General features: G+C 69.2%; 50 protein-coding genes (2 of these 50 only partly in view). 38 read left to right on the top strand and 12 right to left on the bottom strand.

Annotation, left to right across the window (positions count from 1 at the left end):
- Nucleotides 1-911 carry the 5' portion of an excinuclease ABC subunit UvrA gene (gene uvrA / locus KS03_RS15335; protein WP_015877026.1) on the bottom strand. 1960 nt of this gene lie to the left of the window's left edge, so 911 of the gene's 2871 nt are visible here — the first part of the coding sequence; it begins with the start codon at nucleotides 909-911; the stop codon falls past the left edge of the window.
- A 228-nt stretch (nucleotides 912-1139) separates the two neighbouring features.
- Here uvrA and KS03_RS15330 point away from each other — a divergent pair, with 228 nt between their 5' ends.
- The 10 genes from KS03_RS15330 to KS03_RS15290 all read left to right on the top strand — a co-directional run bounded on the left by KS03_RS15330 (nucleotide 1140) and on the right by KS03_RS15290 (nucleotide 11122).
- A complete protein-coding gene (locus tag KS03_RS15330; RefSeq protein ID WP_015877025.1) occupies nucleotides 1140-2336 on the top strand; it encodes an MFS transporter in 1197 nt (398 codons plus the stop codon).
- Between the two features lie 70 nt (nucleotides 2337-2406).
- Complete coding sequence (locus KS03_RS15325; RefSeq protein WP_015877024.1) at nucleotides 2407-2967, top strand: single-stranded DNA-binding protein; 561 nt, start codon at nucleotides 2407-2409, stop codon at nucleotides 2965-2967.
- A 307-nt stretch (nucleotides 2968-3274) separates the two neighbouring features.
- On the top strand, nucleotides 3275-3916 hold the full coding sequence (locus tag KS03_RS15320) for an HNH endonuclease family protein (RefSeq protein WP_230674520.1): 642 nt from the start codon (nucleotides 3275-3277) through the stop codon (nucleotides 3914-3916).
- 135 nt (nucleotides 3917-4051) lie between these two features.
- Entirely contained in the window at nucleotides 4052-4357 is a 306-nt protein-coding gene (locus tag KS03_RS32840; RefSeq protein WP_017432274.1) for a hypothetical protein, read from the top strand.
- Entirely contained in the window at nucleotides 4354-4626 is a 273-nt protein-coding gene (locus KS03_RS32835; protein WP_017432275.1) for a hypothetical protein, read from the top strand. The genes KS03_RS32840 and KS03_RS32835 overlap by 4 nt, the downstream gene beginning before the upstream one ends.
- A gap of 231 nt (nucleotides 4627-4857) precedes the next feature.
- Nucleotides 4858-5772: a LysR family transcriptional regulator gene (locus KS03_RS15310; RefSeq protein ID WP_015877022.1), complete on the top strand. Its 915-nt coding sequence runs from the start codon at nucleotides 4858-4860 to the stop codon at nucleotides 5770-5772.
- A gap of 383 nt (nucleotides 5773-6155) precedes the next feature.
- The gene (locus KS03_RS15305) at nucleotides 6156-6623 is read left to right on the top strand and encodes a MarR family winged helix-turn-helix transcriptional regulator (protein ID WP_015877021.1); all 468 of its coding nucleotides are present in this window, start codon (nucleotides 6156-6158) and stop codon (nucleotides 6621-6623) included.
- Between the two features lie 121 nt (nucleotides 6624-6744).
- Nucleotides 6745-8265: an efflux transporter outer membrane subunit gene (locus KS03_RS15300; RefSeq protein WP_015877020.1), complete on the top strand. Its 1521-nt coding sequence runs from the start codon at nucleotides 6745-6747 to the stop codon at nucleotides 8263-8265.
- A gap of 79 nt (nucleotides 8266-8344) precedes the next feature.
- A complete protein-coding gene (locus KS03_RS15295) occupies nucleotides 8345-9553 on the top strand; it encodes an EmrA/EmrK family multidrug efflux transporter periplasmic adaptor subunit (protein ID WP_015877019.1) in 1209 nt (402 codons plus the stop codon).
- Nucleotides 9554-9571: 18 nt separating this feature from the next.
- On the top strand, nucleotides 9572-11122 hold the full coding sequence (locus tag KS03_RS15290; protein WP_015877018.1) for a DHA2 family efflux MFS transporter permease subunit: 1551 nt from the start codon (nucleotides 9572-9574) through the stop codon (nucleotides 11120-11122).
- A 45-nt stretch (nucleotides 11123-11167) separates the two neighbouring features.
- Here the strand turns inward: KS03_RS15290 and KS03_RS15285 are convergent, their stop codons facing one another.
- Nucleotides 11168-12472, bottom strand: coding sequence for an NAD(P)/FAD-dependent oxidoreductase (locus KS03_RS15285; RefSeq protein ID WP_015877017.1), 1305 nt, complete (start codon nucleotides 12470-12472; stop codon nucleotides 11168-11170).
- A gap of 149 nt (nucleotides 12473-12621) precedes the next feature.
- Nucleotides 12622-13632, bottom strand: a complete 1011-nt coding sequence (locus KS03_RS15280; protein WP_035978992.1) for a hypothetical protein — start codon at nucleotides 13630-13632, stop codon at nucleotides 12622-12624.
- Nucleotides 13633-14060: 428 nt separating this feature from the next.
- Between KS03_RS15280 and KS03_RS15275 the strand changes: the two genes are divergently transcribed.
- Entirely contained in the window at nucleotides 14061-14495 is a 435-nt protein-coding gene (locus KS03_RS15275; protein WP_015877015.1) for a CHRD domain-containing protein, read from the top strand.
- 85 nt (nucleotides 14496-14580) lie between these two features.
- Nucleotides 14581-15525 (top strand): alpha/beta hydrolase, encoded by a 945-nt coding sequence (locus KS03_RS15270; RefSeq protein WP_035978994.1) that lies wholly within the window; start codon nucleotides 14581-14583, stop codon nucleotides 15523-15525.
- On the opposite strand, the gene KS03_RS15265 is transcribed toward KS03_RS15270, so the two are convergent.
- Nucleotides 15522-16424: an EcsC family protein gene (locus KS03_RS15265; RefSeq protein WP_015877013.1), complete on the bottom strand. Its 903-nt coding sequence runs from the start codon at nucleotides 16422-16424 to the stop codon at nucleotides 15522-15524. The two genes, KS03_RS15270 and KS03_RS15265, sit on opposite strands and share 4 nt — an antisense overlap.
- 106 nt (nucleotides 16425-16530) lie before the next feature.
- Here KS03_RS15265 and KS03_RS15260 point away from each other — a divergent pair, with 106 nt between their 5' ends.
- The gene (locus tag KS03_RS15260; protein WP_015877012.1) at nucleotides 16531-18123 is read left to right on the top strand and encodes an MFS transporter; all 1593 of its coding nucleotides are present in this window, start codon (nucleotides 16531-16533) and stop codon (nucleotides 18121-18123) included.
- Nucleotides 18124-18215: 92 nt separating this feature from the next.
- Nucleotides 18216-18695, top strand: a complete 480-nt coding sequence (locus tag KS03_RS15255; RefSeq protein WP_015877011.1) for a MarR family winged helix-turn-helix transcriptional regulator — start codon at nucleotides 18216-18218, stop codon at nucleotides 18693-18695.
- Between the two features lie 50 nt (nucleotides 18696-18745).
- On the opposite strand, the gene KS03_RS15250 is transcribed toward KS03_RS15255, so the two are convergent.
- Nucleotides 18746-19327 carry a DJ-1/PfpI family protein gene (locus tag KS03_RS15250; protein WP_015877010.1) on the bottom strand — a complete coding sequence of 194 codons (582 nt, stop codon included), beginning with the start codon at nucleotides 19325-19327 and terminating at the stop codon, nucleotides 18746-18748.
- 161 nt (nucleotides 19328-19488) lie between these two features.
- Nucleotides 19489-20769, bottom strand: coding sequence for an amino acid deaminase (locus KS03_RS15245; protein ID WP_015877009.1), 1281 nt, complete (start codon nucleotides 20767-20769; stop codon nucleotides 19489-19491).
- Between the two features lie 212 nt (nucleotides 20770-20981).
- On the opposite strand from KS03_RS15245, the gene KS03_RS15240 reads away from it, so the two are divergent.
- The 3 genes from KS03_RS15240 (at nucleotide 20982) to KS03_RS15230 (ending at nucleotide 23869) form a co-directional block, all read left to right on the top strand.
- Nucleotides 20982-21869, top strand: coding sequence for a MurR/RpiR family transcriptional regulator (locus KS03_RS15240; protein ID WP_015877008.1), 888 nt, complete (start codon nucleotides 20982-20984; stop codon nucleotides 21867-21869).
- Between the two features lies 1 nt (nucleotide 21870).
- Nucleotides 21871-23346, top strand: coding sequence for an N-acyl-D-amino-acid deacylase family protein (locus tag KS03_RS15235; protein ID WP_015877007.1), 1476 nt, complete (start codon nucleotides 21871-21873; stop codon nucleotides 23344-23346).
- Nucleotides 23347-23482: 136 nt separating this feature from the next.
- Entirely contained in the window at nucleotides 23483-23869 is a 387-nt protein-coding gene (locus KS03_RS15230; protein WP_015877006.1) for a RidA family protein, read from the top strand.
- A gap of 98 nt (nucleotides 23870-23967) precedes the next feature.
- On the opposite strand, the gene queF is transcribed toward KS03_RS15230, so the two are convergent.
- Together queF and ilvA are read right to left on the bottom strand one after the other, a co-directional pair.
- A complete protein-coding gene (queF, locus tag KS03_RS15225; protein ID WP_015877005.1) occupies nucleotides 23968-24792 on the bottom strand; it encodes an NADPH-dependent 7-cyano-7-deazaguanine reductase QueF in 825 nt (274 codons plus the stop codon).
- Between the two features lie 17 nt (nucleotides 24793-24809).
- A complete protein-coding gene (gene ilvA / locus KS03_RS15220) occupies nucleotides 24810-26333 on the bottom strand; it encodes a threonine ammonia-lyase, biosynthetic (protein ID WP_015877004.1) in 1524 nt (507 codons plus the stop codon).
- Between the two features lie 495 nt (nucleotides 26334-26828).
- Between ilvA and KS03_RS15215 the strand changes: the two genes are divergently transcribed.
- From KS03_RS15215 to KS03_RS15130, 18 genes are all read left to right on the top strand, one after another.
- On the top strand, nucleotides 26829-30842 hold the full coding sequence (locus tag KS03_RS15215) for a DUF3683 domain-containing protein (protein ID WP_015877003.1): 4014 nt from the start codon (nucleotides 26829-26831) through the stop codon (nucleotides 30840-30842).
- Nucleotides 30843-30875: 33 nt separating this feature from the next.
- Nucleotides 30876-31322: an HIT family protein gene (locus tag KS03_RS15210; protein WP_015877002.1), complete on the top strand. Its 447-nt coding sequence runs from the start codon at nucleotides 30876-30878 to the stop codon at nucleotides 31320-31322.
- On the top strand, nucleotides 31319-31732 hold the full coding sequence (locus KS03_RS15205; RefSeq protein WP_015877001.1) for a gamma-butyrobetaine hydroxylase family protein: 414 nt from the start codon (nucleotides 31319-31321) through the stop codon (nucleotides 31730-31732). Before KS03_RS15210 ends, KS03_RS15205 begins: the two co-directional genes overlap by 4 nt.
- 62 nt (nucleotides 31733-31794) lie before the next feature.
- Nucleotides 31795-32526: a bifunctional demethylmenaquinone methyltransferase/2-methoxy-6-polyprenyl-1,4-benzoquinol methylase UbiE gene (gene ubiE / locus KS03_RS15200; protein ID WP_015877000.1), complete on the top strand. Its 732-nt coding sequence runs from the start codon at nucleotides 31795-31797 to the stop codon at nucleotides 32524-32526.
- A gap of 42 nt (nucleotides 32527-32568) precedes the next feature.
- Complete coding sequence (locus tag KS03_RS15195) at nucleotides 32569-33609, top strand: Tim44 domain-containing protein (protein ID WP_035977872.1); 1041 nt, start codon at nucleotides 32569-32571, stop codon at nucleotides 33607-33609.
- Between the two features lie 123 nt (nucleotides 33610-33732).
- Nucleotides 33733-34377, top strand: a complete 645-nt coding sequence (locus KS03_RS15190) for a ubiquinone biosynthesis accessory factor UbiJ (protein ID WP_015876998.1) — start codon at nucleotides 33733-33735, stop codon at nucleotides 34375-34377.
- A gap of 13 nt (nucleotides 34378-34390) precedes the next feature.
- Nucleotides 34391-35968 carry a ubiquinone biosynthesis regulatory protein kinase UbiB gene (gene ubiB / locus KS03_RS15185; RefSeq protein ID WP_015876997.1) on the top strand — a complete coding sequence of 526 codons (1578 nt, stop codon included), beginning with the start codon at nucleotides 34391-34393 and terminating at the stop codon, nucleotides 35966-35968.
- A gap of 13 nt (nucleotides 35969-35981) precedes the next feature.
- Nucleotides 35982-36662, top strand: a complete 681-nt coding sequence (locus KS03_RS15180; protein ID WP_015876996.1) for a methyltransferase domain-containing protein — start codon at nucleotides 35982-35984, stop codon at nucleotides 36660-36662.
- A gap of 44 nt (nucleotides 36663-36706) precedes the next feature.
- Complete coding sequence (locus KS03_RS15175) at nucleotides 36707-37054, top strand: FmdB family zinc ribbon protein (protein WP_015876995.1); 348 nt, start codon at nucleotides 36707-36709, stop codon at nucleotides 37052-37054.
- Between the two features lie 70 nt (nucleotides 37055-37124).
- Nucleotides 37125-37775, top strand: coding sequence for a DUF502 domain-containing protein (locus KS03_RS15170; protein WP_015876994.1), 651 nt, complete (start codon nucleotides 37125-37127; stop codon nucleotides 37773-37775).
- A gap of 55 nt (nucleotides 37776-37830) precedes the next feature.
- On the top strand, nucleotides 37831-39630 hold the full coding sequence (aspS, locus tag KS03_RS15165; RefSeq protein ID WP_015876993.1) for an aspartate--tRNA ligase: 1800 nt from the start codon (nucleotides 37831-37833) through the stop codon (nucleotides 39628-39630).
- A 315-nt stretch (nucleotides 39631-39945) separates the two neighbouring features.
- Complete coding sequence (gene nudB / locus KS03_RS15160) at nucleotides 39946-40422, top strand: dihydroneopterin triphosphate diphosphatase (RefSeq protein WP_015876992.1); 477 nt, start codon at nucleotides 39946-39948, stop codon at nucleotides 40420-40422.
- Entirely contained in the window at nucleotides 40419-41693 is a 1275-nt protein-coding gene (locus tag KS03_RS15155; RefSeq protein WP_015876991.1) for a phospholipase D-like domain-containing protein, read from the top strand. Before nudB ends, KS03_RS15155 begins: the two co-directional genes overlap by 4 nt.
- A gap of 239 nt (nucleotides 41694-41932) precedes the next feature.
- On the top strand, nucleotides 41933-42532 hold the full coding sequence (locus KS03_RS15150; protein WP_013699351.1) for a TetR/AcrR family transcriptional regulator: 600 nt from the start codon (nucleotides 41933-41935) through the stop codon (nucleotides 42530-42532).
- 56 nt (nucleotides 42533-42588) lie between these two features.
- Nucleotides 42589-44376, top strand: a complete 1788-nt coding sequence (locus KS03_RS15145) for an acyl-CoA dehydrogenase C-terminal domain-containing protein (RefSeq protein ID WP_015876990.1) — start codon at nucleotides 42589-42591, stop codon at nucleotides 44374-44376.
- A gap of 124 nt (nucleotides 44377-44500) precedes the next feature.
- Nucleotides 44501-46936: a 3-hydroxyacyl-CoA dehydrogenase/enoyl-CoA hydratase family protein gene (locus tag KS03_RS15140; RefSeq protein WP_015876989.1), complete on the top strand. Its 2436-nt coding sequence runs from the start codon at nucleotides 44501-44503 to the stop codon at nucleotides 46934-46936.
- A gap of 73 nt (nucleotides 46937-47009) precedes the next feature.
- Nucleotides 47010-48209: an acetyl-CoA C-acyltransferase gene (locus tag KS03_RS15135; RefSeq protein WP_015876988.1), complete on the top strand. Its 1200-nt coding sequence runs from the start codon at nucleotides 47010-47012 to the stop codon at nucleotides 48207-48209.
- An 86-nt stretch (nucleotides 48210-48295) separates the two neighbouring features.
- Entirely contained in the window at nucleotides 48296-49063 is a 768-nt protein-coding gene (locus KS03_RS15130) for an enoyl-CoA hydratase (protein WP_015876987.1), read from the top strand.
- Between the two features lie 174 nt (nucleotides 49064-49237).
- Here the strand turns inward: KS03_RS15130 and fdhD are convergent, their stop codons facing one another.
- Nucleotides 49238-50095, bottom strand: a complete 858-nt coding sequence (gene fdhD / locus KS03_RS15125) for a formate dehydrogenase accessory sulfurtransferase FdhD (RefSeq protein WP_085962373.1) — start codon at nucleotides 50093-50095, stop codon at nucleotides 49238-49240.
- A gap of 150 nt (nucleotides 50096-50245) precedes the next feature.
- Between fdhD and KS03_RS15120 the strand changes: the two genes are divergently transcribed.
- Nucleotides 50246-50752 carry a nitrate reductase associated protein gene (locus KS03_RS15120; RefSeq protein WP_015876985.1) on the top strand — a complete coding sequence of 169 codons (507 nt, stop codon included), beginning with the start codon at nucleotides 50246-50248 and terminating at the stop codon, nucleotides 50750-50752.
- A gap of 99 nt (nucleotides 50753-50851) precedes the next feature.
- On the opposite strand, the gene KS03_RS15115 is transcribed toward KS03_RS15120, so the two are convergent.
- Nucleotides 50852-51250: an acyl-CoA thioesterase gene (locus KS03_RS15115; RefSeq protein WP_015876984.1), complete on the bottom strand. Its 399-nt coding sequence runs from the start codon at nucleotides 51248-51250 to the stop codon at nucleotides 50852-50854.
- Between the two features lie 146 nt (nucleotides 51251-51396).
- Between KS03_RS15115 and KS03_RS15110 the strand changes: the two genes are divergently transcribed.
- Nucleotides 51397-53325 (top strand): ABCB family ABC transporter ATP-binding protein/permease, encoded by a 1929-nt coding sequence (locus KS03_RS15110; protein ID WP_015876983.1) that lies wholly within the window; start codon nucleotides 51397-51399, stop codon nucleotides 53323-53325.
- Between the two features lie 53 nt (nucleotides 53326-53378).
- On the opposite strand, the gene murU is transcribed toward KS03_RS15110, so the two are convergent.
- Together murU and KS03_RS15100 are read right to left on the bottom strand one after the other, a co-directional pair.
- On the bottom strand, nucleotides 53379-54125 hold the full coding sequence (gene murU / locus KS03_RS15105) for an N-acetylmuramate alpha-1-phosphate uridylyltransferase MurU (protein WP_015876982.1): 747 nt from the start codon (nucleotides 54123-54125) through the stop codon (nucleotides 53379-53381).
- Nucleotides 54126-54145: 20 nt separating this feature from the next.
- A complete protein-coding gene (locus KS03_RS15100) occupies nucleotides 54146-55216 on the bottom strand; it encodes an aminoglycoside phosphotransferase family protein (protein WP_015876981.1) in 1071 nt (356 codons plus the stop codon).
- Between the two features lie 232 nt (nucleotides 55217-55448).
- Here KS03_RS15100 and KS03_RS15095 point away from each other — a divergent pair, with 232 nt between their 5' ends.
- Nucleotides 55449-56897 carry the 5' portion of an LPS-assembly protein LptD gene (locus KS03_RS15095; RefSeq protein ID WP_015876980.1) on the top strand. The gene runs 909 nt beyond the window's last position, so 1449 of the gene's 2358 nt are visible here — the first part of the coding sequence; it begins with the start codon at nucleotides 55449-55451; the stop codon falls past the right edge of the window.

The raw sequence follows: 56897 nt of genomic DNA, 5'->3' as shown, positions 1-56897 counted from the left end.
GCCACCACCCGCTTCGGATCGAAGAACGTGATCTGCCCGAGGCCGTCGCATTCGGGGCAGGCGCCCATCGGGTTGTTGAACGAGAACAGGCGCGGCTCCAGCTCCTGCAGCGAATACGAGCAGATCGGGCAGGCGAACTTCGAACTGAACAGATGCTCGCGCTCGGTGTCCATCTCGAGCGCGATCGCGCGGCCGCCTGCCAGCCGCAGCGCCGTCTCGAACGATTCGGCGAGCCGCTGCTTCATGTCGGGGCGCACCTTGAGGCGGTCCACCACCACGTCGATCGTATGCTTGTCGTTCTTCTTCAGCTTCGGCAGCGTCTCGGCTTCGTGGATCTTCGCCACGCCCTCGTTGGCCGTGCCGCCGCCCGAGCGGACCCGGAACCGCACGAAGCCCTGCGCCTGCATCGCCTCGAACAGTTCCGCATGCTCGCCCTTGCGGTTCGCGACCACGGGCGCGAGGATCATCAGCTTGGTTTCCTCCGGCAGCGCCAGCGCCGCGTCCACCATCTGCGAGACGCTCTGTGCCTCCAGCGGGATCTCGTGATCAGGGCAATAGGGCGTACCGACGCGTGCGTACAAAAGTCGCAGGTAGTCGTGGATTTCCGTGACGGTCCCGACGGTCGAACGCGGGTTGTGCGAAGTCGCCTTCTGTTCGATCGAAATCGCCGGGGAAAGCCCCTCGATCAGGTCGACATCGGGCTTTTCCATCAGTTGAAGAAACTGCCGCGCGTAGGCGGACAGGCTTTCGACATAGCGCCGCTGCCCTTCCGCGTAAAGGGTATCGAACGCCAACGAAGATTTGCCCGATCCCGACAGGCCCGTGATCACGACCAGCTTGTGGCGCGGAAGGTCGAGATTGACGTTCTTCAGGTTGTGGGTGCGCGCCCCACGGATACGGATCTGTTCCATGAACCTGGCGAAAGAGGAGGAAACCAAACCTGCTACTATAACGGCTTTTCGAGACCGTCGTTTTGGGCCACCAGGAGCCGATTCCGCCTGCGGCGGATGGGGCTCGGGGCGCTCGCCGCGCAGCTCGCCGGTGCGCGCCAAGCCAGCCAGCGGCGGGACTCGAGCCGGCCAGGATTCCCGCCGCCCGGTATCGGGTGGGTGCCCGCTCAAATCGACAATCTTCCCCCGATGTCCAATCCGTCCGCTTCATCCGTCCGCATGAGTGCGCCCGAGCTACGCGCGACCGCGTCGCTCGCGGCGATCTTCGCGCTGCGCATGCTGGGCCTGTTCATGATCATGCCGGTGTTTTCCGTCTACGCGAAAACGATCCCCGGCGGCGACAACGTGCTGCTCGTCGGCATTGCGCTTGGTGCCTACGGCGTTACCCAGTCGCTGTTCTACATCTTCTACGGCTGGGCCTCCGACCGCTTCGGCCGCAAGCCCGTGATCGCGTTCGGGCTGCTGGTGTTCGCGCTCGGCGCGTTCATCGCCGCGTTCGCCCACGACATCACCTGGATCATCGTCGGGCGCGTCGTGCAGGGAATGGGGGCGGTATCGTCGGCCGTGCTCGCGTTCATCGCCGATCTGACCTCCGAGCAGAACCGCACCAAGGCGATGGCGATGGTGGGCGGATCGATCGGCGTGTCGTTCGCGGTGGCGATCGTGGGGGCGCCGATCGTATTCCATTGGGTCGGCATGAGCGGGCTGTTCTGGATCGTCGGCGTGCTGTCGATCCTCGCGATCGGCGTGGTGCTCTGGATCGTGCCCGACGCGCCGAAGGCGCCCCACGTGAAGGCGCCGTTCGCCGAGGTGCTGCGCAACCTCGAATTGCTGCGGCTCAACTTCGGCGTGCTGGTGCTGCACGCCACGCAGACCGCGCTGTTCCTCGTGGTGCCGCGCCTGCTGGTGGACGGCGGGCTGCCGGTGGCGTCGCACTGGAAGGTATACCTGCCGGTGATGGGGCTCGCGTTCGTCGCGATGGTGCCGGCCATCATCGTCGCCGAGAAGCGCGGGCAGATGAAGCCGGTGCTGCTCGGCGGCATCGCCGCTATCCTGATCGGCCAGTTGCTGCTCGGCTCGGCGCCGCATACGATCGTGATCATCGCGGCCGTGCTGTTCGTCTACTTTCTTGGTTTCAATATTCTCGAGGCCTCGCAGCCGTCGCTGGTGTCGAAGCTCGCGCCGGGCTCGCGCAAGGGCGCGGCCACCGGCGTCTACAACACCACGCAGTCGATCGGCCTCGCGCTGGGCGGCGTGGTGGGCGGCTGGCTGCTGAAGACGGGCGGCGCGAACGACGTGTTCTACGCTTGTTCGGCGCTCGTGGCGCTCTGGCTTATAATCGCCGCCAGCATGAAACGGCCGCCGCGCAAGGCCCGACAGGCTTAGCGCCGCAGCCGTCGGGCGGGCCGCCGCGGGGCACGCGCCACGGCCGGCAACGAATCTTTTGGAGAAATACATGGCATCCGTCAACAAGGTCATTCTCGTCGGTAATCTGGGCGCCGACCCCGAAGTGCGCTACCTGCCGAGCGGCGACGCGGTGGCGAACATCCGCCTGGCGACGACCGATCGCTACAAGGACAAGGCGAGCGGCGATTTCAAGGAAATGACCGAGTGGCACCGCGTGGCGTTTTTCGGCCGGCTGGCCGAGATCGTCAACGAGTACCTGAAGAAGGGCTCGTCGGTGTATATCGAAGGGCGCCTGCGCACGCGCAAGTGGCAGGGCCAGGACGGCCAGGACCGTTACTCGACCGAAATCGTCGCCGACCAGATGCAGATGCTGGGCGGCCGTGGTGGGTCGGGCGGCGGCGGCGGTGGTGGTGACGACGGTTACGGCGGCGGCGGCTACGGTGGTGGCGGCGGTCGCGGCGGCGACATGGAGCGCGGCGGCGGCGGTGGCCGTGCTTCCGGCGGTGGCGGCGGTGCCTCGCGCGGCGGTAGCGGCGGCGGCGGTTCGAGCCGTCCGAGCCAGCCGGCCGGTGGCGGACTCGACGAGATGGATGACGATATTCCGTTCTGAGACTCAGCAGCAAATCGCAAGTCAGGGCTGAAACCTTCGCGCAATCGATCGATTGCGTGAAAGGTTCCAGCCCTTTTTCTTTTGCCATGCCGCGCCGCGCCCGGTGGCCGGCCTTCATCTTCCGTCGGCTTTGCTTGGCCCTTGATTGCGTCAGCGCCGCCGGATATCACCGCTTCGCCCGACTCCCGTGCGATTCGCGCGAACGCGTGATCTGCATCGATTCGTTCGAGCCCGATCGGCCGGCCGTTCATAAGATGCGGGGAAAGATCCATGCGACGTCGCGGGATGATCCGGGAGAGCCTTGCTCATGATGCAAATTCCCTATCTCGAACCGGCCGGAAGCAAGGCCGACATCGACAAGGCCGACGGCCTGGTGGCCGAGATGAAAGCGCTGATTGCCGTCTTGACGCAGGCCGGACTGACGCCCGACAACGAGTACGTGCTGCTCGACAACGTGGCCTTTTTCACCGAGCAGGTCCGGGTTCCGCAAGACGGCGGTTTCGTGGAGCGCGATCAGTTCATGGTCGGCTTCACGTCCGACGCGTTCGACTCGAATCTCTACGCGAGCGACGCGATCAAGGCGGCGCTGATCAAATCGCACAGCGGCCGTTGCGCCTATTGCGAAACGCTGATCAACCAGACCGCCTATGGCGACGTCGAACACTTCCGGCCCAAGGCGGCCTACGAAACCTCGTGGTCTCCGGCCTTGTTCCGGCCGGGCTACTACAGCCTGGCCTACGAGCCGCGCACCATGCTGCGCTTCAACCCGATCAACGGCCATGCCTATCCGTTTGACCTGGTCGCGTCTCTTTACGCGCAGATAGAGGGCTGGGGGATGCCGCAGACGTCGGCGGAAATCTGGAAAGATCCGACCAAGATTCCCGATCAACACGATTTGAACGGCGTGTCCATTTCCGCCGCGCGTTATACGACGCTGACAACAAGCTGACCCGGCCCACCATCACCGACAACACCAACCTCAGATACAGGTTCACCGCTGCGGTGAACCTGATACGGCGGAATGCCGAGGCCTACAACACGTGGCTTGCCTGTGCGGGGAACATGGTCACGCGCATTCTGCCGTATGGCACCGATTTGCACCGATTTTCTGCTCGTGCAGCTGCGCTTGCTGAACGAGACCGAGGCGCTGCAAAACGCCGTGAGCTTCCCGGGGGAGATCGACCTCAAGATGCAGCACATCGGCCGCGAGGAACTCGGCAGCTGGGGCGATAACTTTTGCCGGACCGCAGTGGTGCTGGGCAACGTGGTCCCCGTGGACACGATCAACCTGTCCTACGACACGCTCAGCCCAGATTCGCCATCTGGCTGGACGCCCAGACCGCGGCCGACTTTCGTTGCGGAGACGTGCCTGCCTATTACCAGAAGATGAACACGCCGCAGGCGTTGAATTCGGTCGGCGCGCCCATTCAAGTGAACTACGGCGCGGCCGTGATGGCGACACCGCTGGCCAGTCAGCAGCCGCTGTCCGACGCGCTCGTGACGCTGTGGGGCACGGCCGCCCCCCTGCTGCCCAGCAGCTATTTCACCGGCAGCGTGGTTCAGATCCAGCAGACCTACCTGCAGGCGTTGCGGCAGAACACCAACGACTTCGCGACACATCGTTTGAACGCGGCCTTCAACGACATCGGCCGCTGGTAGCCGTGATGGTGACGCGCCGGCCGTGTCCGGCGGCGGGGCCGAAACCCGGGGCCCGGCGCCTCTGACCCGGACACGATAAAATGGCGCACCGTCCGCCCCGGACGGCTCGTTGTCGCCGCAAGCGATGACGCGTGCGGCGACTCGCCGGGCGCGACCGGCGACGGCGTCCTTGCCGCGCGGCCCCCTCGCGCGGTTCGTGTCGAGTCGCGCACGCTACCCGGAATCGTCGTCATGGAATACATCGATAGCCTGCGTATCTTCTGTTCGGTCGTCGAGGCACGCGGCTTCACGCGCGCCGCGGACATGCTGGGCCTGTCCACGCCAGTCGTGTCGCGCGCGATCGCCTCGCTCGAGAAGCGGCTCGGCGTGCGGCTGTTCCATCGCACCACGCGCCAGATCTCGCTGACCGAGGCGGCCGAGCAGTTCTACGAGGGTTGCGTGCGCGTGATCGCCGATCTCGACGCGCTCGAGGCAGGGGCCTCCACGCAGGCGCGCGAGCCCACCGGCGTGCTGCGCGTGATCTCGCACGCGACTGCCACCATGCACCGCCTGATGGCGCTGATCGCGAGCTACAAGGAAAAGTACCCGAAGGTGAACATCGACGTGACGCTGGCCGAGCGCCCCGTCGATCTGGTGGCCGAGGGCTACGACGTGGGCCTGCTGCTGCCGTTCATGCTGACTTCGGACACGGTCGTCACCCGGCTGGTGGAGCTGATCCCGTTCGAACTCGCCGCCTCGCCCGACTACCTCGCGCGCCATCCGGCGCCGACCCATCCTGCCCAGCTCGCCGACCATCTGGTGGTGGCGTTCTCGACCTCGATCCGCAAGCCCGAGATGCGTTTCCGCGTGGACGACGAACTGCTGGTGGTGCCGTTCCGCTACGAGATCGAATCGAACAACGCGCAGTTCAACCTCGACATGGTGCTGCGCGGCTTCGGAATCGGCATGCTGCCGAGCTCGGGCATGCGCGAGCATCTCGCGGCGGGCCGGCTGGTGTCGGTGCTGCCCGGCTTTCCGCTCGTCGACATGGGCGCCGAGATCCGCCTTGCCTACAGCTCGCGCACGCTGATGCCGGCTAAGGTGCGCAGCTTCATCGATCACACGATCGCATTCTTCGAGAGCGCCCCACCGCCGGGCACGCACTGAGCCGCCGCCGCCCGTCCGCCGGTCAGTTGCCGGATGAATCGGCGCGCGGCCGGCATCCGCGCCGGCGGATAATTGCCCCGTCGATTCTTGCCGCGACAGTGATAATTTAATGCGGCTACCGGCATTGCCGACCCGGCCCCCGATCTCTAGTCTGTGCGCATGCACAGCGAGCCCCCCGATACCGACGTCCGTTTCGTGATTCGCCAGGCCGCTCGGCGGGTGTCGCGCTTCTGCGAGCGCTGCCGGTTGCAGGCGCGCCTCGCGCCGTCGCAGTTCCGCATTCCACGCGCGCTCGAGCCGCTGCTGCGTGCCGCGCGATCCGCTGCCGGACGGCGCCTCGGCGTGAGCCGGGCACCGACGTGGCAGGAACCGGGAGGAAGGGCATGAAACCGCTGAATTTGCCGCCGCTGGCGCTGTCGGTGCCGACCGACGAGTCGGGGGTGAGCCTCGGGCACCTGCTGACGCTGACCCACGCGCGGCTGATGCATCGCATCACGCAGCTCACGCAGGACGAGTTCGGCGTGACGGGCATGCAGGGCAAGGTGCTGTTCCTGCTCGCCAGCGGCTGCTGCACGACGGCGGCCGATCTGGCGCGCTACTGGAACATCGACGCGGGCGCGATCACGCGCGTGCTCGACCGGATCGAAAAGCACGGCCTGCTGCGACGGGTTCGCGCCAGCGAGGACCGGCGCGTCGTGCGGCTCGTGACGACCGAGGCGGGCGCCGCGATCGCCGAGGCAATGCCGAGGCTGCTCCACTCGGTGATCGACGAAGCGCTCGACGGCCTTGCCGCCGACGAGCGGCAGGCGTTGAAGCGAATGTTGTTGCGGATTCTGGACAACGGCGTCTGAACGCTGGCGATACCGGAGCCGGGCAATCGGATTGCCTTTTGATAGTTGCCTAGTCCATTAATGCAGGGAATCGTTTTCGTATGAATACCGTCAGGCACGATGAACGCCGCGGAGCCGCGCGATGAGGCCGCCGCTGATCCCGATGCCGCTGCGCGCGATCCGCGCCGGCGCGGCGGCGGCCGTCGCCGCGCTGGCGCTGGCCGGCTGCGCGAACTACGCGGGCATCCACAGCGACCGGCGCATCACGCCGGCCGCGCAACTGGCAAGCACCGAAAGCCTGCCGGCCGAGGGCGGCCGGTGGCCCACGCTCGACTGGGCCGACCAGTTCGGCGATCCCCAACTGCCGAAGCTGATCGGCGAAGCGCTCGACGGCAACCCGACCATCGCGCAGGCGCAGGCGCGGCTCGCGAAGGCGTCCTCGTACATCGAAGCGTCGCGCGCGCCGCTGCTGCCGAAGGTCGAGGGCAGCTACTCGTGGACTCGCGAGCTGTATTCGGGCAACGGGCTCGTTCCGCCGCCCTACGGCGGCAACTGGTACAGCGAGAACAACGCGTTGGCGAGCGCCTCGTGGGAGCTCGATCTCTGGGGCAAGAACCGCGAGAAGCTGCGTTCGGCGGTGTCGCAGCGCAAGGCCGCGCAGGCCGAGTTCGAGCAGGCGCGCGTGACGCTCGCGACCTCGGTGGCACGTACCTACAACCAGCTCGCCCAGCTCTACGCGCTGCGTGAGATCGCGCAGCGCGAGATCCGCAACCGCGAGACGGTCGGCAAGATCACCGAAGGCCGCGTCGGCGCCGGGCTCGACACCAATGTCGAGCGGCAGACCGCGCGCGGCAACGTGGCCACCAGCGAATCGGCGCTGTCCGACCTCGACGGCCAGATCACCACGGTGCGCTACCAGCTCGCGGCGCTGCTCGGCAAGGGCCCCGATCGCGGCCTGACGATCGCCGTGCCGGTGCTGCACCCGGGCGGCGCGATCGCGCTGCCCGACAATATCCCGGCGAATCTGGTGTCGCGCCGGCCCGATCTGGTCGCCGCGCGCTGGCAGGTCGAGGGCGCGATGCACGACGTGAAGGAGGCCAAGGCCGAGTTCTTCCCCGACGTGAACCTCGCGGCCGGCTTTGGCTTCGATGCGTTCGGCTGGGGCAACTTCCTGAAGTTCGCGAGCCGCCAGGCGCAGTTCGGTCCGGCCGTGAACCTGCCGATCTTCGATGCCGGGGCGTTGCGCGCGCAACTGAAGGGGCGCTACGCCGACTTCGACCTGAGCGTGGCGAACTACAACCAGACGCTGATCGGCGCGCTCAACGACGTGGCCACGCAGGTGGCCGCGATCCGTGCGATCGACCGGCAGATGGGCGACGCGCAGCGCGCGCTCGACGCCTCGACGCGCGCCTACGAGCTTGCCGTGGTCCGCTACAAGGCCGGCCTCTCGCCGCAGCTTCAGGTGCTGAGCGCCGACATCCTGCGGCTCGATTCGGAGCAGGCCGTGACCAATCTCGTGATGCGCCGCCGCGATCTGCAGATCGGCCTGATCAAGGCGCTCGGCGGCGGCTTCGATGCGGCGGGCTCGCCGCTCGCGGCGCCCGCCGCTTCGGACGCCGCCGCGCCGCCGGCGGCACCGGCATCGAACGCCACCCCGGGCTGAGCCGCCCGCCACCTTCTCGAATCGACAGACCCAGTGCGCCGCGCTCCGAACGCGGCGGACGAAGACGGAGAACCTCGCGATGAGCGACCCCCAGCAGCAAGCCGCGGCACCCGCCGCGCGCAACGACGGCAAACGCAAGTGGCTGATGACCTTGCTCGTCGTGATCATCGTGCTCGCCGCGATCGCCTACGGCATCTATTACTTCCTGGTCGCGCGGTTCCACGAGGACACCGACGACGCCTACGTCAACGGCAACGTGGTCCAGATCACGCCGCAGGTGACGGGCACGGTGATCGCGGTCAATGCCGACGACACGCAGTCGATCCGCGAAGGCGAGCCGCTCGTGCAGCTCGACCCCGCCGACGCGCGGATCGCGCTGCAATCGGCCGAGGCGAAGCTGGCCCAGACGGTGCGCCGCGTGCGCGGCCTCTACGCCGCCGACGACCAGTACCGGGCGCAGGTGGCCCAGCGCGAATCGGATCTGTCGAAGGCGCAGGACGACCTGCGCCGGCGCCTGGCCGTGGCGCAGACGGGCGCGGTCTCCCAGGAGGAGATCTCGCATGCGCGCGACGCGGTGAAGGCCGCGCAGGCCACGCTCGACGCGGCCAGGCAGCAGCTTGCCGCGAACCTGGCGCTGACCGCGAACACCACCGTCAGCCACCATCCCGACGTGCTGGCCGCGGTCGCGACGGTGCGCGACGCCTACCTGGCCAACGCGCGCAACACGCTGCCCGCGCCCGTCACCGGCTACGTGGCCAAGCGCACGGTGCAGGTGGGCCAGCGCGTGTCGCCTGGCACGCCGCTGATGTCGGTGGTGCCGCTCGGCCAGATCTGGGTGGACGCGAACTTCAAGGAAGTGCAGCTCGACCACATGCGCATCGGCCAGCCGGTCGAGCTGACGGCCGACATCTACGGCTCGTCGGTCACGTATCACGGCAAGGTGGCGGGCTTCTCGGCCGGCACCGGCTCGGCGTTCTCGCTGCTGCCGGCGCAGAACGCCACCGGCAACTGGATCAAGGTGGTGCAGCGCCTGCCGGTGCGCATCGCGCTCGATCCGCGCGAGCTCGAACGTCACCCGCTGCGCATCGGCCTGTCGATGCAGGCCGACGTCAGCATCAAGGACGAGAGCGGCAGCCAGCTCGGCAGCGTCAGCAACACCGTCTATCAGACCGAGGTGTTCGCGAAGTACGGCGATGCGGCCAACGCCGAGATCGCGCGGATCATCGCCGAGAACGCCGGCGGCCCGGTCCGGGCCGCCCAGCCGGCGCCTCGCGCGCCGCGGGCCTGAGGCAAGCGGAACCGCTCCATGGCTGCTTCGATGCCCCTGCGCCCGCTCTCGGGCGCCCAGCTCGCGCTCGGCACCCTGGCGGTGTCGCTCGCGATGTTCATGAACGTGCTCGACTCGTCGATCGCGAACGTCGCGATTCCGACCATTTCAGGCGAACTCGGCGTGTCGGTCGACGAAGGCACCTGGGTAATCACCATCTTCGCCGCCGCGAACGCGGTGTCGATCCCGCTGACCGGCTGGCTCACGCAGCGCTTCGGGCAGGTGCGCCTGTTCGTCGGCTCGATCCTGCTGTTCGTGATCGCCTCCTGGCTGTGCGGGATGGCGCCGAACCTGCCGACGCTGCTCGGCGCACGGATCCTGCAGGGCGTGGTGGCCGGGCCGCTCGCGCCGCTCTCGCAGGCGCTGCTGCTCGGCGCCTGGCCGAAGCATAAATCGTCGACGGCGCTCGCGCTGTGGTCGATGACGGCGCTGGTCGGACCGATCGCCGGGCCGTCGCTGGGCGGCTGGATCACCTACGACTACAACTGGTCGTGGATCTTCTACATCAACGTGCCGGTGGGCATCTTCGCCGCGTTCGTCACCTGGACCATCTTCCGCTCGCGCGAGTCGGCCACGCGGCGCCTGCCGATCGACACGGTCGGGCTGCTGCTGCTGATCGTCTGGGTCGCGTCGCTGCAGGTGATGCTCGACAAGGGCAAGGATCTCGACTGGTTCAACTCGTCGTTCATCGTCGGGCTCGCGGTGGTCGCGGCGATCGGCTTCGCGTTCTTCGTGGTGTGGGAGCTGACCGAGAAGAACCCGGTGGTGGACATCCGGCTCTTCAAGGTGCGCAACTTCGCGGGCGGCACGATCGCGCTGTCGGTGGCCTATGGGATGTTCTTCGGCACGCTGGTGCTGCTGCCGCAGTGGATGCAGGAGTATCTCGGCTATCGCGCGATCGATTCCGGTCTGACCACCGCGCCGCTCGGCGTGTTCGCGGTGCTGCTCACGCCGCTGATGGGGCGCCTGCTGCCGCGCACCGATTCGCGCTATGTCGCCACGGTCGCGTTCGTCGGTTTCGCGATCGTATTCTTCATGCGCACGCGCTTCTACACCGACGTGTCGAACTGGGACCTGGTGCTGCCGACCCTGCTGCAGGGCATCCCGATGGCGATGTTCTTCGTGCCGCTGACCGCGATCATCCTGTCGGGGCTGCCGCCCGAGAAAATCCCGGCCGCCGCGGGGCTGTCGAATTTCGGACGGACCTTCTGCGGCGCGGTCGGCACCTCGGTGATCGGCAACGCCTGGAACAACCGCACGGTGCTGCATCACGAGCGGCTGACCGAGCAGGCCTATGCGACCAATCCCGATTTCAGCCGGTCGATCGACGCGACGCAGTCGATGCTGCACGTCGGCCGCGACACGGCGCACGCGCTGTTCAACCTGTCGGTGGACGGGCAGGCCGCCGTGATGGGCCTGAACGACGTGTTCTACATCTCGGCCCTGATCTTCATCGCGATCATCCCGCTGATCTGGATTACCAAGCCGCACCGCTCGGCCGCGCCGGTCGACGCGGGCGGGGCGCACTGACGGTCCGGCGCGCCGACGGCGGCATGCCCGCGCGGCGGGCGGCGCTCAGAAGCGCTTGAGCAACTGGTGGTAGCGCATTCCGAGTTCGAGCGCTGCCTGCCGCCAGGCGGGGCCGCCCGGAAAGCGCCGGTGCCGCAGTCGCGTGAACGGCTCGAGCATCGCGCGTTCACCCGCGATCGCGCGCGCCACCGCGCGCCCGGCGATGCCGGCCAGCGCCACGCCGTGGCCGCTGTAGCCCTGCAGGTAGAAGTAGTTCGGATCGAGCGCGCCGAAGTCGGGGGCGCGATTGCGCGTGATGTCGACGAATCCGCCCCAGGCGTAGTCGATGTGCGCGTCGGCAAGCTGCGGGAACACCTCGATCATGCGCCGGCGGATCGCCTCCGAGAGTTCGGCCGGCGCCGCGCCCGCCGAGCTCGCGCGGCCGCCGAACAGCATCCGGTGGTCGGCCGACAGTCGGAAATAGTCGAGGAACACGTTGTTGTCGCAAGCCGCCTCGCGCCGCGCGATCAGCGCGTCGGCGCGCGCTTGGCCGAGCGGCTCGGTGGCGATGAGGTAGGAAGGCACCGGGGCGATGCGCGCCTCGATCGGCGCGGGCAGGAAGCCGCCGGGGCCGGCGTTCGCGCACGACACCACGAAGCGGCAGCGCACCTGGCCCGCACGCGTGCGCACCAGCGGACGCGTGCCGCGCACGACCTCCGTCACCGCGGAATGCGCGAACAGCAGCGCGCCCTCGCGACGCGCCGCGGCGGCGAGCCCGAGGCAGTAGCGCAGCGGATGCAGATGGCCCGAGAGCGGATCGTGGACGCCCGCCAGATAGAGGCGCGAGGCCACGCGCGCGCGAATCGCATCGGTGTCGAGCCAGCTCAGCGAAGGATGGCCCCAGTGTCGCGTCGCGCTGTCCATCCAGGCACGCAGTTCGGGAACCCGGCGCGGCTTGGTGGCGAGCGTCAGGTAGCCGCGCGTGAAGTCGCAGTCGATGCCGTGGCGCGCGATGCGTTCGGCAACGAGCTCGACGCCGTCGAGCGACAGCTTCCAGGCGGCGCGCGCGCCGTCCTCGCCGAGCTGGCGTGCGATCTCGGCGTCCTTCGCGAAGCCGCCGATCACCTGGCCGCCGTTGCGGCCCGAGGCGCCCCAGCCGGGGCGCCAGGCCTCGAGCACGACCACCGAGAGCCCCGCCGCGCGGCAGTCGAGCGCGACCGAGAGCCCCGAGAAGCCGGCGCCGATCACGCAGACGTCGGCCTCGAGCGGGCCGTCGAGCACGGGATCGTCGGCTGTCGGGCGCGCGGCGGTGGCTTCGTAGTAGGAGTGACGCGCGAGCGCGTCCGCATGCTGGAGGAAAGTCGGTGTCATGAGCGGGGATGCTCTCATGGGAGCGCGGCGCCGCGCAATCGCGCCGCCCGGCCCCGGTGCTGCGCCGGATTCCACGCAAGTCGCACGGATCGCGAAGGGCCGGCGCCGCTCGGGCCTGGCGCCGCGTTGCGGCGGGCCGGCCCGTACCGTCAGAAGCGGTAGCCGAGACCGGCCTGGATCACGTCGGTGTCGCGATCGTAGCGGGTGACCACGCGCTTCCAGGTGAGGCGTGTGAGCCAGCTGCGGCCGAGCCGGTAGCTGGCCGAGATCGAGACGATGCAGGACAGCCGTCCGTCGCCGGTGTTGCTGCCGCGCATGTGGCGCTGGTCGACTGCCACGTATAGGCCGGCGCCGGCCGCCAGCGCGATCCTGTCGTCGAGGAACGCGCGCGTGAGCCACAGCTCGGTGGCCACGCCGTTGCGGCGGGTCTGGCGCTTCGAGCCCTCGTACAGATAGGTGGCGGTCCAGTCCAGGTGCTTCGCGATGCCGCGCCGGTACTCGACGCTGGCGCCGAGCGAGCTTGGCGAGGAGCGGCTGTTCAGGATCGTCTCGCCGATCATCCCGGTCACTTCCTGGTTCGTCACGCGATCGAGGCGGCCGGTCGCATAGTCGCACGGGCCGGGCCTGTCCGGTGCGGCGAGCTGGTAGCCGATGCCGAACATCATTGAGGTGGTGTCGGGGCCGCTGAAGGTGTGGACGCGGTTCGCCTGCACTTGCAGCAGCCAGCGGCGCGAGCCGTAGTAGGCCGCGCGCACGCTCATCAGCACGCCCCAGCCGTGCGTGTTCGAGTAGCCGCGCCCCTGGCCGGCCGCCTCGGTGTCGAAATAGCGATAGGGGCCGACGCCGGCCGACAGCACGAAGCGGCGCCGGCCGAGCGGCAGGCGTCCCCAGAGCTGCACCGACTGGCCGTCGCGGTGGTGGCTCGGCAGATGGCCTTCGTTGTACCAGGTGAAGCCGGCGGCGGCGTACTTGCCGAGCCCTTCCCGATAGTCGAAGGCCCAGCCGGCCGAGTGCGTGCCGGCGCCGGACAGCGGGCCGGCGAACAGCGTGAACGCCTGCGCGTCGGCGGCCGGCACGGTCCACGGCGAGGCCGCGCCAAGCAGGGCGGCGAGCACCGCCGCGCGCGGCAGGCGCGATACCAGGAAACGCGGGCGTGGCATGCGAACCGGCACTGGCGTGATCCCTTGGCTGTCGGTCGGCGGCCATTGTCGCGCGAATGTAAGGAATCTGGCGCAGGCCGGTTCGGTTCCGTAACGGCGGTGCGTGACGGTGATAACGCGCGCAGCGCCGTGCCGGCGCGGCGCTGCCTACCCGTGCGGTACGCCGAGCTCGCGGCGTCGCGCGGCAGCGTGTCTCGGCTCCGCGCGGCGTCCCGATGGAACGAGGACGGTGCGAATCGCGGTGCGGGACCATGCCGTCCGTCCCCCCGCCGGGAGCGGCGCACGAAGGCGGCGGCCGTCACCGCCGCCGCATTTTCGGCGAGCGGCGCGCCTCGGCGCGCGCGATCCGCCCCGATCGTCTACCATCGCATCAGCCGGCGAGCGCGGTGCGCCGCCGGCGGGTGATCCAACCGTACAAGGAGATGCCGATGGGAATCCTGCGTATCGTGAAGACGGGTCTGCTGGCCGGCGTGCTGGTCAGCGCGGCGGCGCATGCCGAGACGGCGAGGCTGGTGGCGAACCTGCAGCCGTCGAGCGAGGTGCCGCCAACGGCGACCCGCGGCTCCGGCATGTTGACCGCGACGTTCGACACGGCCACCCACACGCTGGCCTGGACCGTCACCTACGGCGGCCTGAGCGGCCCGGCAACCGCCGCGCACTTCCACGGCCCGGCGCCGGTGGGGCAGAACGCGGCGGTCCAGGTGCCGATCGCGAAGGATGCGCTCGCGAGCCCGATCAAGGGATCGGCGACACTCGACGATCAGCAGGTGACCGAGCTGATGGCGGGCAAGTGGTACTTCAACATCCACACCAGGGCGCATCCGTCCGGCGAGATCCGCGGCCAGGTCGAACCGGCCAACTGAGGCGCCGCGGCCGCCTTCCAGGCCGGGCGGGCGTCTCACGCGTCCGGCACATGAACCATTCGTCCCGCGCTCCGCAGGAGGATCGATGAGTTGGCAATCCACCTTCGCCTGCTGGCTGTTGCGCCGGCAGATCCGTCCGAAGACGCTCTCGCCCGTGATCGACGTGACGCAGGCGCGCGTGCTGGCGGCGCGCCGGCGGGTGCTGCCCACGCGCCCGCCCGCCGGCTGGCGGCTGCGCGAGTCCGGCGGCGCGCGGGCCGACGGCTCGCCGCGGGGCGAATGGCTCGAGCCGGCCGACGGCCGTGCGACGCCGACGCTGCTGTATTTCCACGGCGGCGGCTACTATTTCTGCTCGCCGGCCACGCATCGCCCGCTGGTGTTCGCGCTGAGCCGCAAGCTCGGCGCGCGCTCGTTCTCGGTCGATTACCGGCTCGCGCCCGAGCATCCGTTCCCGGCCGCGCACGACGACGCACTCGCCGCCTATGCCGCGCTGCTCGAGGCGGGCGTCGAACCGGCCTCGATCCTGATCGGCGGCGACTCGGCGGGCGGCGGCCTCGCGCTCGCGCTGCTGGTCGCACTGCGTGATCGCGGCGCGCCCCTGCCGGCCGGCGCGCTGCTGTTTTCGCCATGGACGGATCTGGCCGCGACGGGCGACACGCTGCGCAGCAACGACGGCCTTGATCCGATGTTCTCCGGGGCGGCGCTGGGCCGTGCCGCGCGCCTGTATATCGGCGGCGCCAGTCCCACCGATCCCTACCTGTCCCCGCTCTATGCCGATCCGGCCGGGCTGCCGCCGCTGCTGATCCAGGTCGGCAGCACCGAAGTGCTGCTCGACGATTCGCGCCGCTTCGCCGAGCGCGCACAGGCGGCCGGCGTCGCTACCGAACTGCAGATCTGGCCCGGCATGCCGCACGTCTGGCAGATGGCCGTGCCGTTCATGCCCGAGGCGAGCCGCGCGCTCGATCAGGCCGCCGCGTTCGGACGTCGTCTGGTCGAGCGCGCGGCGCAGCCGGCGCCGGTGGCGGCCTAGATCGAGAGCGTGCGGTAGGCGGCCTCGACTGCCGCCTGGCCATAGCGGCGTTCGAGCCGCCGGATCGCGAAGTGGGCGTGCGCGGCCTGCTGGAAGTGGTCGATGAACAGCGTGTTGACGGTCGCACCGAGCACCGCGCCGAGCGCCGGGATCGACTTCGCGGCGATCTGCTCGGTGACCTGCGCCGAGAAGCGCGACGCGATCGCCTGCACGAAGCGCAGCAGCGCGGCCGAGCCGTGCGTGGCGAAGCCCTTCGACGCCATCTCGGACGAGGCCTTCGACACCGCCTGCGCGAGCGCGCCGCGCAGCACGAAATAGCCGAAGTCGGCATCGCGCTCGGCCTGCCCTGGATCCTGGCCGCCGCCGGTCGTGCCCGGGCTGGCGAAGCCGCCGCCCATGCCGAGCACGGCGAGGCACTGCAACTGCGTGTCGACCGTGGTCAGGTCCTCTCCCTCGCTGCGCGCGATATCGCAGATCGAGCGAAACATCAGCGTGGTCGTGACCGGCAGCTCGACCGGCAGCGCGAACAGGCCGAACGCGCCGCCCGCCGCGCCGGTTGTGGCCACCGCGAGCTTGTGCAGGAAGTTGCTCGGCTTGTCGGGCGCATGCTCCGCGTCCATCGCGGCGCCCGGCTTGCCGAGCGTGCGCAGCGCCAGCTGCAGGCATTTGCGCAGCGCGGTTTCGGTGGCGTCGTTGATCTTGTCGGTGGCGAAGCCGGGCAGTTTCGTGATCATCTTCTCGACCGGCGCGCCCACCACGCTGGTCAGCTTCATCGTCAGCGACGGGCTCTCGAGCGTGGTCCGGGCGCGCCGCAGCGTGTCGAGATCGGCGGGCGCCAGGGCCGCGGCGGGCGACGGCTCGGACAAGGGGATGCCGGTGGCGTCGAAATTCGGTTCCATATCCCTCCCGTGAGATGAGTGAAGCCAGCGCTTCACCAAGCTTGCGGCATTCTGCGCATGCTATCATTTCGAATCGTTGACATGTCAAACATTGTGCAAGCAAAAGATGGTCGTCCATACCGCGGCCCACCATTCGAGTGGGCAAGTCCTGCCGTTTCGGGAATCGCTGCTCGCGATGCTCGGCATCTCGTTCGTCACCATGCTGGTGGCCTTCGACCAGACCGTGGTCGGCACCGCGCTGCCGACCATCGTGGCCGAGTTGCACGGCTTCGATCTCTACGCCTGGGTCGCCACCTCGTACCTGCTGTCGTCGGTGGTCACGGTGCCGATCTTCGGCCGGCTCGGCGACCATTACGGCCGCAAGCCGTTCGTGATCGTCTCGATCGTGATGTTTACGGCGGCCTCGGTGCTGTGCGGGATGGCCGGCAGCATGCGCTTTCTGGTGGTTGCGCGCGTGCTGCAGGGCGTCGGCGGCGGGATGCTGGTGGGCACCGCGTTCGCCTGCGTGCCCGACCTGTTTCCCGAGTCGGTGGTGCGGCTGCGCTGGCAGGTGCTGATCAGCACCGCGTTCGGCATCGCGAACGCGATCGGGCCGTCGCTCGGCGGATTCCTGACGCAGTTCTGGGGCTGGCGCTCGGTGTTCTACGTGAACCTGCCGTTCGGGCTGCTGTCGCTGTACTTCGTGATCCGCTATCTGCCGCATCTGCGCCATGTCCAGCAGGCCGGCAGGATGCGGCTCGACTGGCCCGGCGCGCTGCTGATCGCGCTCGCGCTCGGCGCGTTCCAGCTGTTCGTCGAATGGCTGCCGCGCGGCTTCCTCGGCTGGCCGGCCGCACTGTTGGCGGTGGCGGCGTTGGCCTGCCTGCTGCTCTGGCGCTGGGAGCGTCGCATCGAGCACGCGCTGCTGCCGGCCGACCTGTTCCGCAACCGCTCGCTGGCGATGCTGTTCTGGCTCGCGATCCTGGCCGGCTTCTCGATGTTCTCGCTGCTGTTTTTCGCGCCGCTGCTGTTCCAGGGCGGCTTCGGGATGTCGCCGAAGGCGGCCGGCGTGGTGATCACGCCGCTGGTGGTGTTCATCACGATCGGCAGCATCGTGAACGGCCGGATCATCACGCGCATTCCGAGCCCGAACGCGATGCTGCCCGCCGGCTTCGCGCTGCTCGCGCTGGCCTGCACCGGCATCGCGCTGTCCTCGCGTGTCACGCCGCAGTGGCTGCTGCTCGTGATCATGGTGGCGGGCGGCATCGGGCTCGGCTTCGTGCTGCCGAACCTGACCGTGTTCGCGCAGCAGACGGCCGGGCGCGGGCATCTGGGCATCGCCACCGCGCTGTTGCAATCGCTGCGCATGGTTGGCGGTATGATCGGCACCGCGCTGACCGGCACGCTCGTCGGCCAGGTCTATGCGGGCGGGGTGCGTGATGCGCTCGGCGCCGAGCATGCGCAGCGCTGGTTCGCGCGGCTGGCCGACCCGCAGATCCTGATCGATCGCGCCGCGCAGACGCGCGTCGTCGCCGAGCTGGTGGGGCAGGGCCATCCCGGCGCGCAACTGCTCGAGGCCGCGCGCGCGTCGCTGGTCGCGGCGATCCACCTCGGCATCGGGATCGGCGCGGCCGTGGCGGTGCTGGCGATCTGGCAGAGTTGCCGCGTGCCGCCGATCCGGCTGCGCGGCAAGCTCGAGCCGACCGTCGTCGCCGAGTGAGCGGCGCGGCCGGCGCCCGCGCGCCAAGCGCCGCCCGCGCCGGTCCGCCCGCGAGGCCGGTCCGCGTCATTCACCCGTCATCGTTCTGAATCATGGAAGCCCAAGACCACGTCGCGATTCTTCAGCAATTCGGCCGGACCTATCGCGCGTTCCTTGCCGCGTTCGAGGCCCATGTCGGCCAGCCGATGCCGCGCTGGCGGATCCTGCTCGCGCTGCATGACGAGCGCGGCACCGCCTCGCAAAAGCGGCTCGTCGAGCTGTTGCGCACCGATCCCGGCGCGCTCACGCGGCAACTGAAATCGCTCGAGGCGCTGGGCTGGATCGCGCGCGCCTCCGATCCGCGCGACAACCGCGTGACCAACGTGACGCTGACCGCCGCCGGTCGCGAGGCGTTCGACGAGTGCATGCCGCGCCGCGCCGCGTTTCTCGACGAGACGATGTCGGCGCTGCCCGACGATGCGCTGAGCGCGCTGTCGGCGGCGCTCACGCTGCTCGAGGCGCGCATCGCCGAGGTCGGCAGCGCCGCCGCGGCGGAAACCGGCGAGGCCGCGCGCCGGCGCTCGGCGCTCTGAGCCGCGGGCCACGCGGTGTCCCGGTTTCGTCCACCGCGCCGCGCGGCCGCCTACAGTTCGATGCGGGTGCCGAGCAGCGCCAGGAACTGCGCGATCCAGGCCGGATGAGCGGGCCAGGCAGGCGCCGTGACGAACGGCGCGTCGGTGACGGCCGCGTCCACCGGGATTTCCGCGTATTCGCCGCCGGCCAGCCGCACTTCGGGCGCGCAGGCCGGGTAGGCCGAGATCCGCTTGCCGCGGATCACCTCGGCCGCCGCGAGCAGCTGCGCGCCGTGGCAGACCGCGGCCACCGGCTTGTTCGCGTCGACGAATGCGCGCACCAGCGCGATCACCTGCGGATTCAGGCGCAGGTATTCCGGCGCGCGGCCGCCGGCGATCATCAGCGCGTCGTAGCGCGAGGCCTCGACCTCGTCGAAGTGCGCGTTCAGCGTGAACAGATGGCCGGGCTTCTCGGTATAGGTCTGGTCGCCCTCGAAGTCGTGGATCGCCGTCTTCACCTTGTCGCCGGCGCGCTTGCCCGGGCAGACCGCGTGCACGGTATGACCGATCGCCTGCAGCGCCTGGAACGGCACCATCGTTTCGTAATCTTCGGCGAAATCGCCGGTGAGGAAGAGGATCTGCTTGGCTGCCATCGTGTGCTCCGCAGGTTGAGGACGGGAGCGGGCAGTGTACGCCTCGCAGCGGTTCGCCACCATGACGGTCGGGCGTGGCCGGCAACGGCCCGCCGCGCGAGGCGCCGGGCCGGCCCGGCGGCCAACTTGGCGGGCGGCCGGCGCCGCCCGCCCGCAAGGTGTCAGAAGAACGTCTCGATCACTTCGGTGACGCGGTAGTCGGCATCGACGACGAGGATCTGCCGCCACTTGTCGAACGTCAGGCACGGATGCGAGATGTCGAACGCGATCATGTCGCCGACCTTCACGTCGGCCCCGACGGCGATCTTCAGGTAGGCGTGCTGGTCCATCATGCCCGTCACTTCCCAGCCGTCGGCCGGCGTGACATCGCGCGGCGTGGTGCCGCTGCCGGGGCGGAAGTGGCGTGCCGGCTCCGGATAGCCGGCGTCGAACGCGGCGTCGCGCTTGCCGAGCGTGATGATCGCGCGGTCCGGCTCGGGAATCGACTGCACGTAGGCCCACAGCTGCAACGCGGGCTTGAGCGCCTCGCCCATGCGCCGGGCCACCGGATTGCGCGCGAGGATCTCGTCCTGCGCGCGGCGATAGACGCCGACATCGTGCGTCAGGTAGCAGCCCGGGCGCAGCACCACCTCGACGGTGCCGTCGGCGGCGGCCTGCGCGAACTCGTCGGCGACCACGTCGTACCAGGCCGAGCCGGCGCCCGAGAGCACCGCCGGCGTGCGCGCGAAACGGCCTTCGGCCGCGAATTCGCGCGCAAGCGCCACCGCTTCCTTCAGGAGCGCGCGCACGCCGGCTTCTTCCTTCAGCACCCCTTCGTAGACCTCGATGCCGGCAAGCCGGATCGTGCCGGCGTGGCGCGCGATCGCCTCCAGCACGGCGGCGCGCTGCCGTGCGTCGCGCACGCCGGTGCGCCCGCCCGGCACGCCGAGTTCGAGCAGCACCTGCAGCGGGCGGTGGACGGCCGCGAAATAGCGGCCGAGCTGATCGACGTTGTCGGCCGAATCGACAAGGCAGAAGAACTCGAACTCCGGGTCCGACAGCAGCTCGGCCACGATCGCCATGTTGTGCTTGCCGACCAGCTGGTTGGCCAGCAGCACGCGGCGCACGCCGCCCTGATAGGCGGCGCGCGTCTGATGGGCGGTGGCGAGCGTGATGCCCCAGGCGCCCGTCTCGATCTGGCGGCGGAACAACTGCGGCGCCATGGTGGTCTTGCCGTGCGGCGCCAGCTTCACGCCGTATTCGGCGACGAACGCCTGCATCCACTTCAGGTTGTGCTCGACACGGTCCGCGTACAGCACCGCGGCGGGCAGGCTGACATCCTCGTCCAGCAGGTTCCATTCCAACCGCGCGGCGTCCGACAGCGGCACGCTCGCGCTCGGCACGCGGCCGAGTCCCTTGCCGAGGGGCTGGATCGCCGCTTCCTGATAGTTTGTAACTTTCATCTTCGAATACTCCATCGCTTGTCTTATTTGAATCGAAGTTGACGCAAGGATAGTACAGAAAGTAGCATCCGCCCGGTTATGTTATTTCCTAACAGGCGCCCCGTTCCGCCCGATCCGCCGTGACCCGATCCGCCCCGACCCATGCCGACGCGCCCGATGCCGGCGCCCCGCCCGACGCACCCGCTGCGCTCGACGGGGCGGCGCCCCTGCCCGTGCCGGCCACCGGCCAGCTCGCGTTCGACATCGTCGCGCGGATCGCCGAATGCGCGCCGGCGCTGCGCGACGCGGAGCGCAAGGTGGCTGCGCGGATCCTCGACGATCTGGCCGGTGCCGCGCACGCGAGCATCGGCGAGATCGCCGCGCAGGCCGACGTCAGCATCGCCACCGTCACGCGTTTCGCGAAGGCGGTGGGCTGCCGTGACGTGCGCGAGCTCAAGCTGCGGCTCGCGCAGGCGGCCGCGGTCGGCCGGCGCTTTCTGGCGCCCGCGGGCGGGCGGCCCGACGAGTCGGCAAGCGCCACGCGCGTCTACGACGAGGTGCGCGTCACGCTCGAGCACCATCATGCGCTGTTGCGGCAGACCGCGTTCGACGCGGCCGCGGCCGCGCTGGCCGGCGCGCGGATGATCTACGTGTACGGCCAGGGCGGCGGGTCGACCGCGCTGGCCGACGAGCTGCGCTTCAGGCTGGTGCGCTTCGGGCGTCCGGTCGCGAGCTATCAGGACGCGCTGCTGCAGCGGATGGTGGCCAGTACGATGACGGATGAATGTGTCATCGTCGCGTTGTCGGTGACCGGGCGCGTTCCCGAGCTGCTCGACAGCTGCGCGCTCGCCAAGCGCTACGGCGCGCGCGTGATCGCGCTGACGGCGCCGGCCTCGCCGCTCGCGAAGCTGGCCGACGACCTGATCCCGGTGGTCGCCTTCGAGACCGATTTCATCTTCAAGCCGTCCACCTCGCGCTACGCGATGATGATGGCGCTCGACGTGCTCGTCACCGAGGTCGCGCTGCGGCTCGGTGACGGATGCCGCGAGACGCTGCGCCGCATGAAGCACGCGCTCGACCTGCACCGCGGCGGCGGCGACCGACAACCCCTCGGAGACTGACATGCATTCCCATCCCGAAGCCGCCGATACGCTGATCGTCGACGCGCAGCTCTACGACGGCACCGGCGCGCCGCCCGTGCCGCGCGACGTCGCGATCCGCGACGGGCGCGTCGCCGCCGTCGGCAACCTGTCGAACTGGCTCGCCGAGGACGTGATCGAGGCGAACGGCCGCGCGCTCGCGCCCGGCTTCATCGACGTCCACACCCACGACGACACGCACGTGATCCGCGCGCCGCAGATGCTGCCTAAGATCTCGCAGGGCGTGACCACGGTGGTGGTCGGCAACTGCGGGATTAGCGCCGCGCCGGTCGCGCTGCGCGGCGATCCGCCCGACCCGATGAACCTGCTCGGCGAGCGCGACGCGTTCCGCTACCCGAGCTTCGCGTCGTATGTCGCGGCCGTCGACGCGGCCCGGCCGGCCGTCAACGTCGCGGCGCTGGTGGGCCACACCGCGCTGCGCAACAATCAGATGGACCGGCTCGAGCGCGCGGCCAGCGCCGACGAGATCGCCGCGATGCGCGCGCAGCTCGAGGAGGCGCTCGCGCACGGCGCGCTCGGCCTGAGCTCGGGGCTCGCCTACGGCTCGGCCTTCGCGGCGCCGGTGGAGGAGGTGATGGCGCTGGCCGAGCCGCTCGCGCGTGCCGGCGCGCTCTACACCACCCACATGCGCACCGAGTTCGACGCGATCCTCGACGCGATGGAGGAGGCCTGCCGCGTGGGGCGCCACGCGCGCGTGCCGGTGGTGATCTCGCACCTGAAATGCGCGGGGCCGGCGAACTGGGGGCGCAGCGCCGAGGTGCTGGCCTCGCTCGACCGAGCGCGCGCGCTGCAGCCGGTGGGCTGCGACTGCTATCCGTACAGCCGCAGCTCGTCGACGCTCGACCTGAAGCAGGTAACGGGCGACATCGTGATCACCCTCACCTGGTCCGAGCCGCATCCGGAAATGGCCGGCAAGACCCTCGCCGCGATCGCCGCCGCATGGGGCGTGAGCGAGCAGGACGCGGCGCGCCGGCTGCAGCCGGCCGGCGCCGTTTATCACAACATGTCCGAGGACGACGTGCGCCGGATCCTCTCGCATCCGGCCACCATGATCGGCTCGGACGGGCTGCCGAACGATCCGCTGCCGCATCCGCGGCTCTGGGGCGCGTTCCCGCGCGTGCTCGGCCATTACGCGCGCGACCAGCAGCTGCTGCCGCTCGCCGAGGCGGTGCGCAAGATGAGTTCGCTGACGGCGCGCCGCTTCGGGCTCGGACAGCGCGGCGAGGTGCACGTCGGCTACCACGCCGACCTGGTGCTGTTCGATCCCGACACGGTGATCGACGCCGCGTCGTTCGAGCGTCCGCAGCAGCCGGCGCGCGGCATCGAGGCGGTGTGGGTGAACGGCGTGCTGTCGTATCGCGACGGCGCGCCGACCGGCGCGCGCGCGGGCCGCTTCGTGCCGCGCGGCGCGCGCGCGGTGCCGGACGACGCGTTCTGAGGACGTGATGCCGGGTTCGCGCGCCGCGGCGGGCGCGAACTCGGCCCGAACCATGGCCGGCGCGCGGCTGCGGCGCCGGGTAAGGCGGCCGTGCCGTGCCGGCGCGGCCCGAACCAGCAAACCGAAGGAGAAGACGATGAAGCGTTACGGTGTGGGCGATGCGAAGGGAACGGGCGGCCAGGTGATGCCGTTCGCGCGGGCGGTGGAAGCCGACGGCTGGCTGTACGTGTCGGGACAGACGCCGATGCTGAACGGCGAGGTGGTCGAGGGCGGCATCGTCACGCAGTCGAAGCAGGCGATCGAGAACCTGCTCGCGATCCTGAAGGATGCCGGCTACGGCGTCGAGCACGTCGTGCGCTGCGGCGTCTGGCTCGACGACGCGCGCGATTTCGCCTCGTTCAACAAGGTGTTCGTGTCGTATTTCGGCGAGCATCCGCCGGCGCGTGCCTGCGTGCAGTCGAGCATGGTGATCGACTGCAAGGTCGAGGTGGATTGCATCGCCTACAAGCCGCCCGTCAAGTAGGCGGCGCGGCGGGCCCTTGCCGATCACCAATGCGGCAAGGCGGGCACCGGCGCCCGGCTTGCCGCGTTGGTCGTTTCGAGCGCGCCCCGCCGCCGCGTTTACTGCCGCGCGGTGCGCGCGTTGTCGGGCAGCGGCTGGTTGAAGTTGGTGCGGAACGGGTTGATGTCGAGCCCGCCGCGGCGCGTGTAGCGCGCGTAGACGGCCAGCTTCAGCGGCCGGCATTCGCGCAGGACATCGACGAAGATCCGCTCGACGCACTGCTCGTGAAAGCCCGTGTGGTTGCGAAACGAAATCAGGTAGCGCAGCAGCCCCGCGTGGTCGATCGGCGCGCCGACGTAATGGATCTGCACGCTGCCCCAGTCGGGCTGGCCCGTGACCGGGCAGTTCGACTTGAGCAGGTCCGATACCAGCGTTTCCTCGACCGGCGACTCGTCGTGCGAGGCCGACAGCAGCGTCGGGTCCGGATGATAGACGTCGGTGTCGAGATCGAGCCGGTCGAGCGACAGGCCGGCGAGTTCCTCGAGCTTCAGCTTCGCGAACCCGGACGGCGAGGCCAGCTGCACTGCCACGCTCGCGCCGCAGGCGGCCGACACGTCGCGCTTCAGCGTGTCGCGCACCGCGTCGGCCGAATCGAACGCGGTCTGCGCGAACGAGCCGAGATAGAGCTTGAACGACTTCGATTCGACGATGTTCGGCGAATCGGCCGGCACCAGGAAGGTCGCCACCGCGATCTGCGGCTTGCCGCGCGGGGTGAGCCACGACAGTTCGTAGGCGTTCCAGATGTCGGTGCCGAAGAACGGCAGCGTGGCGCCGATGCCGATCTGCTCGCGCGCAGCGGCGCGCGGGATCGGAAACAGCAGCGCGGCGTCGTAGTCGGTCGTGTAGACGGCGGCCTTGCCGAGCGGGGAATGTTCGGGAGTCATCGAGCGTCTCTCTGCAATTACGCCAGGAACAGCCGGTAGGCCGGGTTCGCGGTCTCTTCGTGATAGGGATAGCCGAGCGCGGCCAGGAACCGGTCGAACGTGGCGTGATCGGCGCCGGGCACCTGCAGCCCGACCAGGATCGAGCTGTAGTCCGCGCCCTGGTTGCGGTAGTGGAACAGGCTGATGTTCCAGTTCGGCGCCATCGCCGAGAGAAACTTCATCAGCGCGCCCGGGCGCTCCGGAAACTCGAAGCGGAACAGCCGCTCGTCGCGCGAGAGCGGCGAGCGCCCGCCCACCATGTAGCGAATGTGATCCTTCGACAGCTCGTCGCCGGTCAGGTCGGCCGCCTCGAAGCCGTGCGCGCCGAAGTTCGCCGCGATCTCGGCCGATTCCTCGCGGCGCCGGATCTGCACGCCCACGAAAATGTGCGCGGCGCGCTCGTCGGCGATCCGGTAGTTGAACTCCGTCACGCTGCGCTCGCCCACCAGCTCGCAGAAGCGCCGGAAGCTGCCGCGCTCCTCGGGGATCGTCACCGCGAACACCGCCTCGCGCGCCTCGCCCACCTCGGCGCGCTCGGCCACGAAGCGCATCCGGTCGAAGTTCATGTTGGCGCCCGAGGTGATCGCCACCAGCGTCTCGCCCTCGATGCCGGTGCGCGCCGCGTAGCGCTTGGCGCCCGCCACGGCCAGCGCGCCGGCCGGCTCCAGCACGCTGCGCGTGTCCTGGAACACGTCCTTGATCGCCGCGCACAGCGCGTCGGTGTCCACCGTGATCACCTCGTCGAGCAGCGCGCGGCAGAGCCGGAACGTTTCCTCGCCGACCTGCTTCACGGCCGTGCCGTCCGAGAACAGGCCCACCTCGGCGAGCATCACGCGCTCGCCGGCGCGGATCGACTTCGCCATCGCGCAGGAGTCCTCGGTCTGCACCCCGATCACGCGGATCTCCGGGCGCACCGCCTTCACGTAGGCGGCCACGCCGGCCGCGAGCCCGCCGCCGCCGATCGGCACGAAGATCGCGTGGATCGGCCCCTGGTGCTGGCGCAGCACTTCCATCGCCACGGTGCCCTGGCCGGCGATCACCTCGGGATCGTCGAACGGGTGCACGAAGGTCAGCTCGCGCTGGCGCTGCAGCTCGAGCGCGTGGGCATAGGCGTCGCTGAACGATTCGCCGGCCTGGATCACCTCGACGGTCGGCCCGCCGTGCGCGCGCACCGCGTCGACCTTGACCTGCGGGGTGGTGACCGGCACCACGATCACCGCCTTCACGCCCAGGCGCGCGGCCGAGAACGCGACGCCCTGGGCGTGGTTGCCGGCCGAGGCGGTGATCACGCCGCGCGCGAGCGCGTCGGCGCCCAGCTGGGCCATGCGGTTGTAGGCGCCGCGCAGCTTGAACGAGAACACCGGCTGGTTGTCCTCGCGCTTGAGCAGCACGCGGTTGCGCACGCGCGCGGACAGGTTGCGGGCCGCCTCAAGCGCGGTTTCGACCGCCACGTCGTAGACGCGCGCGGTGAGGATCTTCTTCAGGTAATCGTGAGCAGCCATGACGGTCGCGCGGGTATCGACCGGCGCGCCAGATAAGCGGGGAAAGTCGGGATTTTAGCGCCAACCCCGGCCCGGCGGGCCGGCTGGCCCGTTGACCGGCCGCACGGGCGGCAAGCCGGGCTGCGCTGCCGACGAGAGACGGGATGGCGAAGCGGTCCGCCGGGCACCTACCCATTCTCGCAGTGCCGCCCCGGACGGGCCGCGCCGGGCGCGTCGGGCGCTCACGCCGGCGCCCATCCTGGGTTAGAATTCTGTTTTGAATCAAGGATCGGAAGATGCAACGGCAGTTCCGGATTGCCCATTTGATGCCTTCCCCGCGCGCGGCCTGTCCCGCGGCGGTCCGGCATGCGCACTGCGCGCGATCGTGCTGATGGCTCCGAGCTCCGCCAGGCAGCCCCACGCCTGGTAACAGAAGGTTTTCCCCAGATCCGCGCACCGAGCGCATGCCGGTGTCGTGCCTCCCGCGCACGGCCGGCCTTCCGAACTGTCCGAACCATGAACGCACCACAAGTTTTCGATCCGCATGGCGCGGCTGCCGCCGTCGCCGCCGACCTGAAGCCGCGCTTGCGCGAGATCCCGTACAACTACACCTCCTTCTCGGATCGCGAGATCGTGATCCGCCTGCTGGGCGAGCCAGCCTGGGCGGCGCTCGACGAGCTGCGCGGGGAGCGCCGTACCGGCCGCTCGGCGCGCATGCTGTACGAAGTGCTCGGCGACATCTGGGTGGTGCGTCGCAACCCGTACCTGCAGGACGACCTGCTCGACAACCCGAAGCGGCGCCAGATGCTGGTGGACGCGCTGAACCACCGGCTCGCCGAGATCGACAAGCGGCGCCAGGCCGACCTCAGCACGCACGACGACGACGCGGGCCACGACCGCGCCTCGCGCGTGGCGCTGCTGACGGTGGCCGCGCGCGGCGCGGTCGACGCGTTCGCGCGCGAGTTCGAGCAGATGGCCGAGCTGCGCCGCCGCGCCACCAAGGCGCTCGGCCGCTGCACGCAGAAGGACAACATCCGCTTCGACGGGCTGGCGCGCGTCTCGCACGTGACCGACGCCACCGACTGGCGCGTCGAATACCCGTTCGTGATCCTCACGCCCGACACCGAGGCGGAGATCGCCGCGCTCGTGAAAGCCTGCATCGAGCTGGGCCTGACCGTGATCCCGCGCGGCGGCGGCACCGGCTACACGGGCGGCGCGGTGCCGCTCACGCCGTTCTCGGCCGTGATCAACACCGAGAAGCTCGAGCAGCTCGGCGCGGTCGAGCTGACCGAGCTGCCCGGCGTCGCGCACAAGGTGCCGACCATCTTCTCCGGCGCGGGCGTCGTCACGCGCCGCGTGACCGAGGCGGCCGAGGCGGCCGGCTACGTGTTCGCGGTCGATCCGACCTCGCTCGACGCGTCGTGCATCGGCGGCAACGTGGCGATGAACGCGGGCGGCAAGAAGGCCGTGCTGTGGGGCACCGCGCTCGACAACCTGGCCTGGTGGCGGATGGTCGATCCGGACGGCAACTGGCTCGAGGTCACGCGCCAGGAGCACAATCAGGGCAAGATCCACGACGTCGCGCTCGCGCGCTTCGAGCTGAAATGGTTCGACGGCGCCCACGCGCCGGGCGAGAAGCTGATCAAGAGCGAGATGCTCGAGATCGAGGGCCGGCGCTTTCGCAAGGAAGGGCTCGGCAAGGACGTCACCGACAAGTTCCTGGCGGGCCTGCCGGGCGTGCAGAAGGAGGGCTGCGACGGGCTCATCACCTCGGCGCGCTGGATCTTGCACAAGATGCCCGCGCACACGCGCACCGTCTGCCTCGAATTCTTCGGCCAGGCGCGCGAGGCGATCCCGAGCATCGTCGAGATCAAGGACTACCTGTTCGAGACCTCGAAGCAGGGCGGCGCGATCCTCGCCGGCCTGGAGCATCTGGACGAGCGCTACCTGCGCGCGGTCGGCTATGCCACCAAGAGCAAGCGCAATGCGTTCCCGAAGATGGTGCTGATCGGCGACATCGTCGGCGACGACGCCGACGCGGTGGCCGCGGCCACCTCGGAGGTGATCCGGATGGCCAACGGCAAGAGCGGCGAGGGCTTCGTGGCGGTCAGCGCCGAGGCGCGCAAGCGCTTCTGGCTCGACCGCAGCCGCACCGCGGCGATCGCCAAGCACACCAACGCGTTCAAGATCAACGAAGACGTCGTGATCCCGCTGAACCGGATGGGCGAGTACACCGACGCGATCGAGCGCATCAACATCGAGCTGTCGATCAAGAACAAGCTGCAGCTGCTCGAGGCGCTCGAGGCGTTCTTCCGCACCGGGGACCTGCCGCTTGGCAAGAGCGACGACGCCAACGAGATCCCCAGCGCCGAACTGCTCGAGGACCGCGTCCAGCACGCGCTGGAACTGCTGCGCCAGGTGCGCGCGCGCTGGGAATTCCTGCGCGAGCGGCTCGACATGCCGCTGCGCGAGGCGCAGCACTACCTCGTGCAGCTCGGCCACGGGAAGCTCGCGGCGGGCTTCGCCGCGCGCGCCGACGCGCAGCCCGAGGCGACGGTATTCCACATCATGCAGGACCGCACGATCCGCGTGTCGTGGAAGCAGGAGCTGCGCGCGGAGCTGCGCGCGATCTTCAACGGCGGGGCGTTCAAGCCGATCCTCGACGAGGCGCAGGCGATCCACAAGCGGGTGCTGCGCGGGCGCGTGTTCGTGGCGCTGCACATGCACGCGGGCGACGGCAACGTCCACACCAATATTCCGGTCAATTCCGACAACTACGAGATGCTGCAGGACGCGCACGTCGCGGTGGCGCGCATCATGCGGATCGCGCGCTCGCTCGACGGCGTGATCTCGGGCGAGCACGGCATCGGCATCACCAAGCTCGAATTCCTGACCGAGGAGGAGCTGCGCGAATTCCGCGAGTACAAGCATCGCGTCGATCCGCACGGCCGCTTCAACCAGGGCAAGCTGATGGAGGGGGCGGACCTGCGCAACGCCTATACGCCGAGCTTCGGGCTGATGGGCTACGAGTCGCTGATCATGCAGCAGTCCGACATCGGCGCGATCGCCGAGTCGGTCAAGGACTGCCTGCGCTGCGGCAAGTGCAAGCCGGTCTGCGCGACGCACGTGCCGCGCGCGAACCTGCTGTACAGCCCGCGCAACAAGATACTGGCGACCTCGCTGCTGGTCGAGGCGTTCCTGTACGAGGAGCAGACGCGGCGCGGCGTGTCGATCCAGCACTGGGACGAGTTCAACGACGTGGCCGATCACTGCACGGTCTGCCACAAGTGCGCCACGCCGTGCCCGGTCAAGATCGACTTCGGCGACGTGACGATGAACATGCGCAACCTGCTGCGCAAGATGGGCAAGAAGAAGTTCAATCCGGGCCAGGCGGCGGGCATGTTCTTCCTGAACGCCACCAATGCGCGGACCATCAACGCCGCGCGCAGCGTGATGATGGGCGTGGGCTACAAGGCGCAGCGCCTGGCCAACGACCTGCTGAAGACGCTGGCCAGGAAGCAGACGGCGCGGCCGCCGGCGACCACCGGCAAGGCGCCGGTGGTCGAGCAGGTGATCCACTTCGTGAACAAGAAGATGCCGGGCAACCTGCCGAAGAAGACGGCGCGGGCGCTGCTGGACATCGAGGACAACAAGATCGTGCCGATCATCCGCAACCCGAAGACCACCTCGGTCGATTCGGAGGCGGTGTTCTACTTTCCGGGCTGCGGCTCGGAGCGGCTGTTCTCGCAGGTCGGTCTGGCCACGCAGGCGATGCTGTGGGAGGCCGGGGTGCAGACGGTGCTGCCGCCGGGCTACCTCTGCTGCGGGTATCCGCAGCGCGGCTCGGGGCAGTACGACAAGGCCGAGCAGATCGTCACCGACAACCGGGTGCTGTTCCACCGCGTGGCGAACACGCTGAATTATCTCGACATCAAGACGGTGGTGGTGTCGTGCGGCACCTGCTACGACCAGCTGGCCGGCTATGAATTCGACAAGATCTTCCCGGGCTGCCGGATCATCGACATCCACGAGTTCCTGCTCGAGAAGGGGATGAAACTGGAGGGGGTGACGGGCACGCGCTACATGTACCACGACCCGTGCCACACGCCGATCAAGACAATGGACCCGGTCAAGCTGGTCAACGAGCTGATGGGCGCGGAGCGGGACGGCTACCGGATCGCCAAGAACGACCGCTGCTGCGGGGAGTCGGGCACGCTGGCGGTCACGCGGCCGGACGTGTCGACGCAGATCCGCTTCCGCAAGGAGGAGGAGATCCGCAAGGGGGCGGCGCGGCTGCGCAACATACCGGTGGTGTCGGGTGACGGCGCGGCCGTGGCGGGCCAGGCGGACGTGAAGATCCTGACGAGCTGCCCGTCGTGCCTGCAGGGGCTGTCGCGCTACAACGAGGATGCCGGCATCGAGGCCGACTACATCGTGGTCGAGATCGCGCGCAGCCTGCTGGGCGAGAACTGGATGGCCGACTATGTGGCGCGCGCCAACCACGGCGGGATCGAGCGCGTGCTGGTGTAAATTCGGAGGCGTCCGACCTGTAAGGAATTGACGATGGATTGCGTATTCTGCCGCGAGGACGGGGGCGAGCTGCTCTGGAAGGACGACCTGCTGCGCGTCGTGCTCGCCACCACGGAGACCGATTACCCGGGTTTCTGCCGCGTCATCTGGCAGACCCACGTGGCCGAGTTCTCCGATCTCGACGAGCCCGCGCGCATGCATCTGATGCGCGTCGTGGCCGCCGTCGAGCGGGCCGTGCGCCGCGTGATGCAACCTGATAAGGTGAATCTCGCGAGCCTCGGCAACCAGGTGCCGCATCTGCACTGGCATGTGATTCCGCGCTTCTCGAACGACGCGCATTTTCCCCAGGCGGTCTGGGCGCCGCGTCAGCGCTCGGTGTCCGACGCGCTGCTGCGGCTGCGCGCGGCCCAGGCCACGCTGCTGCACAATGCGGTCCACGAGGCAATCGAACAGGCTTTGAACACGAGGCATTCTTCATGAGCGGCTTGACCCCGGCCACGCCGATTCCGTCGGGCGTGGTCGTCCACGCGGTATCGCGCGTGCTCGAATTGCAATATCCGAACGGCGAGAACTATCGCGTGCCGTTCGAACTGCTGCGGGTCTTCTCGCCCTCGGCCGAGGTCCGCGGCCACGGCCCCGGGCAGGAAATCCTGCAGACCGGCAAGCGCGGCGTGACCATCACGGCGCTCGAGGGCGTAGGCCACTACGCGCTGCAGCCGACCTTCTCCGACGGCCACTCCACCGGCATCTACTCGTGGGACCTGCTGTACGAACTCGCCACGCGCCAGGACGCGCTCTGGCGCGAGTACTTCGACAAGCTGCAGGCGGCCGGCGTCGACCGCGACGCGCCGATGCCCGCCGCCGGCGGCCAGAGCGGTCACTGTCACTGACTACCGATTGATCCGACGGCGCCCTCCTGGCGCCGTCTTGCCATTTCCAGAGGATTCACGCGATGAGCAAAACCCACTTCGGCTTCGAGACCGTCGACGAGCAAGACAAGGCGAAAAAGGTGGCGGGAGTGTTTCACTCGGTCGCGAGCAACTACGACCTGATGAACGACTTGATGTCGGCCGGCATGCATCGCGCCTGGAAGGCCTTCACGATCGCGCAGGCGAACGTGCGGCCCGGCTACAAGGTGCTCGACATCGCGGCCGGCACCGGCGACCTGACCCGCGCGTTCGCGAAGGCCGCCGGCCCGACGGGCGAGGTCTGGCATACCGACATCAACGAATCGATGCTGCGCGTGGGGCGCGACCGGCTGCTCGACAAGGGCGTGGTCACGCCGTCGCTGCTCTGCGATGCCGAGAAGATCCCGTTTCCCGACAACCATTTCGACGTGGTGACGGTGGCGTTCGGGCTGCGCAACATGACCCACAAGGAGGCCGCTCTGGCCGAGATGCGGCGCGTGACGCGGCCCGGCGGACGCGTGATGGTGCTCGAATTCTCGAAAGTGTGGGAGCCGCTGAAAAAAGCCTACGATCTGTATTCTTTCAAAGTATTACCGTGGCTCGGCGACAAGTTCGCGAAAGATGCCGGAAGTTACCAGTATCTTGCCGAGTCGATCCGGATGCATCCGGATCAGGAGACGCTGAAGACGATGATGGAGCAGGCGGGCCTCGATGCCGTCAAATATTACAATTTGTCAGGTGGCGTGGTAGCGTTACACCACGGAACCAAGTACTAAGGGGTTCTGTCCATACAGTTACCTTTCATTTTGGAGATGGAGATGTCCGAGTCCCGTGCGTTGAACAATGGCAGCAAGCAGCGGAGGCCGTGGGCACGACGGCTCGGCACGCTGTTCATGGTCGGCCTGCTCGCGGCGGGCACGCTCGCGTCGCTCGACGCCGAGGCGCGCCGCATGGGCGGCGGCCGCAGTGTCGGCCGCCAGTCGCAGATGGTGCAGCAGCGCCAGGCCACGCCGCCCGCCCAGCAGCCGATGCAGCAGGCCGCGCCGGCCCAGATGCAGCGCGGCGCGCAGCCGGCCGCCCAGCCGAACCGCTCGCGCTGGCTCGGGCCGATCGCCGGTCTGGCCGCCGGCCTCGGCATCGCGGCGCTGTTGTCGCACTTCGGGCTCGGCGGCGCGTTCGCGGGCATGATGGCGAACCTGATCGTGATCGCGCTGCTCGCGTTTGCCGGCATCTGGCTGGTGCGCAAGCTGATGAACCGCGGCCGCCGGCAGGAGCCGGCCTATGCGGGTTCGGGCGCGTCGATGAACCGCGGCTACGATGGGGCGGCGAGCGGCGGCTACGCGGCGGGCAACGCGACGTATTCGTCGGCGCCGCAGCCCGCGTCGTCCAGCAACTACGCGAACGAAGCGGCCCGCGTGTTCGGCGGCGGCGCGGCGGCGGGCGCGGTAAACGATGCGGTGGGCAGCGCAAGCGCGGTGCCGCAGGTGCCGGCCGGTTTCGACACCGAGGCGTTCGTGCGCAACGCGAAGGTCTATTTCGTCCGGCTGCAGGCTGCGTGGGACCAGGGCAACCTGGCCGATATCCGCGAATTCACCACGCCTGAAATGTTCGCCGAGGTGAAGATCGATCTCGATTCGCGCGGTGCGGGCAAGAATCAGACCGACGTCGTGCAGATCGATGCCGACCTGCTCGGCGTCGAGCAGCGCGGCAGCCTGTCCGAGGCGAGCGTGCGCTTCCACGGCATGATCCGCGAGAATCCGGGCGCGCCGGCCGAGCCGTTCGAGGAGGTCTGGAACCTGACCAAGTCGGGCAACGAGGGCTGGCTGCTGGCCGGTATCCAGCAGATCAACGCGCACTGAGCCGTGCGTCGGGCCCGGCGCCGCGGATAAATCGGCCGACGCCGCAGCGGGGCCGGACCGATCCGACGTTACAATAGGAACCCGCGCAGGCACCCTGCCTGCGCGGGTTTTCTATTCAGTCCGATGACCTTTGCCGCCAAGTCTGTCGCCGCTGCCGTCAATCACCTGCTCGCCCGTGAATCCTGGGCGCGCGAACGCCTGATTCCCTACGCCGGAAAAACCGCCCGGCTCGAATTCCCGCCCGTCGCGCTGTTGCTGCTCGTGCAGCCGGACGGCTATTTCGCCGCGCTCGAGTCGCACGAAGCACCGCGGGTGGATGTGTCGATCGCGCTCGGCGGCGCGCAGCGCTCGCCGCTCGATGCGGTCGCGGCGTTCGCGCAGGGCGGCCAGGCCGCGGTCATGAAGCACGTGAAGCTCGAGGGCGACGCCGAATTCGCGACCCAGCTCGCGAAGCTCGCCGAACACCTGCGCTGGGAACCCGAGGAGGATCTCGCGCGCATCGTCGGCGACGCGGCCGCCCACCGGATCGCCACGCTCGCGCGCTCGGCCGGCGACCAGGCGCGCCGCACCGGCCGCAATCTGCTCGACTCGTTGACCGAATACTTCCTCGACGAGAATCCCCAGCTCGTGCGGCGTGCCGCGCTCGGCGCTTTCGACGCCGAACTCGCGCGCGCGCGCGACGCGCTGGCCCGCATCGAAAAGCGGGTCGAGCGCCTGGAACAACGATCCGGCGCGCCGGCGGGCGGCAGCCCGCGCGGCGTGAACTGAGGGGCCGCACCGCATGCGCATTTTCCGTTTCATCAAAATCGTCTACACCGTGATCCGCTTCGGCCTCGACGAGGTCATGCTGTCGCGCATCGACGATCGTCGCGTCAAGCTGCTGCTGCGCATCACCACCATTGGGCGCCGCTTCTCCGATCCGCCGGCGGTGCGGCTGCGCCACGCGCTCGAAAGTCTCGGCCCGATCTTCGTGAAGTTCGGCCAGGTGCTGTCCACGCGCCGCGATTTGCTGCCCGTCGATTTCGCGATCGAACTCGCGAAGCTGCAGGACCAGGTGCCGCCGTTCGATTCGGCGGTGGCCATGTCGATCGTCGAGAAGTCGCTCGGCGCGCCGATCAGCGCGTTCTTCGACGAATTCGATCCGGTGCCGGTGGCGAGCGCGTCGATCGCGCAGGTGCACTTCGCGAAGCTGAAGCAGGGCGTGCACGCCGGCAAGCCGGTGGCCGTCAAGGTGCTGCGCCCGAACATGCTGCCGGTGATCGATTCCGACATGGCGCTGTTGCGCGACATCGCGATCTGGGCCGAGCGGCTCTGGCCGGACGGCCGGCGCCTGAAGCCGCGCGAGGTGGTGGCCGAATTCGACAAGTACCTGCACGACGAGCTCGACCTGATGCGCGAGGCCGCCAACGGCAGCCAGCTGCGCCGCAACTTCGCCGGGCTCGACATCCTGCTGGTGCCCGAGATGTTCTGGGATTTCAGCTCGCAGTCGGTGCTCGTGATGGAGCGCATGTCGGGCGTGCCGATCAGCCAGATCGACACGCTGCGCGCGGCCGGCGTCGATATCCCGAAGCTCGCGCGCGAGGGCGTGGAGATCTTCTTCACGCAGGTGTTCCGCGACGGCTTCTTCCATGCCGACATGCACCCGGGCAACATCCAGGTCAGCCTCGATCCGCAGCATTTCGGCCGCTACATCGCGCTCGACTTCGGGATCGTCGGCGCGCTGTCCGACTTCGACAAGAACTACCTCGCGCAGAACTTCCTCGCGTTCTTCAAGCGCGACTACCACCGTGTCGCGACGCTGCATCTGGAGTCGGGCTGGGTGCCGCCCAACACGCGCGTCGAGGAGCTCGAAAGCGCGATCCGCGCGGTCTGCGAGCCGTACTTCGACCGTGCGCTGAAGGACATCTCGCTCGGCCAGGTGCTGATGCGGCTGTTCTCCACTTCGCGCCGCTTCAACGTCGAGATCCAGCCGCAACTCGTGCTGCTGCAGAAGACCATGCTGAACGTCGAGGGGCTCGGCCGCTCGCTCGACCCCGAGCTGGACCTCTGGAAGACGGCCAAGCCCTATCTCGAACGCTGGATGGCCGAGCAGATCGGCCTGCGCGGCTGGTACGAGCGCTTCAAGGTCGAGGCGCCGCAATGGAGCAAGACGCTGCCGCAGCTGCCGCGCCTGATCCATCATGCCCTGGCGGAGCGGCAACATGCGCCGCGCACGGTCACCGACGACCTGATGCAGCAGATCCTGATCGAGCAGAAGCGCACCAACCGGCTGCTGCAGGCGCTGCTGGTGTTCGGCCTCGCGGTCGGCGTCGGGGCGATCGTCGCGCGCGTGCTGCTCGCGCTCGCGGCCGGCGCCTGACCCGGGAGCGGCCGTGAGCGAGCGCCGCCGCAAGCCGGACGACGTCGCGGTGCCGCCGGACGGCGCGGCGGGCGCCGGCTTCGTGCATCGCGACCCGGGCAGCGCCGCGTTCTGGGACGAGCGCTTCGACCGCGATTTCCTGCCTTGGGACCTCGCGTGCGTGCCCGAGGCGTTCATCGCCTTCGCGGGCGCGCTCGCGCCGTGTCCGGTGCTGGTGCCCGGCTGCGGCAGCGCCTACGAGGCGCAGTGGCTGGCACGGGCCGGCTGGCCGGTGAGGGCGATCGATTTCTCGGCGAGTGCCGTGGACGCCGCGCGCCGGCAGCTCGGCGAGCACGCGGGCGTGGTCGAGCAGGCCGATTTCTTCGCCTATGCGCCGCCGTGGCGGCCGCAATGGATCTACGAGCGCGCCTTCCTCTGCGCGCTGCGGCCGGCGCGCTGGCCGGACTACGCGGCGCGCATGGCCGCGCTGCTGCCGGCGGGCGGCGTGCTGGCCGGCTGTTTCGTGCTGGGCGCGTCGACGCGCAGGGGGCCGCCGTTCGGCATCGAGCGCGAGGCGCTCGAGGCGCTGCTGAGGCCCTGGTTCGTGCTTGAGGAGGCGCGGCCGGTCGCCGATTCGCTGCCGGTGTTCGAAGGGCGCGAAAGCTGGCTCACCTGGCGCCGAAACGGCCGGAGTACGGCGAGCTTTCGGATATAATTCAAGGTTTTGCAAGACGTTTCTAGTTTCCGCGGGAAAAAAACATGCCGATTTACGCCTATCGTTGCGATGCGTGCGGTTTCGCGAAGGACGTGCTCCAGAAGATCAGCGACGCGCCGCTGTCCGTTTGCCCCGAATGCGGGAAGGATGCCTTCCGCAAGCAGGTGACCGCCGCCGGATTTCAGTTGAAGGGATCGGGCTGGTACGTGACCGATTTCCGGGGCGGCTCGGGCGGCAAGAGTGCGCCCGCTGCCGGCGCCGCGGACGGTGCAGGCAGCGAGGCCGCCAAGCCCGACGCGGCCGCGCCGGCTGCGGGTTCGCCGCCGGCCGCGCCGGCCGCCGGCGCGAGCACCGCTGCGCCTGCCGCGCCTGCCGCGCCGAGCGACACCTGATGACGATCCGGCGCCCGGACCGGGCGCCGGCGTTTACGTGCCGGGCACCGGCGCGGTTACCTCACGGCTGATGATGAAGAAGACGACCCTCAAAACGGTATTCCTGACCGGCCTCCTGGTCCTCGTCCCGCTCGCGATCACGCTGTGGGTGCTCGGCTCGGTGATCGGGATCATGGATCAGACGCTGCTGCTGCTGCCGGAATCGTGGCAGCCGGAGCGCGTGCTCGGCTTCCATCTGCCCGGCATCGGCGCGTTGCTCACGCTCGCCTTCATCTTCATCGTCGGGCTGGCCACGCAGAATTTCATCGGCCAGAAGCTCGTCACGTGGTGGAACGCCGTGGTGCGGCACATTCCGGTCGTCGGGCCGATCTACACGAGCGTCAAGCAGGTGTCCGATACGCTGCTGTCGAGCAGCGGCAACGCATTCCGCAAGGCGCTGCTGATCGAGTATCCGCGCCGCGGGTCCTATACGATCGCGTTTCTGACCGGCGTGCCCGGCGGCGACGTGGTCAATCACCTGAAGGAAGAGTACGTGAGCGTGTACGTGCCGACCACGCCGAACCCCACGTCCGGCTTCTTCCTGATGGTGCCCAAGAGCGAGGTCGTCGAGCTCGACATGTCGGTCGACGCCGCGCTGAAATACATCGTCTCGATGGGCGTCGTCGCGCCTTCGGTGCCCGTGCCCGCACCTGCGCGTCCGCCCGTCGAGCCGCCGCTGTAATGCCCCGGGTGTGCGTGTTGCGCCCCGTTGATCAAACCGAACGAAAGCAAACATCATGTCGATGCGAACTGAATACTGCGGTCTCGTGACCGAACACCTGCTGGGCCAAACCGTTTCGCTGTGCGGCTGGGTGCATCGCCGCCGCGACCACGGCGGTGTGATCTTCATCGACCTGCGCGATCGTGAGGGCCTCGTGCAGGTGGTGTGCGACCCGGACCGCGCGGAGATGTTCGCGGCGGCCGAGGGCGTGCGCAACGAGTTCTGCATCCAGGTGAAGGGCCTCGTGCGCGGCCGTCCGGACGGCACGATCAACGCCGGCCTGAAGAGCGGCAAGATCGAGGTGCTGTGCCACGAGCTGACGGTGCTGAACCCGTCGGTCACGCCGCCGTTCCAGCTCGACGACGACAATCTCTCCGAAACCACGCGCCTCACGCATCGCGTGCTCGACCTGCGCCGTCCGCAGATGCAGCACAACCTGCGCCTGCGCTACCGGGTGGCGATCGAGGTCCGCAAGTACCTCGACGAGCAGGGCTTCATCGACATCGAAACGCCGATGCTGACCAAGAGCACGCCGGAAGGCGCGCGCGACTACCTGGTGCCGTCGCGCGTCAACGCGGGCCAGTTCTTCGCGCTGCCGCAGTCGCCGCAGCTGTTCAAGCAGCTGCTGATGGTGGCGAACTTCGACCGCTACTACCAGATCACCAAGTGCTTCCGCGACGAGGACCTGCGCGCCGACCGCCAGCCCGAATTCACGCAGATCGACTGCGAGACCTCGTTCCTGGGCGAGCAGGAGATCCGCGACCTGTTCGAGGAAATGATCCGCCACGTCTTCCACAAGACGATCGGCGTCGAGCTGGGCGCGAAGTTCCCGGTCATGCCGTACTCGGAAGCCATGGCGCGCTTCGGCTCGGACAAGCCGGACCTGCGCGTGAAGCTCGAGTTCACCGAGCTGACCGACGCGATGAAGGATGTCGACTTCAAGGTGTTCAGCGCGCCGGCCAACACCAAGGACGGCCGGGTCGCGGCGCTGCGCGTGCCCAAGGGCGGCGAGCTCACGCGCGGCGACATCGACGGCTACACCGAGTTCGTGCGCATCTACGGTGCCAAGGGCCTGGCATGGATCAAGGTCAACGAGAAAGCCAAGGGCCGTGACGGCCTGCAGAGCCCGATCGTGAAGAACCTGCACGACGCGTCGATCGCCGCGATCCTCGAGCGCACCGGCGCGCAGGACGGCGACATCATCTTCTTCGCGGCCGACCGCGCGAAGGTGGTCAACGACAGCCTCGGCGCGCTGCGCCTGAAGATCGGCCATTCGGAGTTCGGCAAGGCCAACGGCCTCGTCGAGTCGGGCTGGAAGCCGCTGTGGGTGATCGACTTCCCGATGTTCGAGTACGACGACGAGGATGCGCGCTACGTGGCCGCGCACCATCCGTTCACGAGCCCGAAGGACGAGCACCTCGAGTACCTCGAAACGGACCCGGGCCGCTGCCTGGCGAAGGCCTACGACATGGTGCTGAACGGCTGGGAAATCGGCGGCGGTTCGGTGCGGATCTTCCAGGAGGACGTGCAGAGCAAGGTGTTCCGCGCGCTGAAGATCGGGCCGGAGGAAGCCCAGGCGAAGTTCGGCTTCCTGCTCGACGCGCTGCAGTACGGCGCGCCGCCGCACGGCGGGATCGCGTTCGGCCTCGACCGGATCATCACCATGATGGCCGGCGCCGATTCGATCCGCGACGTGATCGCGTTCCCGAAGACGCAGCGTGCGCAGGATCTGCTCACGCAGGCGCCGAGCCCGGTGGACGAGCGCCAGCTGAAGGAACTGCACATTCGCCTGCGTCAGCCGGAACAGAAGGCGTAACGCGGCGCTCGCCCGCGCCTCGCGCGGGCGGCCGTCGACGCGACGGAGCCCGGCCGGTGGCTGCACCGGCCGGGCTTTTTATCGTCCAGCGCCGGCGCCGGCGCCTGCGGCTGGCGGCTGGCGGCTGGCGGCTCGACGGCGCTCGGGCGAGCGCCTGCTCGAGCGGGCCGGCGCGCGGCGGGAAAGCTCCTTCGGCTCACTGCGCGCGCCGGCGGTGCCCCGACACGCGGCGGCCTTCGTTTTGCGGTACAGTCTGCCGGTCCCGAAGTCCCCGGCCGGCCGGCGCGAAGTTCCGCGCCGGCGGCCGCACCCGCAATGACGAAGCCGCCGAAAATCCCCGAATCCGTCCTGGTCGTGATCCATACCGCCGCACTTGACGTGCTGATCATCAAGCGCGCCGACCTGCCCGGCTTCTGGCAGTCGGTGACGGGCTCGAAGGACCGGCCGGACGAGCCGCTCGCCGCCACCGCGATTCGCGAGGTCGGCGAGGAGACCGGCATCGTGGTCGGCAGCGAGGGCGTGCCGCTCGCCGCGCTCGTCGACTGGCGCCACCAGATCGAGTACTCGATCTATCCGCAATACCTGCACCGCTACGCGCCCGGCGTCACGCGCAACACCGAGCACTGGTTCAGCCTCGAGGTGCCCGCCGGGATTGGCGTCACGCTGTCGCCGCGCGAGCACACCGAGCATCTCTGGCTGCCGTACCGCGAGGCGGCCGCGCGCTGCTACTCGCCGTCCAACGCCGAGGCGATCCTTCAGCTTCCCGCGCGCCTCGCGGCGCGTGAGGCATGAGCGGCGGCAAGCGGCTGCGCCTCACCCAGTTGCGGGACCTGTTCCTGCAGGAGCGCGGGTCGTCGTCGCGGCTCGCGTTCAGCGCCGGCAACACCGTCACGCTGCGCCACGGCGGCGCCGAGTTCTTTCCGGCGCTGGTGCGCCGCATCGACGAGGCCTCGGTGTCGGTGCTGCTGGAAACCTACATCTTCTGCGACGACGCGGCCGGCCGCCTGGTGTCCGACGCGCTGCTGCGCGCGGCCGGGCGCGGCGTGCACGTGCGCGTGATCACCGACGGCATCGGCACCGCGCGCCTGCCGCTGTTCGAGCGCTGGCAGGCGGCCGGCATCGAGCACCGCATCTACAACCGCTACCTGTTCGGCCGCCTCGGCTTTTCGCGCACGCACCGCAAGCTCGCCTGCGTCGACGACGCCTACGCGTTCTGCGGCGGCATCAACATCGTGGACGATTACGAGCAGAACGGCGAGCGCCTGCCGTTCCCGCGCTGGGATTTCGCCGTCGAGCTGGCCGGGCCGGCCGCGGCCGACGTGCGCGCGGCGTTCGAGGTGCAGTGGTATCGCGTGCGGATGGGCCACAAGCGCTATGCGCAGTACGTGCCGCCGACGGTGACGAGCGAGGCGTTCGCCGCGCGCTTCCGGCGCTGGGTGCGCAATCATCGCTGGGTCAAGGTGGGCGCGCTGCGCAACGTGACCGAACCGAGCGTGGCGTTCGTCGCGCGCGACAACGTGCTGAACCGGCGCGCGATCGAGAAGGCCTACCTGGCCGCGATCGGCCGCGCGCGCCAGGCGGTGGTGCTGGCCAATCCGTACTTCATGCCGGGGCGCAAGCTGCGCCGCGCGCTGACCAACGCGGCGCGGCGCGGCGTCGAGGTGCGCGTGCTGATCGGCCGCAAGGAATTCGTCGCGCTCGATACGGCCGTGCCGTTCCTTTATCATGCGTTGCTGCGCGCCGGGGTGCGGGTGGCCGAGTACGACCGGACCATGCTGCACGGCAAGGTGGCGGTGGTCGACGACAGCTGGGCGACCGTCGGCTCGTCGAACCTCGACGCCCTGAGCCTGATGCTCAATAACGAGGCGAACGTGGTGCTGGTGCGGCACGACGCCGAGATCGCCGCGCTGCGCGAGGCGATCGACGCGGCCTTCGCGGACGGCCGCGAGATCGACGCGGCCCGCTACGCGGCGCGCCCGCCGCTGGAGCGGCTGATGAACTGGCTCGCCTACACCGCGTACCGCTGGTCGATGAAACTGCTGACGGTGGGCGGCTACGACTAGCCCGCGCCGGCCGGAACCGGCCGCAGGCCCGTTCGTTGCGAGCCCCGGGGGCGCGCCGGAATGCCGCGCGCAGGGCTGGTCAACCCTTGCCGTGCCGGCCGCCACGGCCTGAGAACCGTCCCGGGTCGGTTAGACACCCGAATCTAATAATTTCCTTGTTCGACACACGGTCGCACTCAATAATAGTACGGCCGTTCGATTTTTTGGATTGCCTCTTGAACGGTTTAGACATCAAGCTTATGCGAAAAGGCGAACAAACGCGTGCCGCGATACTCGAAGCAGCTTTGGACCTTGCCAGCCGTGACGGGCTGGAGGGTCTGACGATCGGCCTGCTGGCCGAGCGCATGCAGATGAGCAAGAGCGGTGTGTTCGCACACTTCGGTTCACGCGAGGACCTCCAGGTGGAGGTTGTGCGAGAGTATCACCGCCGCTTCGAGAGCGAGGTGTTTTTTCCGAGCCTGCGCGAGCCGCGCGGCCTGCCGCGTCTGCGTGCGATGCTGGCCCGCTGGATCGAGAAGCGCATCCAGGAAGTGACGACCGGATGCATCTACATCAGCGGCGCCGTGGAGTACGACGACCGGCCCGACAGTCCGGTGCGCGAGCAACTGATCGCGAGCGTGACGGCCTGGCGCGCCGCGCTGCTGCGTGCGATTTCGCAGGCGAAGGACGAAGGCCATCTGCGTCCGGACACCGATCCGGACGTGATGCTCTTCGAGTTGTACAGCTTCACGCTCGGCCTGCATCACGACGCCCGCTTCCTGCATCTGCCGGACGGCGTGCGTCTGACCTGGGCCGCGCTGGAAAAGACGATCGTTTCGTATCAGAGCGAGAGCCGGTAGCGGTGCCGTGACGCCCGCGCGAGGCTCGAGCCAGTGCCCTACCTTTGGAGAGAGTCATGGGACAGTACGTTGCCCCGCTGCGCGACATGCAATTCGTGCTGCACGAGTTGCTCAACGTCGAAGCCGAACTGAAGCAGATGCCGAAACACGCGGATCTCGATGCCGACACCATCAATCAGGTGCTCGAGGAAGCCGGCAAGTTCTGCGCCGAGGTGCTGTTCCCGCTCAACCAGGTGGGCGACCGCGAAGGCTGCAAGTACCAGGGTGACGGCGTGGTCACCACGCCCACCGGCTTCAAGGATGCTTACCGCCAGTACATCGACGCCGGCTGGCCCGCGCTCGGGTGCGACCCCGAGTATGGCGGCCAGGGCCTGCCCGCGTTCGTCAACAACGCGCTCTACGAGATGATGAACTCGGCGAACCAGGCCTGGACCATGTATCCGGGCCTGTCGCACGGCGCCTACGAATGCCTGCACGCGCACGGCGCGCCGGAATTGCAGCAGCAATACCTGCCGAAGCTCGTGTCGGGCGAATGGACCGGCACCATGTGCCTGACCGAGCCGCATTGCGGCACCGACCTCGGCATCCTGCGCACCAAGGCCGAGCCGATCGGCGACGGCGCCTACTCGATCAGCGGCACGAAGATCTTCATCTCGAGCGGCGAGCACGACATGTCGGCCAACATCGTCCACCTGGTGCTCGCGCGCCTGCCGGACGCGCCGCAGGGCACCAAGGGCATTTCGCTGTTCATCGTGCCGAAGTTCATCCCCGACGCCTCGGGCGAGCCGGGCGAGCGCAACGGCATCAAGTGCGGCTCGATCGAGCACAAGATGGGCATCCACGGCAACGCCACCTGCGTGATGAATCTCGACAACGCGAAGGGCTGGCTGGTGGGCGAGCCCAACAAGGGCTTGAACGCGATGTTCGTGATGATGAACGCCGCGCGCCTCGGCGTCGGGATGCAGGGTCTCGGCCTGACCGAGGTGGCCTACCAGAACTCGCTGGCCTACGCGAAGGAGCGCCTGCAGATGCGCTCGCTGACGGGCCCGAAGGCGCCTGAGAAGGCCGCCGACCCGATCATCGTGCACCCCGACGTGCGCCGCATGCTGCTCACGCAGAAGGCCTATGCGGAAGGCGCGCGCGCGTTCACGTACTGGGCCGCGCTGCAGATCGACAAGGAGCTGTCGCACGGCGACGAGTCGGTGCGCAAGGAGTCGGCCGACCTGGTCGCGCTGCTCACGCCGATCATCAAGGCGTTCCTGACCGACAACGCGTTCGAGTGCACCAACCACGCGATGCAGATCTACGGCGGGCACGGCTTCATCTCCGAATGGGGCATGGAGCAGTACGTGCGCGATGCGCGCATCAACATGATCTACGAGGGCACCAACTCGATCCAGTCGCTGGACCTGCTGGGCCGCAAGGTGCTCGGCGACATGGGCGCGAAGCTCAAGAAGTTCGGCGCCATCGTGACCGAGTTCGTCGAGTCCGAGGGCGTGAAGCCCGAGATGGCCGAGTTCATTAATCCGCTGGCCGACATCGGCGAGAAGCTGCAGAAGCTGACCATGGAAATCGGCATGAAGGCGATGCAGAACCCGGACGAGGTGGGCGCAGCCGCGGTGCCGTACCTGCGCACCGCCGGGCACCTCGTGTTCGCCTACTTCTGGGCTCGCATGGCGCGCCTCGCGCTCGACAAGGAAGCCTCGGGCGATCCGTTCTACAAGTCGAAGCTGGCCACCGCGCGCTTCTATTTCGCGCGCCTGCTGCCCGAGACCGCGGCCACCATCCGCGCCGCGCGCGCCGGCTCGAAGACGCTGATGGAAGTCGACGAAGCGCTGTTCTGACAACTTGCCCGGGTACGCGCGCCGCATGAGGCGCGTACCCGGGCGCCCGCAGCCGATTCATTTGCCGCGCCGTCCGCAGCCAGCCCCGCCGGGCGCGACGCGTGGCGCTATCCGGAGGAATCCCGTGAGCAATTTCATCATTCGCAAGGTCGCCGTGCTCGGCGCCGGCGTGATGGGTGCGCAGATCGCCGCGCATCTCGTCAACGCGCGCGTGCCGGTGCTGCTGTTCGATCTGCCGGCCAAGGAAGGCCCCAAGAACGGCATCGCGCTCAAGGCCATCGAGAACCTGAAGAAACTGTCGCCGGCGCCGTTCGGCGTGAAGGACGACGCCAAGTACCTGGTGCCCGCGAACTACGAGGACGACCTCGACCAGCTCGCCGAATGCGACGTGGTGATCGAGGCGATCGCCGAGCGCATGGACTGGAAGCACGATCTCTACAAGAAGGTCGCGCCGCACATCGGCCCCCACGCGATCTTCGCGTCGAACACCTCGGGCCTGTCGATCACGGCACTGTCGGAGGGCTTCACCGACGAGCTGAAGGCGCGCTTCTGCGGCGTCCACTTCTTCAATCCGCCGCGCTACATGCACCTCGTCGAACTGATCCCGACCGCCCACACGCGCGGCGAGATCCTCGACCAGCTCGAGACCTTCCTGACCAGCGTGGTCGGCAAGGGCGTGGTGCGCGCCAAGGACACGCCGAACTTCATCGCCAACCGCGTCGGCATCTTCTCGATCCTCGCGGTGATCACCGAGGCCGCCAAGTTCGGCCTGCGCTTCGACGAGGTGGACGACCTGACCGGCGTGCGGCTCGGCCGCGCCAAGTCGGCGACGTTCCGCACCGCCGACGTGGTGGGCCTCGACACCATGGCGCACGTCATCAAGACGATGCAGGACAACCTCGCCGACGATCCGTTCTTCCCGGTCTACGAGACGCCCGCCGTGCTCGCCGAGCTCGTCAAGCAGGGCGCGCTCGGCCAGAAGACGGGTGCCGGCTTCTACAAGAAGGAAGGCCGCGCGATCAAGGTGCTCGATCCGAAGTCGGGCAGCTACGTGGACGGCGGCGCCAAGGCCGACGAGACGGTGGCGCGCATCCTCAAGCGAGCGCCCGCCGAGCGCCTGAAGCTGCTGCGCGAGACCCAGCATCCGCACGCGCAGTTCCTGTGGGCGGTGTTCCGCGACGTGTTCCATTACATCGGCGTCCACCTCGAATCGATCGCCGACAACGCGCGCGACGTGGACCTCGCGATCCGCTGGGGCTTCGGCTGGAACGAAGGCCCGTTCGAGGGCTGGCAGGCGGCCGGCTGGAAGCAGGTGGCCGAGTGGGTGCAGGAGGACATCGCGGCCGGCAAGGCGCTCGCGAGCGTGCCGCTGCCGTCGTGGGTGCTCGAGGGCGCGGTGGCCGAGCAGGGCGGGGTGCATACCGCCGAGGGTTCGTGGTCGCCGGCCGCCGGCAAGTTCGTGCCGCGCTCGTCGCTGCCCGTCTACGAGCGCCAGGTGTTCCGCGCGCCGCTCCTGGGCGAGGCGGGGCGTGATCCGGCCAAGTACGGCAGGACGCTGTTCGAGACCGATTCGGTGCGCGCCTGGGTGGACGACCGCGCCGGCGAGGACGACGTGGTGATCGTCTCGTTCAAGTCGAAGATGAACACCATCGGCCCGGGCGTGATCGACGGCCTCGCGCAGGCCATCGAGCTTGCCGAGCAGGACTACCGCGCCGTGGTGATCTGGCAGCCGACCTCGCTCAAGCTCGGCACGCCGGGCGGCCCGTTCTCGGCCGGCGCGAACCTCGAGGAGGCGATGCCCGCCTTCATGATGGGCGGCGCCAAGGGCATCGAGCCGTTCGTGAAGAAATTCCAGCAGGGCATGCTGCGCGTGAAGTACGCCAACGTGCCGGTGGTCTCGGCCGTGTCGGGCATCGCGCTCGGCGGCGGCTGCGAACTGATGCTGCACAGCGCGAAGCGGGTGGTGCACGTCGAGAGCTACGTCGGCCTCGTCGAGGTGGGCGTGGGCCTGGTGCCGGCGGGCGGCGGCCTCAAGGAGGCGGCGCTGCGCGCCGCCGAGGCGGCCACGGCGGCCGGCGCCACCAGCGAGTTGCTGAAGTTCGTCGCGAAGTCGTTCGAGAACGCGGCGATGGCCAAGGTCTCCACCTCGGCGCACGACGCGCGCGCGATGGGTTACCTGAAGCCGTCGGACACCATCGTGTTCAACGTGTTCGAACTGCTCGACGTGGCCAAGCGCGAAGCGCGCGCGCTGGCCGCCACCGGCTACCGCCCGCCCCTCAGGGCCACCGAGATTCCGGTGGCCGGCCGCTCGGCGATCTCGACCATCAAGGCGCAGCTCGTCAACATGCGCGACGGCCGCTTCATCAGCGACCACGATTTCCTGATCGCGAGCCGGATCGCGGAAGCGGTGTGCGGCGGCAACGTCGAGGCCGGCAGCACGGTGGACGAGGAATGGCTGCTCGCGCTGGAGCGCCGCGCGTTCGTCGAGCTGCTCGGCACGCAGAAGACGCAGGAGCGGATCATGGGCATGTTGCAGACCGGCAAGCCGGTGCGCAACTGAGCGGGCCGCGGGACACTTTGGATCGGACCCGTTGCGGCGCGAGCGCGCCGTGCCGGGTCGACAGGAGCCACAAATGAGCAAACAGCTGCAAGACGCATACATCGTCGCCGCGAGCCGCACGCCGATCGGCAAGGCGCCGCGCGGCGTGTTCAAGAACACGCGCCCGGACGAACTGCTGGTCCACGCGATCCGCGCCGCGGTCGCGCAGGTGCCGGGCTTCGACACCAAGCTGATCGAGGACGCGATCATCGGCTGCGCGATCCCCGAGGCCGAGCAGGGCCTGAACGTGGCGCGCATCAGCGCGCTGCTGGCCGGGCTGCCGAACACGGTCGGCGGCGTGACCGTCAACCGCTTCTGCGCGTCGGGCCTGACCGCGCTCGCGTTCGCGGCCGACCGGATTCGCGTGGGCGAATCGGAGGCCCTGATCGCGGGCGGCACCGAGTCGATGAGCATGGTGCCGATGATGGGCAACAAGCCGTCGATGTCGCCGCACATCTTCGACCGCAGCGAGGACGTCGGCATCGCCTACGGCATGGGCCTGACGGCCGAGCGCGTGGCCGAGCGGTGGCAGGTGAGCCGCGAGGACCAGGACGCGTTCTCGGTCGAGTCGCATCGCAAGGCGCTGGCTGCGCAGCAGGCCGGCGAGTTCGCCGACGAGATCGCGCCGTACACCATCAGCGAGCATTTTCCGAATCTCGCGACCGGCGAGATCGACGTGAAGAGGCGCGAGATCAAGCTCGACGAAGGCCCGCGCGCCGATACCTCGCCGGAAGGGCTCGCCAAGCTGCGCGCGGTGTTCGCGAACAAGGGCTCGGTGACGGCCGGCAACAGCTCGCAGACCTCGGACGGCGCCGGCGCGCTGCTGGTGGTCTCGGAGAAGGTGCTGAAGGAGTTCAACCTGACGCCGCTCGCGCGCTTCGTCAGCTTCGCCGTGCGCGGCGTGCCGCCCGAGATCATGGGGATCGGCCCGAAGGAGGCGATCCCGGCCGCGCTGAAGGCCGCCGGCCTCAAGCAGGACGATCTCGACTGGATCGAGCTGAACGAGGCATTCGCCGCGCAGTCGCTGGCCGTGATCCGCGATCTCGGCCTCGATCCGGCCAAGGTCAACCCGCTTGGCGGCGCGATCGCGCTCGGCCACCCGCTCGGCGCGACCGGCGCGATCCGTGCCGCGACGGTGGTGCATGGCCTGCGCCGCCGCAACCTGAAGTACGGGATGGTGACGATGTGCGTCGGCACCGGGATGGGCGCCGCGGGCATCTTCGAACGGCTGTAGGCGGGCAGCGTGCCCGATCATGGCGGTGCGCGGGCGGCTCGCTCGCGCACCGCTTTTTTATCGCTCGGATTTGAGGAGACGGTGAGATGGACATCCAGACCGACGTCGCGAACGGCGTCCTGACGATCACGATCGCGCGCCCTGCCAAGAAGAACGCGATCACCGCGGCGATGTACCAGGCGATGGCCGATGCGCTCGCCGCCGCGCAGGAGGACAGCGCCGTGCGGGTGGTGCTGATCCGCGGCAGCGACGGCAATTTCAGCGCGGGCAACGACCTCGAGGACTTCGTCAAGGTGCCGCCGAACACGCCGGATGCCCCCGTGTTCCAGTTCCTGCACCAGATCAGCACGGCGGCCAAGCCGCTGGTTGCCGCGGTGTCGGGCATCGCGGTCGGCGTCGGCGTGACGATGCTGATGCACTGCGATCTCGTCTACGCGGCCGACACCGCCAAGCTGTCGCTGCCGTTCACGCAGCTCGGGCTGTGTCCGGAAGCGGCCTCCAGCCTGCTGCTGCCGCGCCTGGCGGGCCACCAGGTGGCGGCCGAGAAGCTGATGCTCGGCGAGCCGTTCGATGCGCTCGAAGCGCACCGCATCGGCCTCGTCAACCGCGTGCTGCCGGCCGCCGAACTTGAGGCGTTCGCCGCGCAGCAGGCCGCCAAGCTCGCCGCGCTGCCGGCCTCGTCGCTGCGCGTGACGAAGGCGCTCATCAAGCAGACCGGCAGCGGCGTGGCGGTGGCCGCGCGGATGGACGAGGAGGCGAGCCACTTCGGCAGGATGCTCGGCGCGCCCGAGGCGCGCGAGGCGATCAGCGCGTTCTTCGAGAAGCGCAAGCCGGACTTTCGCCAGTTCGATTGAGCAAGCGGCGAGCGCGTCGAGCGCACTGAAAGCCGGCGATGCCGGCCGGCGCGATTGCTGCCGATGGCGTCGCGGATTGCCGCCGGCAGCCGTGCGTCGCGGCGCGCGGGCAGGGTTTCGCCGGCGCCGAGGCCGGACCGCGGCTTGCGCGCGCCCGGCCTGGCCGCAGCGGCCTCAGGCCGTGCCGTAATCGACGTAGCCGGACTCGCGGCAGAAACTGACGAGCCGCAGCCCCGCTGCCTTCGCGATCGCGATGGCCAGCGTCGAGGGCGCCGAGATCGTCGCCACCAGCGGAATGCCGACGCGCGCGGCCTTGCGCACCAGTTCGTAGCTCGCGCGGCTCGACAGGAACACGAAGCCGTCGCTCGGGTCGGCGCGCGCGAGCGTGAGACGGCCGATCAGCTTGTCGAGCGCGTTGTGGCGGCCGACGTCCTCGAACGCGTAGCGGATCGCGCCGGCCGCGTCGCACCAGGCGGCCGCGTGCAGGCCGCCGGTGAGCTTGGTGAGCGCCTGGTGCGCGGGCAGGGCGCGCGCGGCCTGCGCGAGCGCGTCGGGCGCGAGGCGCGCGAGAAAGTCCGTCGCCGACACGCGCTCGGGGGTGAGGTCGAGCAGGTCGATGCTCTCGATGCCGCACACGCCGCAGCCGGAGCGCCCCGCCAGCGAGCGGCGTTTTTCCTTCAGCGCGAGGAACGCCTGCTGGACCACCTCGAGCTGCACTTCGGCGTGCGGAATCGGTGCGTCGGCGTGCAGCACCACCTCGATGTCCTTGATGTCGGCGCCGCGCGTGACGATCCCCTCGGAAATCGCGAAGCCGACCGCGAACGCTTCCAGATCGCGCGGCGTGCCCATCATCACCGCGTGCGAGATGCCATTGAACACCAGCGCGATCGGCCATTCCTGGCCGACGTGGTCGGCGGTGGCGATGGCCTCGGCGCCACGATGGCGCGAGATCGCCACCTCGACGCTGCCGTGCGGTTCGAGGTCGGGGGCGAGCGGATCGGACGGATTCACGGCGACACTCCAGCGGGGCATACGGATCAGGCCGAGCGGCGCAAGGCGCGCCGCGCGGACGGGTTCTACAATACCGGAACGCGGCGAAACCCGCCGGGCCGGGCTTGCCGGGCGCGGCGGGTTTCGCCGGCGCGGACTGCCGCGCTCATCTCATCCGGGACCGGAATCATCATGGAACTGAGCCATCAGCCCCGGCTGTTCGACTTCGAAGTCGAATCGTCGGAGGATTTCACCTTCATCCCGATGATCGTGCGCTTTCACCTCGATCGCTGCGCATTGCGGATTTCGCTCGACCAGTGGCAACGGTTGCCGCTGGAGGACCGGCGGCTGCTTGCGCGGTTCCCGGTGGTGGATGAGGCGCACGAGCCCGACGCGGCCCGGCCTGACGTGGCCCGGCCCGACTTCGCGCGCGCGCTGGCGGACATGTTGCGCGCGCATGCGGCCGGCGAGGCCGAGCGCATCGTGCCCGAGGCGGCGCCGGCGTGGCGCGAGCCCGCGGTGGTGCCGGCCGCGCTCGCCGCGCAATGCGCGCTGGCCGGGCTGCCGGTGCCTGACGCGGCGGCCTGGGCGGCGCTCGGGCCGTTCGAGCGTTACGCGCTGGCCAAGCTGTCGCGCAAGCCCAAGCTCAACCATGACTTCCTGCCGGCGATGCGCGAGTTCGGACTCGCGCCGCGCTGAACCCGGCGCGGGCGGATCCGGCCACGACCGGCCCCACGGGCCGGCGGCGCCGCGGCATCGGCGCGCCCGCGGGCGAGCGCGCCGCCGCGCCGCGGCACGTCAGGCGACGGGCGGCAGCGCGCGCGGCCGGCGGTCCGAGTCGGTCGCCACATAGGTCAGCGTCGCCTCGGTCACCTTGACCACTTGGCCCGTGAGCCCCATGCGCTGCGCATAGACCTCGACGCCCACCGTCACCGAGGTATTGCCGGTCTTGACGATGTTCGCGTAGAAGCTGACCAGGTCGCCGACGAACACCGGCTGCTTGAACAGGAAGGAATTGACGGCGATCGTCGCGACGCGGCCGTTGGCGCGCCGGCTGGCCGGGATCGAGCCGGCGATGTCGACCTGCGACATGATCCAGCCGCCGAACACATCGCCGTGAACGTTCGCTTCGGACGGCTGCGGGACGACGCGCAGCGCGGGCTGCTGCTGGGGGAGTTGCGACGGCGTATCGGTCATGACGGGATTCCACTCGTTATGCGGGCCGATGGGCGGCGCCGTCCGGCGGACGGCGGTGCGAACCGGCTTCTGCGACAATGCAAGAATCCTAAATTGTACGAGAAAGCGCGTGCGCGGCCCGTCCGTTTGCATGCGCCATGTCCTCCATGCGCCGCTTTTCCGCTTCCTCCGAGCCTGCTCCGGCCGCCTCCGGTCCCCGCAACGACTGGCGGACGATCCGCTCGCTGCTGCCCTACCTGAGCACCTACAAGGGCCGCGTGGCGCTCGCGCTCGCCTGCATGATCGGCGCCAAGCTCGCCAACCTGGGCGTGCCGATCGTGATGAAGCGCATCGTCGACGGGCTCTCGTCGGCCCAGCATCTGCAGGCGCTGGGGCGCGCCGAGCAGTCGGCGCCGCTGGTGCTGGCGGGCGGCCTCGGGCTGCTGGTGGTGGCCTACGCGGTGGTGCGGCTGTCCACCTCGATGTTTACCGAGCTGCGCGAGATCCTGTTCTCGAAAGTGACCGAGAGCGCGGTGCGCCAGCTCGCGCTGCAGGTGTTCCGGCATCTGCACGGCCTGTCGCTGCGCTTCCATCTGGACCGCCAGACCGGCGGCATGTCGCGCGACATCGAACGCGGCACGCGCGGCATCCAGCAGTTGGTCTCGTACTCGCTCTACAGCATCCTGCCGACGCTGATCGAGGTCGGGCTGGTGCTCGGCTTCTTCGTGGTCAAGTACGACGCGTCGTATGCGCTGATCACGCTGGCCGCGCTGGCCGCCTATGTGGTGTTCACCATCAAGGTCACCGAATGGCGCACGCATTTCCGGCGCACCATGAACGAGCTCGACTCGCGCGCGAGTTCGCGCGCCATCGATTCGCTGCTCAACTACGAGACCGTCAAGTATTTCGGCAACGAGGACTGGGAGGCGCGGCGCTACGACGAGAACCTGCAGCGCTACCGGCAGGCCGCGATCCGCTCGCAGCGCTCGCTGTCGCTGCTGAACCTGGGCCAGCAGGCGATCATCGGCGTGGGGCTGGTGTTCATCCTCTGGCGCGCGACGCAGGGCGTGCTGGCCGGGCGCCTGACGCTCGGCGATCTGGTGCTGATCAACACCTTCATGCTGCAGCTCTACATCCCGCTGAACTTTCTCGGCATCGTCTATCGCGAGCTCAAGCAGAGCCTGGCCGACATGGACCGCATGTTCGCGCTGCTCGGCGCGCCGCAGGAAGTGGCCGACCTGCCCGGCGCGCCGGCGCTCGTGGTGCGCGGCGCGCAGGTGCGGTTCGCGCACGTCGATTTCGCCTACGAGCCGGCGCGGCAGATCCTGCACGACGTCGATTTCACGATTGAGGCCGGCACCACCACGGCGGTGGTCGGCCACAGCGGGTCGGGCAAGTCCACCCTGGCGCGGCTGCTGTTCCGCTTCTACGATCTCGAGCGCGCGGCGGGCGGCGCGATCACGATCGACGGCCAGGACCTGCGCGACGTCTCGCAGGCGTCGCTGCGCGCGGCGATCGGCATCGTGCCGCAGGACACCGTGCTGTTCAACGACACGATCTACTACAACATCGCCTACGGGCGGCCGAGCGCGACGCGCGACGAGGTGATCGCCGCCGCGCGCGCCGCGCACATCCACGCTTTCGTCGAAAGCCTGCCGAACGGCTATGACACCATCGTCGGCGAGCGCGGGCTCAAGCTCTCGGGCGGCGAGAAGCAGCGCGTCGCGATCGCGCGCACGATCCTCAAGGACCCGCCGATCCTGGTGTTCGACGAGGCGACCTCGGCGCTCGATTCGCGCTCCGAGCGCGCGATCCAGCACGAACTCGAGCAGATCGCGCGGCACCGCACGACGCTGGTGATCGCGCACCGGCTGTCGACCGTGGTCCACGCGGCGCAGATCATCGTGATGGATCGCGGCCGGATCGTCGAGCGCGGCACGCACGAGGCGCTGGTGCGTGCGGGCGGGCATTACGCGCAGATGTGGGCGTTGCAGCAGCGCGCCGCGACGGCGGGCGAGGCGGGCGAGAGCGCGGCGCCGCAGACGGGAGGGCAGGCGGCGCACGGCACGGCAACCGGTGCCGCGGCGCAGACGTAAGGTAAGCCGCGCGCGGGCGGTTCGCGCCCACGCGCGCCGCGCCGGCCCGGCCGCTAGCGGGCAGCCCGCAGCCGCGCGTCGAGTTCGGCCAGCTGCGCCGGCGTGCCGACGTTTTCCCAGATCCCCTCGTACCGTTCGCCGGTCGCGCGGCCCGCCGCGATCGCCGCGTGGTAGTAGGGCGTGAGCGCGCGCCGCGTGCCGCGCGGCAGGTCGGCGAACATCCGCACGTCGTAGAGCCCGATGTTGCCGAACGTGACGCGCGGCGCGTCGGTGCCGAGCGAGAGCCGGCCGTCGGCGTCGAGCGCGAAATCGCCGTCGGGGTGGAACGGCGGGTTCGGCACCATCACGAGGTGCAGGCCCGGCGCGTCGAGCGCGGCCATCCGTGCCGCGTGCCCGCGCAGCGAGGCATAGTCGAATTCACAGAACACGTCGCCGCTGACGGCGAGGAACACGGGCGAGCGCGCCGTGCCGCCGGCATCGGGCGCGCCGGCCCCGGTCAGCAGCGGCAGCGCCTGCGCGATGCCGCCCGCGGTTTCGAGCGCCTCGCCCTCGGCCGAATAGCGCAGCCGCACGCCCCAGCTCGCACCGTCGCCGAGCGCGGCCTCGAGGCGCGCGCCCAGCCAGGCATGGTTGATCACGATGGTCGTGAAGCCGGCCGCGGCAAGCCGTTCGATCTGCCAGACGATCAGCGGCTTGCCGCCGGCTTCGAGCAGCGGTTTCGGGCAGGTGTCGGTGAGCGGGCGCATCCGTTCGCCGCGTCCGGCGGCGAAGATCATCGCGGTATCGAGCACGGCGGTCATGGCGTGGGCGGAGCAGGGGCTCAGAACGTGTAACCGACCTCGACGGACGGCTGTCCCTCGAGTTCGTCGAGCAGGTTCGCGAACGGCGCGAGCGGCCGGTAGCGCTGCGCGACCTTGCGCGCGTAGCCGAGGAAGCGCGGCAGGTCGTCGAGGTAGCGCGGCTTGCCGTCCCGATAGTGGATGCGCGGGAACAGCCCGAGCACCTTGATGTGGCGCTGCAGTCCGGTCCATTCGAGCTGGCGGTAGAACTCGCCGAAATCGGCCTCGACGGGCAGGCCGGCCTGTTTGGCCCGCTCCCAGTAGTAAATGAAGCAGTCGAGCTCGAATTCCTCGTCCCAACTGATGAACGCGTCGCGCAGCAGCGAGACGACGTCGTAGCCGAGCGGCCCCCAGACGGCGTCCTGAAAGTCGAGCACGCCGGGGTTCGGCGCCGTGATCATCAGGTTGCGCGGCATGAAGTCACGCAGCATGAAGCCCTGCGGCTGCCCGAGCGCGTTCGCCACCAGCAGCGCGAAGGTGCGGTCGAGCACGCCGCGCTGGCGCGCGTCGAGCGTCTTGCCGAGATGGCGGCCCACGTACCACTCGGGCATCAGTTCCATCTCGCGGCGCAGGAAGGCCTCGTCGAACGGCGGCAGCACGCCCTCGCGCGAGGCGAGTTGCCAGCGTACCAGCGCGTCGAGCGCGTCGCGCATCAGCGGCCGCGCCGCGCCGGGGTCGGCCGGGTCGAGGGCGCCGATGTAGGTGGCGCGGCCCAGATCGGTGACCAGCATGAAGCCCGCCTCCAGGTCGCATTCGTGAACCGTCGGCGCATGCAGGCCGGCGGCCGCCAGCAGCCCCGCGATCTGCACGAACTCGCGGCACTTCTCGGGCGGCGGCGCGTCGACGGCGATCAGCGTGCCGCACGGCTCGGTGCCGCTCGCCAGCCGGAAGTAGCGCCGGAAGCTGGCGTCGGCCGAGGCGGGCGCCAGCGAGGCGAGGTCGAGCGCGTAGCGCGGAGCGAACCCGGAAAGCCAGGCGAGCAGCCGCTCGCGGCGGTCGTCGCGGCCGTCGGTGGGCGAGGCGGGGGAGGCGGCGGAGGAAGGGGGCGTCATCGAAACGGAAACTCGGCGGAGGGGGGAACGTCTTGCCATATAATACCCCACGACTTTTTTGACGCGTCCCGTGTCAATCCCCGCCGGTTGCGGGTCGCAGCGCGGCTGCGGCCCGTCGTGCCGCCCGCCGATCGCCTTGCTTCGTGTGCGCCGCGTCGCAGTCACGGTTCGATTGCGCGGGCCTCGACGAGCGAACGCCAGGGATCTGCCGGGACCGATTCGCCCGATATCGATGCCGCCCAAACCGATTTTCCCGCTCGTATCCTGCAGCGAACCCGCGATCCGCAAACGGCGCCTCGCGGCGGCGCTGCTCGCCGTGCCCGGTTTCGTGCCCGCGATCGCGCAGGCGCAACTGGTGGGCGCGGCCGCGCAGCCGCAGCCGCTCGGCTCTCCCTGGGACCTGCGCCTTGCGCCGCAGCTCGAGGAACATCCGCTGCGCCCCGGCACGAAGCCGGCCGGCTTCGTGCTCGCCGACCACGCGAGCGGCACGGTCGACCAGGACCTGGCCGCCAAGGGGTCGGCCGAGCTGCGCCGCGGCACCACGATCGTGAAGGCCGACGCGCTGCACTACGATCAGGACACCGACATGGCCGACGCCTACGGCCACGTCACGTTGTCGGGCAGCGGCACCACGTTCTCGGGGCCGGAGGCCCATCTGAAGGTCGAGGCCAACCAGGGCACGATGACCACGCCGAAGTACCGCTTCACGACCACCGGCGGCTCGGGCAGCGCGAAGCAGGTCGAACTGCTCGACAGCGAGCGCTCGGTATTTACCGACGCGACCTACACGGCCTGCCAGTGCGAGCAGCCGGCCTGGTACATCCGGGGCGGCCGCTTCGAGTTCGACACCGGCGCCGACGAGGGCGTGGCGCGCGACGGCGTGCTGTTCTTCCAGGGCGTGCCGATTTTCGCGAGCCCCTGGCTGACGTTCCCGCTGTCGGGCGAGCGCCGCAGCGGCTTCCTGCCGCCGACGGTCTCGCTGAGCTCGACCAACGGCTTCGAGCTGTCGCTGCCGTACTACTTCAACATCGCGCCGAACCGCGACCTGACGCTGACGCCGGAGATCATCGCCAAGCGCGGCATGTTCACGCGTGCCGAGTTCCGCTATCTGTCGCCGAACTACTCGGGCTCGCTCACGGGCGAGTTCCTGCCTAACGATCGGCTGACGCACACGAACCGCTACGCCGTCTACTGGGAGCACCAGCAGAACTTCGGCGGCGGCTTCGGCGGTTACGTCTATTACAACAAGGTCTCGGACAATACTTATCCGGAAGACCTCGGCGCGACCAATCAGTTCATCAACGGCACCCAGACGCTGTACCAGCAGGAAGCGGGCCTCACCTACAACAAGGGTCCGTGGTCGGTGCTCACGCGCTACCAGCACTGGCAGACGCTGCCGCCGTCGATCGCGCCGTATGGCCGCGAGCCGCAGCTGAACGTGAAGTACGCGAAGTACGACGTGGGCGGCTTCGACTTCGGCGCCGAGGCCGACTACTCGCGCTTCCGGATCACCACGGCGGACCAGCCCGAGGGCGACCGCGTGATGTTCAACCCCTACGTCTCGTATGGGGTCTACGGTCCGGGCTACTTCATCGTGCCGAAGGCGCAACTGCACGTCGCGTCGTACGACCTCACGACGACGACGGGCGGCATCCCCGGCCAGCCGAAGCGTTTCACCTAC

This window comes from Burkholderia glumae LMG 2196 = ATCC 33617, assembly GCF_000960995.1.
Lineage (GTDB): Bacteria > Pseudomonadota > Gammaproteobacteria > Burkholderiales > Burkholderiaceae > Burkholderia > Burkholderia glumae.
This window is presented reverse-complemented; position numbering and strand designations above follow the sequence as displayed.

What these genes read in the sequence shown, in the direction of transcription:
- KS03_RS15120 (WP_015876985.1), top strand. Translation starts at nt 50,246, where the DNA reads ATGGAACTGAGCCATCAGCCCCGGCTGTTCGACTTCGAAGTCGAATCG.
- KS03_RS15250 (WP_015877010.1), bottom strand. Translation starts at nt 19,327, where the DNA reads ATGGCAGCCAAGCAGATCCTCTTCCTCACCGGCGATTTCGCCGAAGAT.
- KS03_RS15275 (WP_015877015.1), top strand. Translation starts at nt 14,061, where the DNA reads ATGGGAATCCTGCGTATCGTGAAGACGGGTCTGCTGGCCGGCGTGCTG.
- KS03_RS15210 (WP_015877002.1), top strand. Translation starts at nt 30,876, where the DNA reads ATGGATTGCGTATTCTGCCGCGAGGACGGGGGCGAGCTGCTCTGGAAG.
- ilvA (WP_015877004.1), bottom strand. Translation starts at nt 26,333, where the DNA reads ATGGCTGCTCACGATTACCTGAAGAAGATCCTCACCGCGCGCGTCTAC.
- KS03_RS15305 (WP_015877021.1), top strand. Translation starts at nt 6,156, where the DNA reads ATGAAACCGCTGAATTTGCCGCCGCTGGCGCTGTCGGTGCCGACCGAC.
- KS03_RS15175 (WP_015876995.1), top strand. Translation starts at nt 36,707, where the DNA reads ATGCCGATTTACGCCTATCGTTGCGATGCGTGCGGTTTCGCGAAGGAC.
- fdhD (WP_085962373.1), bottom strand. Translation starts at nt 50,095, where the DNA reads ATGCCCCGCTGGAGTGTCGCCGTGAATCCGTCCGATCCGCTCGCCCCC.
- KS03_RS32840 (WP_017432274.1), top strand. Translation starts at nt 4,052, where the DNA reads ATGGCACCGATTTGCACCGATTTTCTGCTCGTGCAGCTGCGCTTGCTG.
- KS03_RS15195 (WP_035977872.1), top strand. Translation starts at nt 32,569, where the DNA reads ATGTCCGAGTCCCGTGCGTTGAACAATGGCAGCAAGCAGCGGAGGCCG.
- KS03_RS15135 (WP_015876988.1), top strand. Translation starts at nt 47,010, where the DNA reads ATGAGCAAACAGCTGCAAGACGCATACATCGTCGCCGCGAGCCGCACG.
- KS03_RS15295 (WP_015877019.1), top strand. Translation starts at nt 8,345, where the DNA reads ATGAGCGACCCCCAGCAGCAAGCCGCGGCACCCGCCGCGCGCAACGAC.
- KS03_RS15130 (WP_015876987.1), top strand. Translation starts at nt 48,296, where the DNA reads ATGGACATCCAGACCGACGTCGCGAACGGCGTCCTGACGATCACGATC.
- KS03_RS15205 (WP_015877001.1), top strand. Translation starts at nt 31,319, where the DNA reads ATGAGCGGCTTGACCCCGGCCACGCCGATTCCGTCGGGCGTGGTCGTC.
- KS03_RS15300 (WP_015877020.1), top strand. Translation starts at nt 6,745, where the DNA reads ATGAGGCCGCCGCTGATCCCGATGCCGCTGCGCGCGATCCGCGCCGGC.
- KS03_RS32835 (WP_017432275.1), top strand. Translation starts at nt 4,354, where the DNA reads ATGAACACGCCGCAGGCGTTGAATTCGGTCGGCGCGCCCATTCAAGTG.
- KS03_RS15265 (WP_015877013.1), bottom strand. Translation starts at nt 16,424, where the DNA reads ATGGAACCGAATTTCGACGCCACCGGCATCCCCTTGTCCGAGCCGTCG.
- nudB (WP_015876992.1), top strand. Translation starts at nt 39,946, where the DNA reads ATGACGAAGCCGCCGAAAATCCCCGAATCCGTCCTGGTCGTGATCCAT.
- KS03_RS15280 (WP_035978992.1), bottom strand. Translation starts at nt 13,632, where the DNA reads ATGCCACGCCCGCGTTTCCTGGTATCGCGCCTGCCGCGCGCGGCGGTG.
- KS03_RS15115 (WP_015876984.1), bottom strand. Translation starts at nt 51,250, where the DNA reads ATGACCGATACGCCGTCGCAACTCCCCCAGCAGCAGCCCGCGCTGCGC.
- murU (WP_015876982.1), bottom strand. Translation starts at nt 54,125, where the DNA reads ATGACCGCCGTGCTCGATACCGCGATGATCTTCGCCGCCGGACGCGGC.
- KS03_RS15310 (WP_015877022.1), top strand. Translation starts at nt 4,858, where the DNA reads ATGGAATACATCGATAGCCTGCGTATCTTCTGTTCGGTCGTCGAGGCA.
- ubiE (WP_015877000.1), top strand. Translation starts at nt 31,795, where the DNA reads ATGAGCAAAACCCACTTCGGCTTCGAGACCGTCGACGAGCAAGACAAG.
- KS03_RS15155 (WP_015876991.1), top strand. Translation starts at nt 40,419, where the DNA reads ATGAGCGGCGGCAAGCGGCTGCGCCTCACCCAGTTGCGGGACCTGTTC.
- KS03_RS15270 (WP_035978994.1), top strand. Translation starts at nt 14,581, where the DNA reads ATGAGTTGGCAATCCACCTTCGCCTGCTGGCTGTTGCGCCGGCAGATC.
- KS03_RS15260 (WP_015877012.1), top strand. Translation starts at nt 16,531, where the DNA reads ATGGTCGTCCATACCGCGGCCCACCATTCGAGTGGGCAAGTCCTGCCG.
- KS03_RS15230 (WP_015877006.1), top strand. Translation starts at nt 23,483, where the DNA reads ATGAAGCGTTACGGTGTGGGCGATGCGAAGGGAACGGGCGGCCAGGTG.
- aspS (WP_015876993.1), top strand. Translation starts at nt 37,831, where the DNA reads ATGTCGATGCGAACTGAATACTGCGGTCTCGTGACCGAACACCTGCTG.
- KS03_RS15285 (WP_015877017.1), bottom strand. Translation starts at nt 12,472, where the DNA reads ATGACACCGACTTTCCTCCAGCATGCGGACGCGCTCGCGCGTCACTCC.
- KS03_RS15190 (WP_015876998.1), top strand. Translation starts at nt 33,733, where the DNA reads ATGACCTTTGCCGCCAAGTCTGTCGCCGCTGCCGTCAATCACCTGCTC.
- KS03_RS15245 (WP_015877009.1), bottom strand. Translation starts at nt 20,769, where the DNA reads ATGAAAGTTACAAACTATCAGGAAGCGGCGATCCAGCCCCTCGGCAAG.
- KS03_RS15110 (WP_015876983.1), top strand. Translation starts at nt 51,397, where the DNA reads ATGCGCCGCTTTTCCGCTTCCTCCGAGCCTGCTCCGGCCGCCTCCGGT.
- KS03_RS15150 (WP_013699351.1), top strand. Translation starts at nt 41,933, where the DNA reads ATGCGAAAAGGCGAACAAACGCGTGCCGCGATACTCGAAGCAGCTTTG.
- KS03_RS15255 (WP_015877011.1), top strand. Translation starts at nt 18,216, where the DNA reads ATGGAAGCCCAAGACCACGTCGCGATTCTTCAGCAATTCGGCCGGACC.
- KS03_RS15100 (WP_015876981.1), bottom strand. Translation starts at nt 55,216, where the DNA reads ATGACGCCCCCTTCCTCCGCCGCCTCCCCCGCCTCGCCCACCGACGGC.
- queF (WP_015877005.1), bottom strand. Translation starts at nt 24,792, where the DNA reads ATGACTCCCGAACATTCCCCGCTCGGCAAGGCCGCCGTCTACACGACC.
- KS03_RS15145 (WP_015876990.1), top strand. Translation starts at nt 42,589, where the DNA reads ATGGGACAGTACGTTGCCCCGCTGCGCGACATGCAATTCGTGCTGCAC.
- KS03_RS15320 (WP_230674520.1), top strand. Translation starts at nt 3,275, where the DNA reads ATGATGCAAATTCCCTATCTCGAACCGGCCGGAAGCAAGGCCGACATC.
- KS03_RS15235 (WP_015877007.1), top strand. Translation starts at nt 21,871, where the DNA reads ATGCATTCCCATCCCGAAGCCGCCGATACGCTGATCGTCGACGCGCAG.
- KS03_RS15170 (WP_015876994.1), top strand. Translation starts at nt 37,125, where the DNA reads ATGATGAAGAAGACGACCCTCAAAACGGTATTCCTGACCGGCCTCCTG.
- KS03_RS15325 (WP_015877024.1), top strand. Translation starts at nt 2,407, where the DNA reads ATGGCATCCGTCAACAAGGTCATTCTCGTCGGTAATCTGGGCGCCGAC.
- ubiB (WP_015876997.1), top strand. Translation starts at nt 34,391, where the DNA reads ATGCGCATTTTCCGTTTCATCAAAATCGTCTACACCGTGATCCGCTTC.
- KS03_RS15215 (WP_015877003.1), top strand. Translation starts at nt 26,829, where the DNA reads ATGAACGCACCACAAGTTTTCGATCCGCATGGCGCGGCTGCCGCCGTC.
- KS03_RS15290 (WP_015877018.1), top strand. Translation starts at nt 9,572, where the DNA reads ATGGCTGCTTCGATGCCCCTGCGCCCGCTCTCGGGCGCCCAGCTCGCG.
- KS03_RS15330 (WP_015877025.1), top strand. Translation starts at nt 1,140, where the DNA reads ATGTCCAATCCGTCCGCTTCATCCGTCCGCATGAGTGCGCCCGAGCTA.